Source organism: Rhizobium sp. CF122 (assembly GCF_000282035.1).
GTDB lineage: Bacteria > Pseudomonadota > Alphaproteobacteria > Rhizobiales > Rhizobiaceae > Rhizobium.
In genome coordinates this window covers 114223-171893 of record NZ_AKKA01000087.1, presented here as the reverse complement: position 1 = coordinate 171893, position 57671 = coordinate 114223, and the positions used below count along the sequence as shown (strand labels likewise).

The 57671-nt window shown below is 60.0% G+C and carries 53 protein-coding genes and 3 pseudogenes (2 of these 56 only partly in view); 37 read left to right on the top strand and 19 right to left on the bottom strand.

The window, feature by feature from the left end; genetic code table 11:
- The 7 genes from PMI09_RS23090 to PMI09_RS23060 all read left to right on the top strand — a co-directional run.
- A protein-coding gene (locus tag PMI09_RS23090) for an acetate--CoA ligase family protein (RefSeq protein WP_007800113.1) crosses the window boundary here: on the top strand, positions 1-965 show its end. The gene continues 1090 nt to the left of window position 1, outside the view; only the last 965 of its 2055 coding nucleotides appear in the window; its start codon lies off the left edge, out of view; its stop codon occupies positions 963-965.
- A gap of 6 nt (positions 966-971) precedes the next feature.
- On the top strand, positions 972-1754 hold the full coding sequence (locus PMI09_RS23085) for a carnitinyl-CoA dehydratase (RefSeq protein WP_007800112.1): 783 nt from the start codon (positions 972-974) through the stop codon (positions 1752-1754).
- Between the two features lie 118 nt (positions 1755-1872).
- Complete coding sequence (locus tag PMI09_RS23080; protein ID WP_007800110.1) at positions 1873-3462, top strand: ABC transporter substrate-binding protein; 1590 nt, start codon at positions 1873-1875, stop codon at positions 3460-3462.
- A 94-nt stretch (positions 3463-3556) separates the two neighbouring features.
- A complete protein-coding gene (locus PMI09_RS23075; protein WP_007800108.1) occupies positions 3557-4564 on the top strand; it encodes an ABC transporter permease in 1008 nt (335 codons plus the stop codon).
- Positions 4561-5388, top strand: a complete 828-nt coding sequence (locus PMI09_RS23070; RefSeq protein ID WP_007800106.1) for an ABC transporter permease — start codon at positions 4561-4563, stop codon at positions 5386-5388. Before PMI09_RS23075 ends, PMI09_RS23070 begins: the two co-directional genes overlap by 4 nt.
- Positions 5381-7012, top strand: coding sequence for an ABC transporter ATP-binding protein (locus PMI09_RS23065; RefSeq protein WP_007800104.1), 1632 nt, complete (start codon positions 5381-5383; stop codon positions 7010-7012). Before PMI09_RS23070 ends, PMI09_RS23065 begins: the two co-directional genes overlap by 8 nt.
- 50 nt (positions 7013-7062) lie before the next feature.
- On the top strand, positions 7063-9066 hold the full coding sequence (locus PMI09_RS23060; RefSeq protein WP_007800102.1) for a CocE/NonD family hydrolase: 2004 nt from the start codon (positions 7063-7065) through the stop codon (positions 9064-9066).
- 3 nt (positions 9067-9069) lie between these two features.
- Here PMI09_RS23060 and PMI09_RS23055 read toward each other — a convergent pair whose 3' ends face one another.
- The 6 genes and pseudogenes from PMI09_RS23055 to PMI09_RS23045 all read right to left on the bottom strand — a co-directional run bounded on the left by PMI09_RS23055 (position 9070) and on the right by PMI09_RS23045 (position 12920).
- Positions 9070-9981, bottom strand: coding sequence for an alpha/beta hydrolase (locus PMI09_RS23055; RefSeq protein WP_007800100.1), 912 nt, complete (start codon positions 9979-9981; stop codon positions 9070-9072).
- 209 nt (positions 9982-10190) lie between these two features.
- Positions 10191-10355 (bottom strand): annotated as a pseudogene (locus PMI09_RS30615) (protocatechuate 3,4-dioxygenase); the annotation flags it as partial.
- A gap of 520 nt (positions 10356-10875) precedes the next feature.
- The gene (locus PMI09_RS31480) at positions 10876-11025 is read right to left on the bottom strand and encodes a hypothetical protein (RefSeq protein ID WP_007800096.1); all 150 of its coding nucleotides are present in this window, start codon (positions 11023-11025) and stop codon (positions 10876-10878) included.
- Positions 11026-11420: 395 nt separating this feature from the next.
- Complete coding sequence (locus PMI09_RS31475) at positions 11421-11579, bottom strand: hypothetical protein (protein WP_007800094.1); 159 nt, start codon at positions 11577-11579, stop codon at positions 11421-11423.
- A gap of 562 nt (positions 11580-12141) precedes the next feature.
- On the bottom strand, positions 12142-12465 hold the full coding sequence (locus PMI09_RS31470; protein ID WP_007800092.1) for a hypothetical protein: 324 nt from the start codon (positions 12463-12465) through the stop codon (positions 12142-12144).
- A gap of 104 nt (positions 12466-12569) precedes the next feature.
- The gene (locus PMI09_RS23045; protein WP_007800090.1) at positions 12570-12920 is read right to left on the bottom strand and encodes a hypothetical protein; all 351 of its coding nucleotides are present in this window, start codon (positions 12918-12920) and stop codon (positions 12570-12572) included.
- A 303-nt stretch (positions 12921-13223) separates the two neighbouring features.
- Between PMI09_RS23045 and PMI09_RS23040 the strand changes: the two genes are divergently transcribed.
- Positions 13224-13421, top strand: a complete 198-nt coding sequence (locus tag PMI09_RS23040) for an ATPase inhibitor subunit zeta (protein WP_037083843.1) — start codon at positions 13224-13226, stop codon at positions 13419-13421.
- Positions 13422-13504: 83 nt separating this feature from the next.
- On the opposite strand, the gene PMI09_RS31465 is transcribed toward PMI09_RS23040, so the two are convergent.
- From PMI09_RS31465 to PMI09_RS23030, 3 genes and pseudogenes are all read right to left on the bottom strand, one after another.
- The gene (locus PMI09_RS31465) at positions 13505-13663 is read right to left on the bottom strand and encodes a hypothetical protein (protein ID WP_157213400.1); all 159 of its coding nucleotides are present in this window, start codon (positions 13661-13663) and stop codon (positions 13505-13507) included.
- A gap of 454 nt (positions 13664-14117) precedes the next feature.
- Entirely contained in the window at positions 14118-16235 is a 2118-nt protein-coding gene (locus PMI09_RS23035; RefSeq protein ID WP_007800088.1) for a carboxy terminal-processing peptidase, read from the bottom strand.
- 270 nt (positions 16236-16505) lie between these two features.
- Positions 16506-16719: pseudogene (locus PMI09_RS23030) on the bottom strand (Atu4866 domain-containing protein); the annotation flags it as partial.
- A 443-nt stretch (positions 16720-17162) separates the two neighbouring features.
- On the opposite strand from PMI09_RS23030, the gene PMI09_RS23025 reads away from it, so the two are divergent.
- From PMI09_RS23025 to mctP, 4 genes are all read left to right on the top strand, one after another.
- Positions 17163-18548 (top strand): cache domain-containing protein, encoded by a 1386-nt coding sequence (locus tag PMI09_RS23025; protein ID WP_007800086.1) that lies wholly within the window; start codon positions 17163-17165, stop codon positions 18546-18548.
- Positions 18545-19189, top strand: coding sequence for a response regulator (locus tag PMI09_RS23020; protein ID WP_007800084.1), 645 nt, complete (start codon positions 18545-18547; stop codon positions 19187-19189). Before PMI09_RS23025 ends, PMI09_RS23020 begins: the two co-directional genes overlap by 4 nt.
- A 271-nt stretch (positions 19190-19460) precedes the next feature.
- On the top strand, positions 19461-19658 hold the full coding sequence (locus tag PMI09_RS23015; protein WP_007800082.1) for a DUF3311 domain-containing protein: 198 nt from the start codon (positions 19461-19463) through the stop codon (positions 19656-19658).
- On the top strand, positions 19648-21123 hold the full coding sequence (gene mctP, locus PMI09_RS23010; RefSeq protein ID WP_007800080.1) for a monocarboxylate uptake permease MctP: 1476 nt from the start codon (positions 19648-19650) through the stop codon (positions 21121-21123). Before PMI09_RS23015 ends, mctP begins: the two co-directional genes overlap by 11 nt.
- Before the next feature lie 235 nt (positions 21124-21358).
- Here the strand turns inward: mctP and PMI09_RS23005 are convergent, their stop codons facing one another.
- A complete protein-coding gene (locus PMI09_RS23005) occupies positions 21359-22219 on the bottom strand; it encodes a DMT family transporter (protein WP_007800078.1) in 861 nt (286 codons plus the stop codon).
- Between the two features lie 87 nt (positions 22220-22306).
- Here PMI09_RS23005 and PMI09_RS23000 point away from each other — a divergent pair, with 87 nt between their 5' ends.
- Positions 22307-23722 (top strand): aminotransferase-like domain-containing protein, encoded by a 1416-nt coding sequence (locus PMI09_RS23000; protein ID WP_037083841.1) that lies wholly within the window; start codon positions 22307-22309, stop codon positions 23720-23722.
- Between the two features lie 34 nt (positions 23723-23756).
- Here the strand turns inward: PMI09_RS23000 and PMI09_RS22995 are convergent, their stop codons facing one another.
- On the bottom strand, positions 23757-24533 hold the full coding sequence (locus PMI09_RS22995) for a DUF1194 domain-containing protein (RefSeq protein ID WP_007800074.1): 777 nt from the start codon (positions 24531-24533) through the stop codon (positions 23757-23759).
- 280 nt (positions 24534-24813) lie between these two features.
- Between PMI09_RS22995 and PMI09_RS22990 the strand changes: the two genes are divergently transcribed.
- Positions 24814-25779, top strand: a complete 966-nt coding sequence (locus PMI09_RS22990; RefSeq protein WP_037083839.1) for a S1C family serine protease — start codon at positions 24814-24816, stop codon at positions 25777-25779.
- Positions 25780-26002: 223 nt separating this feature from the next.
- Here PMI09_RS22990 and xdhC read toward each other — a convergent pair whose 3' ends face one another.
- Complete coding sequence (xdhC, locus tag PMI09_RS22985; protein WP_007800071.1) at positions 26003-26857, bottom strand: xanthine dehydrogenase accessory protein XdhC; 855 nt, start codon at positions 26855-26857, stop codon at positions 26003-26005.
- 105 nt (positions 26858-26962) lie between these two features.
- Between xdhC and PMI09_RS31605 the strand changes: the two genes are divergently transcribed.
- Positions 26963-27172 (top strand): hypothetical protein, encoded by a 210-nt coding sequence (locus PMI09_RS31605; RefSeq protein ID WP_037083837.1) that lies wholly within the window; start codon positions 26963-26965, stop codon positions 27170-27172.
- A gap of 1 nt (position 27173) precedes the next feature.
- Here the strand turns inward: PMI09_RS31605 and PMI09_RS31460 are convergent.
- Positions 27174-27333 (bottom strand): annotated as a pseudogene (locus PMI09_RS31460) (IS110 family transposase); the annotation flags it as partial.
- A 231-nt stretch (positions 27334-27564) separates the two neighbouring features.
- On the opposite strand from PMI09_RS31460, the gene PMI09_RS22970 reads away from it, so the two are divergent.
- Both PMI09_RS22970 and PMI09_RS22965 read left to right on the top strand, forming a co-directional pair.
- The gene (locus PMI09_RS22970) at positions 27565-27825 is read left to right on the top strand and encodes a CopG family ribbon-helix-helix protein (RefSeq protein WP_007800070.1); all 261 of its coding nucleotides are present in this window, start codon (positions 27565-27567) and stop codon (positions 27823-27825) included.
- On the top strand, positions 27825-28100 hold the full coding sequence (locus tag PMI09_RS22965; RefSeq protein WP_007800069.1) for a type II toxin-antitoxin system RelE/ParE family toxin: 276 nt from the start codon (positions 27825-27827) through the stop codon (positions 28098-28100). Before PMI09_RS22970 ends, PMI09_RS22965 begins: the two co-directional genes overlap by 1 nt.
- Positions 28101-28509: 409 nt before the next feature.
- Here the strand turns inward: PMI09_RS22965 and PMI09_RS22960 are convergent, their stop codons facing one another.
- A complete protein-coding gene (locus PMI09_RS22960; protein WP_007800068.1) occupies positions 28510-29517 on the bottom strand; it encodes an AraC family transcriptional regulator in 1008 nt (335 codons plus the stop codon).
- A 151-nt stretch (positions 29518-29668) separates the two neighbouring features.
- On the opposite strand from PMI09_RS22960, the gene PMI09_RS22955 reads away from it, so the two are divergent.
- From PMI09_RS22955 to PMI09_RS22920, 8 genes are all read left to right on the top strand, one after another.
- On the top strand, positions 29669-30436 hold the full coding sequence (locus PMI09_RS22955; RefSeq protein ID WP_007800067.1) for a 3-hydroxyacyl-CoA dehydrogenase: 768 nt from the start codon (positions 29669-29671) through the stop codon (positions 30434-30436).
- 24 nt (positions 30437-30460) lie between these two features.
- Positions 30461-31648, top strand: a complete 1188-nt coding sequence (locus PMI09_RS22950; protein WP_007800064.1) for an acetyl-CoA C-acyltransferase — start codon at positions 30461-30463, stop codon at positions 31646-31648.
- A 22-nt stretch (positions 31649-31670) separates the two neighbouring features.
- Positions 31671-32798: an acyl-CoA dehydrogenase family protein gene (locus tag PMI09_RS22945; RefSeq protein WP_007800062.1), complete on the top strand. Its 1128-nt coding sequence runs from the start codon at positions 31671-31673 to the stop codon at positions 32796-32798.
- Positions 32799-32866: 68 nt separating this feature from the next.
- Positions 32867-34099 (top strand): 3-methyl-2-oxobutanoate dehydrogenase (2-methylpropanoyl-transferring) subunit alpha, encoded by a 1233-nt coding sequence (locus tag PMI09_RS22940; protein ID WP_007800060.1) that lies wholly within the window; start codon positions 32867-32869, stop codon positions 34097-34099.
- Between the two features lies 1 nt (position 34100).
- The gene (locus PMI09_RS22935) at positions 34101-35114 is read left to right on the top strand and encodes an alpha-ketoacid dehydrogenase subunit beta (protein ID WP_007800058.1); all 1014 of its coding nucleotides are present in this window, start codon (positions 34101-34103) and stop codon (positions 35112-35114) included.
- A 3-nt stretch (positions 35115-35117) separates the two neighbouring features.
- The gene (locus tag PMI09_RS22930) at positions 35118-36368 is read left to right on the top strand and encodes a dihydrolipoamide acetyltransferase family protein (protein WP_007800057.1); all 1251 of its coding nucleotides are present in this window, start codon (positions 35118-35120) and stop codon (positions 36366-36368) included.
- A gap of 5 nt (positions 36369-36373) precedes the next feature.
- Positions 36374-37771, top strand: a complete 1398-nt coding sequence (gene lpdA, locus PMI09_RS22925; RefSeq protein WP_007800055.1) for a dihydrolipoyl dehydrogenase — start codon at positions 36374-36376, stop codon at positions 37769-37771.
- A gap of 105 nt (positions 37772-37876) precedes the next feature.
- Entirely contained in the window at positions 37877-38404 is a 528-nt protein-coding gene (locus tag PMI09_RS22920) for a hypothetical protein (protein WP_007800053.1), read from the top strand.
- A gap of 57 nt (positions 38405-38461) precedes the next feature.
- Here the strand turns inward: PMI09_RS22920 and PMI09_RS22915 are convergent, their stop codons facing one another.
- Positions 38462-39472, bottom strand: a complete 1011-nt coding sequence (locus PMI09_RS22915) for an SCO family protein (protein ID WP_007800051.1) — start codon at positions 39470-39472, stop codon at positions 38462-38464.
- Positions 39473-39530: 58 nt separating this feature from the next.
- Positions 39531-41855, bottom strand: a complete 2325-nt coding sequence (locus PMI09_RS22910) for a multicopper oxidase family protein (protein ID WP_007800049.1) — start codon at positions 41853-41855, stop codon at positions 39531-39533.
- A 277-nt stretch (positions 41856-42132) separates the two neighbouring features.
- Between PMI09_RS22910 and PMI09_RS22905 the strand changes: the two genes are divergently transcribed.
- The 9 genes from PMI09_RS22905 to PMI09_RS22865 are packed head-to-tail and all read left to right on the top strand — an operon-like array spanning position 42133 to position 48235.
- Positions 42133-43341, top strand: coding sequence for a type II secretion system F family protein (locus tag PMI09_RS22905; protein WP_007800047.1), 1209 nt, complete (start codon positions 42133-42135; stop codon positions 43339-43341).
- A gap of 5 nt (positions 43342-43346) precedes the next feature.
- Positions 43347-43808 (top strand): type II secretion system major pseudopilin GspG, encoded by a 462-nt coding sequence (gspG, locus tag PMI09_RS22900; protein ID WP_007800045.1) that lies wholly within the window; start codon positions 43347-43349, stop codon positions 43806-43808.
- Positions 43783-44241: a prepilin-type N-terminal cleavage/methylation domain-containing protein gene (locus PMI09_RS22895; RefSeq protein WP_007800043.1), complete on the top strand. Its 459-nt coding sequence runs from the start codon at positions 43783-43785 to the stop codon at positions 44239-44241. Before gspG ends, PMI09_RS22895 begins: the two co-directional genes overlap by 26 nt.
- Positions 44242-44249: 8 nt before the next feature.
- Entirely contained in the window at positions 44250-44660 is a 411-nt protein-coding gene (locus tag PMI09_RS22890) for a type IV pilus modification PilV family protein (RefSeq protein ID WP_007800041.1), read from the top strand.
- Complete coding sequence (locus tag PMI09_RS22885) at positions 44657-45301, top strand: hypothetical protein (RefSeq protein ID WP_007800039.1); 645 nt, start codon at positions 44657-44659, stop codon at positions 45299-45301. The genes PMI09_RS22890 and PMI09_RS22885 overlap by 4 nt, the downstream gene beginning before the upstream one ends.
- The gene (locus tag PMI09_RS22880; RefSeq protein WP_007800036.1) at positions 45291-46163 is read left to right on the top strand and encodes a general secretion pathway protein GspK; all 873 of its coding nucleotides are present in this window, start codon (positions 45291-45293) and stop codon (positions 46161-46163) included. Before PMI09_RS22885 ends, PMI09_RS22880 begins: the two co-directional genes overlap by 11 nt.
- A 16-nt stretch (positions 46164-46179) precedes the next feature.
- Entirely contained in the window at positions 46180-47229 is a 1050-nt protein-coding gene (locus PMI09_RS22875; RefSeq protein WP_007800034.1) for a PilN domain-containing protein, read from the top strand.
- Positions 47226-47789: a type II secretion system protein GspM gene (gene gspM, locus PMI09_RS22870; protein ID WP_007800032.1), complete on the top strand. Its 564-nt coding sequence runs from the start codon at positions 47226-47228 to the stop codon at positions 47787-47789. The genes PMI09_RS22875 and gspM overlap by 4 nt, the downstream gene beginning before the upstream one ends.
- Positions 47786-48235 carry a hypothetical protein gene (locus PMI09_RS22865; protein ID WP_007800030.1) on the top strand — a complete coding sequence of 150 codons (450 nt, stop codon included), beginning with the start codon at positions 47786-47788 and terminating at the stop codon, positions 48233-48235. The genes gspM and PMI09_RS22865 overlap by 4 nt, the downstream gene beginning before the upstream one ends.
- Positions 48236-48241: 6 nt before the next feature.
- Here PMI09_RS22865 and PMI09_RS22860 read toward each other — a convergent pair whose 3' ends face one another.
- Positions 48242-49888 (bottom strand): GspE/PulE family protein, encoded by a 1647-nt coding sequence (locus PMI09_RS22860; RefSeq protein WP_244423807.1) that lies wholly within the window; start codon positions 49886-49888, stop codon positions 48242-48244.
- A 358-nt stretch (positions 49889-50246) separates the two neighbouring features.
- Here PMI09_RS22860 and gspD point away from each other — a divergent pair, with 358 nt between their 5' ends.
- Both gspD and PMI09_RS22850 read left to right on the top strand, forming a co-directional pair.
- On the top strand, positions 50247-52277 hold the full coding sequence (gene gspD / locus PMI09_RS22855; RefSeq protein ID WP_037083831.1) for a type II secretion system secretin GspD: 2031 nt from the start codon (positions 50247-50249) through the stop codon (positions 52275-52277).
- Between the two features lie 20 nt (positions 52278-52297).
- Entirely contained in the window at positions 52298-52861 is a 564-nt protein-coding gene (locus PMI09_RS22850; protein ID WP_007800019.1) for a prepilin peptidase, read from the top strand.
- Positions 52862-52894: 33 nt separating this feature from the next.
- Here the strand turns inward: PMI09_RS22850 and PMI09_RS22845 are convergent, their stop codons facing one another.
- The gene (locus PMI09_RS22845) at positions 52895-53899 is read right to left on the bottom strand and encodes a LacI family DNA-binding transcriptional regulator (RefSeq protein ID WP_007800016.1); all 1005 of its coding nucleotides are present in this window, start codon (positions 53897-53899) and stop codon (positions 52895-52897) included.
- A gap of 540 nt (positions 53900-54439) precedes the next feature.
- Complete coding sequence (locus tag PMI09_RS32325; protein WP_244423806.1) at positions 54440-55054, bottom strand: hypothetical protein; 615 nt, start codon at positions 55052-55054, stop codon at positions 54440-54442.
- Between PMI09_RS32325 and PMI09_RS22840 the strand changes: the two genes are divergently transcribed.
- On the top strand, positions 55014-57671 hold the 5' portion of the coding sequence (locus PMI09_RS22840; RefSeq protein WP_338009972.1) for a DUF4082 domain-containing protein. It continues 2052 nt past the right edge of the window; 2658 of the gene's 4710 nt are visible here — the first part of the coding sequence; the start codon lies at positions 55014-55016; its stop codon lies beyond the right edge, outside the window. The genes PMI09_RS32325 and PMI09_RS22840 overlap by 41 nt on opposite strands.

Sequence of the window (57671 nt, the reverse complement as noted above, 5' to 3'; positions counted from 1 at the left end):
AAGCCTTCAGCGCCATGTTCGAAGGTGGATATGCCCTCAATCTCGTCGTCCTCGACTTCCCGCGTGGTGACCGCTGCGATGCGTCCGAATGGGCGATGACCGTTGAGGCGGTCATGACGGCCGCCGCCGCAACCGGTGCGCTTGCCGGCCTTCTCGCGACCCTTCCGGAAAATATGCCGGAGCCGATAGCCGAACGGCTGATGGCAAACGGCATCGTTGCCTTCTGCGGCATCGACGAAACGATCGCCGCCGCGGAAGTCGCAGCCGGCATAGGGCGGGCCTGGAAAGCGCCACCTTCCCTGCCGTTGCTCGATGTGCCCTTGGTAGCCGGAGAGATCGAGACGCTGACGGAGGCCGATGCGAAGTCCGAACTCGCCGCCTTCGGACTTCCGGTTCCCGAGGGGCTGTCGGCCTCTTCTCCCGGTGAAGCAGCTGAGCTGGCTGAACGGCTCGGTTTCCCGGTCGTGTTGAAGGGTCTCGGCATTGCGCACAAGACCGAGGCCGGGGCCGTCGCACTCAACCTCAACGATATTGAGGCGGTATCGAATGCGGGAACGGCCATGCCGCCGAATGCCGGTTATCTCGTCGAGAAGATGATCGATCCGCCGATCGCCGAGCTCATTGTCGGCGCCATCCGCGACCCTGTTTTCGGATTGTCGCTTACCGTCGGTGCGGGCGGAATCTTCGTTGAATTGCTTGAAGATTCCGTCATCTTGCCGCTTCCGGCGACGAAAACGGACATTCACGCAGCGATTTCCAGGCTCAAACTCGCAAAATTGATCTCTGGCTATCGCGGGCGGCCAAAAGGTGATCTCGAAGCCGCGGTCGCCGCTGTCGCAGCAGCGGCAGATTATGTCGTAATGAACGCAACACACCTGGAGGAACTCGACATTAATCCATTGATGGTTCTTCCCGAAGGGCGCGGCGTTGCCGCCGTTGATGCCCTGATACGGCGGAGGAGGTAGCATAGGTTGAACGACCACATTCGCACACGAAATGACGGCGGAGTGCTCGAAGTCGTCATCGACCGGCCGAAGGCGAACGCCATCGACCTTGCGACCAGCCGTGCCATGGGGTTGATCTTTCGAGATTTCCGCGACGATCCGGCATTGCGCGTCGCCATCGTGTCGGGCGCGGGCGAAAAGTTCTTCTGTGCCGGATGGGACCTGAAGGCGGCCGCCGCCGGTGATGCGGTCGACGGAGACTACGGTGTGGGCGGCTTTGGCGGGCTGCAGGAATTGCGCGACCTCAACAAGCCTGTCATCTGTGCGGTCAATGGCATCTGTTGCGGTGGGGGGCTGGAGATCGCGCTTTCGGCCGACCTGATCATTGCCACCGAACATGCGACCTTCGCCCTTCCGGAAATCCGCTCGGGTACGGTTGCCGATGCAGCGTCGATCAAGCTGCCGAAGCGCATCCCTTACCACATCGCCATGGACATGCTGTTGACGGGCCGCTGGCTCGACGTTGACGAGGCGCATCGCTGGGGTTTCGTCAACGAGGTCTTGCCGACCGAGCGGCTCATGGAGAGGGCATGGGAGCTTGCCCGACTGCTCGAAAGCGGTCCGCCGCTCGTCTATGCCGCCATCAAGGAAATCGTGCGCGAAGCGGAGGGTTTGCCGTTCCAGACTGCCATGAACAAGATCACCAAGCGGCAGTTTGCGACGGTCGACAGGCTCTATGCGAGCGAAGACCAATTGGAAGGCGCGCTCGCCTTCACCGAGAAGCGAAACCCCATTTGGAAAGGACAATGACGAGGCGGCGGCAACCGCAGCATTTTCCCGCATGATGCGGGCACCGGAGGCGGAGAGGAAACCGCCTGCGGATCTGCCCGGAAGTTCTGTCAACGCACCATAAAGAAGGAACTGGGGAATGAACGACTACACCAAATATCTCGCAGGCCGTGTCACCGCGGGCGGGCTCAGCCGCCGTGAATTCATGGGTCGCGCCATGGCAGCGGGCATCACACTTGCCGTCGCCGACAAGCTGTTCACCGAAAGTGCCAAGGCCGCCGAACCCAAGCGCGGCGGCCACCTGAAGCTTGGCCTTGAAGGTGGCGCTGCCACCGATTCCAAGGATCCGGCGAAATTCCTGTCGCAGTTCATGTTCTGCGTCGGCCGCTGCTGGGGAGACATGCTCGTCGAATCCGATCCGCTGACGGGCGCTGCCGTGCCGGCGCTCGCCGAATCCTGGGAACCGTCGAAGGATGCAGTGACCTGGACCTTCAAGATCCGCAAGGGCGTCAAGTTCCACAATGGCAAGGAACTGACGATCGACGACGTCGTTGCGACGCTCAAGCGCCATACCGATGCGAAGTCGGAATCCGGCGCACTCGGTGTCCTCGGCTCCATCAAGGAAGTCAAGGCCGATGGCGGCAATCTCGTCCTGACACTCAGCGAAGGCAACGCCGACATGCCGCTGCTGTTGTCCGACTACCATCTGGTCATCCAGCCGAATGGCGGCGTCGACGATCCGCTGGCCTCGATCGGCACCGGTCCCTACAAGCTGACGAGCTTCGAGCCCGGCGTGCGTGCCACCTTCGAGAAAAACAAGGACGACTGGCGCACCGACCGCGGTTATGTCGATTCGATCGAGATCATCGGCATGAACGACGCCACCGCCCGCATCGCGGCACTGTCGTCCGGCCAGGTGCACTATATCAACCGCGTCGACCCGAAGACCGTCAACCTGCTGAAACGCGCGCCCAACGTCGAGATACTCTCGACCGCCGGCCGCGGCCATTATGTCTTCATCATGCACTGCGACAAGGCGCCGTTCGACAACAACGACCTGCGCCTGGCACTCAAATACGCCATGGACCGCGAGACCATGGTGCAGAAGATCCTCGGCGGCTACGGCAAGGTCGGCAATGACTTCCCGATCAACACCACCTATGCGCTGTTCCCCGAGGGCATCGAGCAGCGCGCCTACGACCCCGACAAGGCGGCCTTCCACTACAAGAAATCAGGCCATAGCGGCTCGGTCCTTCTGCGCACCTCCGAAGTCGCCTTCCCCGGCGCTGTCGATGCGGCCGTCCTCTATCAGGAAAGCTGCAAGAAGGCCGGGATCGAGATCGAGGTCAAGCGCGAGCCGGGTGACGGCTACTGGACCAACGTGTGGAACGTCCAGCCCTTCTCGACCTCCTATTGGGGTGGCCGGCCGACGCAAGACCAGATGTATTCCACCGCCTATCTCTCGACGGCGGACTGGAACGACACCCGTTTCAAGCGTCCTGACTTCGACAAGCTCTTGCTGCAGGCCCGCTGCGAACTTGATGAAGCCAAGCGCAAGGACATGTACCGCACCATGGCAATGATGGTGCGCGACGAAGGTGGGTTGATCCTGCCGATGTTCAACGATTTCGTGAACGCCTCCACCAAGCAGGTGAAGGGTTATGTCCACGATATCGGCAACGACATGTCGAACGGCTACGTCGCGACCCGCGTTTGGCTGGACGCCTGATGGCAAGGGGCGCATGCCCCTCCGATCTCCAACGAAGCCGGGACCGTGGGTGAAACCCGCGGTCCTCCCGACGTTTTAGCGCGAGGTCTTCGCCATGACCAATCCGGCCCCAAGCAATATCCTGCCCGGCCTCGGGTTCCGGCAGCGTTTTCCGCTGCTCGCCCTCATCCTCGAGCGCTTCGTGCTCAGCATCGTCCTGCTTTTTGCCGTTTCCATCCTGATCTTCGGTGGGCTGGAAGCGCTGCCCGGCGATTTTGCAACCACCTATCTCGGCCAGTCGGCGACGCCGCAGGCCGTTGCCAATATTCGCCAGGACCTAGGGCTGAACCGTCCGGTAACGACGCGCTACGTCGAGTGGCTCGGTAACGCCGTCCAAGGTGACTTCGGCACGTCCTGGGCCAGCAAGAATTCGGTGAGCGAGCAGATCGGCAAGCGTCTCGGCAATTCGCTCTTCCTGGCGGGGTTCGCAGCGGTCATTTCCGTGCCGCTCGCCGTTGGCCTCGGCATGCTGTCGGTGCACTTCCGCAACCGCCTGCCGGATAAGATCATCAACGTGATCTCGCTTGCGGCGATCTCGCTGCCGGAATTCTTCATCGGCTACCTGCTGATCCTCTTCTTCGCCGTGAAGTTCGGAATGGCCACCTTTCCGGCCACCGTTTACGACAGCATGGGTTTCATCGAGCGATTGAAGGCGATCGCGCTGCCGACGGCGACCCTGGTGCTCGTCGTGCTCGCGCACATGATGCGCATGACGCGGGCGGCGATCCTATCCGTCATGTCGTCGGCCTATATGGAGACTGCGGAGCTGAAAGGCCTCGGTGCCTTCCGCTCGATCGTCAAACACGCCGCTCCCAATGCGCTCGCGCCGATCATCAACGTCGTCGCATTGAACCTTGCCTATCTCGTGGTCGGCGTCGTCGTTGTCGAAGTCGTCTTCGTCTATCCCGGCATGGGGCAATATATGGTCGATGCGGTCACCGTGCGCGACATGCCTGTCGTGCAGGCCTGCGGTCTGATCTTTGCGGCTGTCTACATCTTCCTCAACATGACGGCCGATATCCTCGCGATCATCGCCAACCCCCGACTGAGGCATCCGCGATGAGATTGCGAGACATCCCCATCACCGCCTGGATCGGCATCAGCGGTATCGCGATCGCCTTCATCTTTGCGGCTTTCGCGCCCTGGATCGCCCCCTATGGCGAGACCCAGGTCGTCGGCGACGTCTGGCAGCTGCCCGATGATCAATATGTCTTCGGCCTCGACAATCTCGGCCGCGACATCCTTTCGCGCCTCATTTACGGCGCGCGCACGACGCTGCTCGTCTCGTCCGCCGCCACCATCATCTCCTTTTCGCTCGGCGTCATCTTGAGCTTCACCGCCGCCGTTTCGCGCGGCCTTATCGACACGATCTTTTCGCGCTTCAACGATCTGATGATGTCGATCCCAACGCTGATCTTCGCGCTCGTGGTTCTGGCCGTCCTGCCGCAGAACATCATCGTCCTGATCCTCGTCATGGCGATCCTCGATTCCACCCGCGTCTACCGTCTCGGCCGTGCCGTGGCGCTCGACGTCGCGGTGATGGAATTCGTCGAGGCGGCCAAACTGCGCGGTGAAGGCAAGCTCTGGATCATCTTCCGCGAAATCCTGCCGAACACCCTGTCGCCGCTGCTTGCCGAGTTCGGCCTGCGCTTCGCCTTCTCGATCCTGTTCCTGTCAACGCTTTCCTTCCTTGGCCTCGGCATTCAACCGCCTGCGGCCGATTGGGGCGGCATGGTCAAGGACAACAAAGACGGTATTATCTTCGGCATTTCTGCAGCGCTTGTGCCAGGCACGGCGATCGCCGTGCTTGCTGTCTGCGTCAACCTCGTTGTCGACTGGCTCCTGAAACGCACATCCAGCCTCAAGGGAGGGCGCGGCGATGCCTGAGCTTCTTTCCGTCCGCAATCTGAAGATCGAAGCGACCAGCTACCCGCCGGGCGAACCGCCAAGGCGGGTGACGATCGTCGACGACGTTTCCTTCGATCTCCAGAAGGGCAAGGTCCTCGGCCTGATCGGGGAATCGGGCGCCGGCAAGTCGACGATCGGTCTCTCCGCCCTCGCCTATGGTCGGGGCGGCGCAGAAATCACCGGCGGCGAGGTGCGGCTCGACGGCACCGATATCCTGGCGCTCGGCAAGAACGGCATCCGAAAAATTCGCGGCGCGCGAGTCTGCTACGTCGCGCAATCAGCGGCTGCCGCCTTCAATCCGGCGCACAGGCTCGGCGATCAGGTGATTGAAGCTTCGATCAAGCATGGTCTGATGACCAGGCAGGAGGCGCGCAAGCGTGCGCTTTATCTGTTCCGCGTCTTGGGTCTGCCCAATCCGGAGACCTTCGGCGATCGCTTTGCCCACCAAGTCTCCGGCGGCCAGCTGCAGCGTGCGATGACGGCGATGGCGCTCTGCTCCAACCCCGAACTCATTGTCTTCGACGAGCCGACCACGGCTCTTGACGTCACCACGCAGATCGACGTTTTGGCGGCGATCAAGCACGCCATCGAGGAAACGCACACCGCCGCCCTCTATATCACCCACGATCTTGCAGTCGTCGCCCAGATCTCGGACGACATCATGGTCCTGCGCCATGGCAAGCAGGTGGAATATGGCAGCGTCCAGCAGATCATTAAGACGCCGCAGCAAGACTATACCCGTGCCCTCGTCAACGTCAGGCAAGCCTACCGTGAGGAAGCCGCCGATCAGTCCATCGGGCTTCTCAAGGTGGAGAATGTGAGCGCCGAATATTCCAACGGCTTCAAGGTGCTCCACGATGTTTGTCTGCATGTGCCGAAAGGGCAGACGCTTGCCGTCGTCGGCGAATCCGGTTCGGGCAAATCGACCCTGGCGCGCGTCATCACCGGCCTCCTGCCCCCGAGCAGCGGACGTATCGTCTTTGATGGAAAGCCGCTTGCGCTCCGCCTCAAGAGCCGGCCGAACGACGACTTGAGGCGCATACAGCTGATCTACCAGATGGCGGATACAGCGATGAACCCGCGCCAGACGGTCCGCGACATCATCGGCCGCCCGCTGACCTTCTATTATGGCCTGAGAGGGGGCGAAAAGACTGCCCGGGTAAACGAACTGCTCGACCAGATCGAAATGGGCAAGGGTTTCATCGACCGTTACCCGGCCGAGCTGTCAGGCGGCCAGAAACAGCGCGTAGCGATCGCAAGAGCACTTGCCGCCAGGCCCGAACTCATCCTTTGCGACGAGCCGACCTCGGCGCTCGATCCTCTGGTGGCCGAGGGCATCCTCAAGCTGCTCTTGCGCCTGCAGGAAGAAGAGAAGCTCTCCTATGTCTTCATCACCCACGACATCGCGATCGTCCGGGCGATCGCCGACAGCGTGGCGGTGATGCATCGCGGCAAGCTGGTGCGGTTCGGCCCGAAATCGACGGCGCTGTCGCCGCCCTTTGACGACTACACGGATCTGCTCTTGAAATCCGTGCCGGAAATGGAGATCGGCTGGCTGGAGAAGGTGCTCACGACGCGAAAGATGGCCAGCGCCGGGAATTGACCAAGCGGTCGTTCGAGACCAGCAGGCGTAATGAAACATGGAACTATACAATGACTAACCGCAGCTTCACTGTCATCGAAAACGAATGGATCATGCTCAAGGACGGAACGCGGCTGGCGGCGCGGATCTGGATGCCTGACAATGCCGAGGCAGAGCCGGTGCCGGCGGTGTTAGAATTCCTACCCTACCGCAAGCGCGACGGAACCAGCCTGCGCGACGAATCCACCTATCCCGTCTTTGCCGCGGCCGGCATTGCCGGGGTGCGCGTCGATATCAGAGGGTCCGGTGAATCCGACGGCGTTATCGACGGCGAATATACCGAGCTCGAACTCGCCAATGCCTGCGAATTGATAGCCTGGATCGCAGAACAGCCATGGTCGAACGGCTCGGTCGGCATGATGGGCATCTCCTGGGGCGGCTTCAACAGCCTGCAGGTCGCAGCGCTGCGCCCGCCCGCGCTCAAGGCCATCATATCGATCGCCTCGACCGTCGACCGCTATAACGACGACATCCACTACAAGAACGGCTGCCACCTCTCCGCACAGCTTTCATGGGCCGCGACCATGCTCGGCTATCAATCGCGCCCACCCGACCCCGCGCTTGTCGGCGAGCGCTGGAAGGAGATGTGGCTGGAACGCCTGGCGGGCGAACCCTTCCTGATGGAGGAGTGGCTGGCACACCAGCGGCGCGACGCTTTCTGGCGTCACGGCTCGATTTGCGAGGATTTTTCGAGCGTGCAGATCCCCACACTCGTCATCGCCGGCTGGGCCGACGGCTACCGCAATACGCCACTGATGGCGGTCGAGGGCCTGGGGAGCAAGGCGAAGGCGCTGATCGGCCCCTGGGTCCACAAATATCCGCACTTCGCCTGGCCGAAGCCCCGCGCCGATTTCCATGGCGAAGCGATCGCCTGGTGGAACAAATGGCTGCGCGGCGAGGACAATGGGACCGACGGATTACCGCAGGCACGCGCCTATATTCTCGATGCCGTGCGCCCTGCCGCGCGGCGCGACGCCGATCCAGGCTTCTGGATCGCCAAGGACGCCTGGTCGCCACCGCAGATGGAATGCTTCTATGTCGAGCAATTCGGCCGTTTGACGCAGGGCATGCCGATCCCGCACGCGCCCGATCATATGGTCTATCTGCGCTCTCCGCTCGACACCGGGACGGCATCCGGTGAATATTTCACGCTGAAGCCAGACGCCGAAATGGCAATCGACCAGCGTGCGGACGATGCCGGCTCGCTGGTCTTCGAGACAGTACCGCTTGCCGGGGATTGCGATTATCTCGGTCGGCCCGTGCTTACGCTTGCGCTGCGCGCCCACGCCACAGGTGGCAATCTCTGTGCCCGGCTCATCGACGTCCATCCGGATGGCACGGCAACGCGTGCCGCCTTTGGCGTCGTCAATCTCACCCACCGCGATGGCAATGCCGATCCCAAACCGCTGGCTCCAGGCGAGAAGGTGTCGGTCCGGCTCGTGCTTGATGCCTGCGGTTATCGCTTCCGCAAGGGCCATCGTATCCGTCTTTCGCTTTCCAGCGCATATTGGCCGATGATCCTGCCACCGCCGGAAGACGAAGGGGTCGAGATCGATCTCGCATCTCTCGGCCTGGCACTGCCATTGCTCGGTGATTTCAGGAGGATCGAAATCAAGGAACCGGCCAATCCCGATCCGCTGCCGAAATATATCGAGCATAAAGCCGCAGCAACAAAGCGGCAGGTCATCCGCAATCTTTCGGCCAACCGGACGGAGTATCACATCCACGAGGATACCGGACTTTACGAGCATCCCCAGACCGGCCTGTCGACGCGGCAATTGCGGGAAGAAGTCTGGTCAATTGCGCCGGATGATCCGCTGTCGATGACCGGCACGTCGACCTGGACCTGCGACATGCGCCGCCCCGGTTGGGTCGTGCGGACGGTCGCGACCGCTCGGATTGCATGCACCGGGACCGATTGGATCGTCAGCGCAGTTGTCACGGCGTTTGAGGGCGACGTGCAGATATTCGAAAAGATCTTTCCCGAAACGCGGATCGCGCGCGACCTGATGTGATCGTCAGGCCGTCGCAAAACGCCTGATGGCGTCGCACACGGCATAGAAGCCGTCGCGCGCGCCATCGCTCATGTGGCGGGCACGCAACCAGGCGTGCACCATCTGCGGCTCTTCTCGAAACCATACCTCGATGTCTTCGGCGGCGAGCCGGGCGGCATATTGCCGGCCGTCGTCTCGGAGCGGATCGAAATGCGCGACCGTGATGAAGGCCGGTGGCAGTCCGGCAAGCGAAGATGCCTGCAACGGCGCGGCGATCTCATTGCCTGCCGGCGCCTGAAGGATTTCGCGGTAGTAGGCGACATCCGCTGTCGTCAGGCCGGGCGCTGCGGCCATTTCGACATAGGAGCCCGTGGCAAGGTCTCCGCCGAGCGCCGGATAGATCAGGACCTGGCCGACGACGCCCGGCAGGCCCTCATCGCGTGCACGCAATGCAAGGCCAGCCGCAAGATTTCCGCCGGCGCTGTCGCCGATCAGCACGACGCTGTTGTTGGCGCAAAGCAGATGCTTCAGCACGGCAAACGCATCATCTGTCTGTGCCGGCCAGCGATATTCAGGGGCCAGCCGGTAATCGACGGAAACCAGTTCCGCACCGGCAAAATCGGCGATCTCGGCGCAGATGGCATGGTGGCTCTCGAGTGAGCCGACAACGAAGCCACCGCCGTGAAGATAGAGCAGAATGGTTCGCGTGGCGATTTCCCGCGGACGGTAGCGCCGGATCGGTATGCGCTGGAGCATGCCGTCCGAAAAGATCATCTCGGCGGGCAGCGGGCGGTCGAAGCGTACGCAAAGGGCGTTGTACCAACGCCGCTGCTGTTCGATCGATGCTCCAACGGCTTGTGGCGGATAAAAGGCATCGCAAATCGCGAGAAACTGCAGCATGCCCTTTTCGGTGGGGCCAGGCGATTGAATGGACATGCGGGTCCTTTCGCGATTTGGGACACTGCAGATCATGTCCCCAGTCGACTCTGCCCTGATCATGCACCCTTCTGACGGGAACGATCTGTCTGGTCGCGACCTATTGATGTCGCCGCACTTCCTAATTTCGAATCTGCATTCAGCGGCCAGGTGCTAGGCGAAGGGTCTTAGCGGGGGCATTCTGGAGATATTTCCAGGAAAGGCGGCGGGGCATGCACGATCCTGACGGCCATAGGCATCGGTAGGCCAACCTTGCCTTCCGACACGTCCTCACGCTCGGGAACGTCGTTGACGTGACAGGGTCCAAGCGTCTGGGCGGCGGTGACGATGCCGTTCGGGCGGCTGCGGAATACGGGCTCCGGCAGTTTAGCCAGATCCACTGCCCGGGTGCCGCCACACCGCGACACGCGTCATTCCCTGTATTGGCGCTCAATGGCGCAACCTCCCACCAGACATCCGTCGCTGCCGTCCCCTCGGGACACCGGTCCGCAACAGGTGCTCACGGCACAGGGGGCTTTGGGTCGCTCCTAACGGGAAGGCCCGGTCGCACCAGCCTACAACACCGGTACCTCAACAGGAAAATGGTACAGCGGCCTGATTGCATAGAGGTTGTAGATTTACGCAGGCTGGACTTTCTAACACGCCAAACGGCCAAAGAGACGCGTCAAATCGGATTATCTCGAAGAGTGAGGTCGCCGTTATAGGCTGACTGCTGCGGCTGAGTGGAAAGCCATAGCCGGGACTGCGTGAAATCAACCTCGGACCAATCCTTCGCAACAAACGTAGTCAACGTAACGGGCCCGCCGGGCTTCGATTGATCCCGAGATGATGTCCGGATGGCCGGAAACGGTGAGATCGCAATGTTATGAATCTCTTGGCCGAATGGACTAACGCTCAGTGCCAAATTACGCCGTACAACAACATGGCTGTGACGAATGCCAAGCCGAACAACAGTGATCCCTCAACAGCGAAATTGCCGTAATGAAATCGGCGAACTCCGCCCATGAAGTTTTCGATATGGCGGCGGGTTGTGATGGAAGACATTTGCGCGTCCTCCTTTACTTGTTGGGGCCGAGGGGATGGAACCCTAGGCAGTAGCGCCCTTGGCATTAGCTGCTGCTACAAACACTATGCGCGTTAGCGGAATGGTTGGCAAACGTCATTTGCGTCCGATCGCCAGCTGGGCGGCCTGCCCTGGAAAATCGATGAGGCGTGGACTACCCGTGAGGTGGCCAAAGGCGGCGGCTTTTACGGTCGCGGTCGCTGGTACTGAGCGCAGCGCTCAACTGGCTAGTCGAAAACTATTCCGGTTTGGCAGATTGCCTTTCTTCGATAAACCGCGTCGCTGCTTTACTCTTGGCGCTGGACCATCTTAGTAGCCAAGGACAGAATTGATCCAAGTTGCAGGACAGACGCAATCCGGAAATGACGCGGTCCACTTAGCTGTCGAACACCGGAATAGATCGGCGCGTCCCCCCACGCTTGGTAAGACGTATTGCGACAACCTTTAGAACGGCTATGCGGCCCTCGATCTCGCCCATTGACGGAATCGCAAGGTTTGCACCGTTCCCGTAACCGTCGCGCTTGGCGTTGTACATCACGCAATCCTCATGACACTCGACTGATCCTGTCGGTCGGCAGGTGTCTGCTGCACGTGGACGGGTCTTAGGCTGAAATTCGATCCAGAGTGATCGTAGGCCGTTAGGCAAGTGAGCGGCTGCGATTACATTAGACATCGCAGGTTTGGAAGTTGTCGTTTCGGCCGACCTCAATGCCTGACGGGTGCAGGTGTTCGCTCGAAATGCTCTCGAACCATGCAAGCAATGCCTCCCGTGATGAAGTCTTGGAAGAGACATCCAGTGCCGGTGGGCATAGATCCGAGCCAACGACTCCGGTCCTGCTGATCCGCATCAACGTGAATCGCGGCTGCAAGGGGCCAATTGTGTCCCAGTTCAGCCCAAAAATCCAGAAAACCATCCCGCCAACAGCGCTAAGGCCGCTACCATAAGAATCACTATCCATACGCCGCGACCGCGCTTCGGCGGTCTCCCAGAATAGCGATCAGGGTCGGCCATCGTACTCGTCTCCAAAATACGCCCTTCGCTGCGCGCCGCCTTCCGCGCGGCAGCCTTAGGGTTCCAAGCTGAACGCGGCGTTGAATTATCGCCGATCGGCGTCCTTGAAGGCAACCTTTCTGTCATGACGATCCCGTGCCAGTTCAAGCTCCTTCATCGTGGGGACCTTTTCGAATAATGAGGTCTTGCTTTCCACCTCGAAACCACCAAGCTCTTCGGTCGGCAATTGAACCTCCGCAACGACATTCCCTGGTGTGTCGCCGTGTCGGCTGCACAGCGTGGCGCGAGCGTCTGAAGCCTGAACGATCAATTCCTCAGCCGATGGGCTAGCTATCGGGCGGCTTTCGTTAGCGCTACCATTCCTTCTTCTGCCGAAGGAGGCAGGTTTGGTGATTTTATCCTTGAGCATCGGTCATCCGTCGATCTGTGTTTGACTGATCGCTACCGGATAGTTTTGCGCTCAGGGCATGGCTCCCTCCATTCAGGCTCCGCGATCCTTCCAAGGCCATGAAATTAGCCCGCGCTTCCAAGCGCAATCTGGCATGCCTGCGCAAGGTCTGCATTTGGCTCGCTGCTGCCAAGCGGCGTTGCCCAGCCTGCCTTCTTGATAACGTCGCTACGCCCGTATGTACCGGCTGCCTTGAGTGCGGCCATGATCTCTGCCGAAGCCGGATCCGTTTTGGCCCTCTCGAGGCAATAGGGCGTGAGCGCAGCCGCGATGGCCGAGGTTCGCTCGATCCCGGCTGCTTTTTGAGCACTGCCATTGGTCATCCACCCGCCCCATGTGAAGCCGACGATCGCAAGCGCGGCCGCGCCGCATACTGCTCCCCATAGGCCGGGGCGAAGCCAGGTCATGTCTTGCATGTCCATATCCAATCTGAGTGAAAGCACGCAATATTGCGCAAAAGGATAATAGCACAATAAACAAAGTGCGGATTGTATATTATTTATTATTTTATTCTATTTGAATCCATTCATATTATTTTTGGTTATTTGCCATATATTCTAAATTTATATTTTATTTTTTCCATTCCATTCTCGTCATCACTTAATTTGAACGTAGTGTGAGCTAGTCGTCGGTTGGCCCATAAGGCTGCGGTGCATCCGAAATAGCCTTCAGGGTGCAGTCCCGACGAAACTGGGTTTTGGCCCAATGGGTCGCGGAGCTTGTCGGCGCTCGATGTCCAAGCCTATGTTGCAGAGATCATCGAGGTTCGGACGACAGCAGCGGGCGATGAGGGCGTTATAGCAAAGATCCTCGCAGACGTTCGAGCAGCGGATCGGGTCCTGGGCGAGAAGGAGTTTCGAGCCCACATGGCGACGCTGACGACCAACGAAGCAGACGCCGAAGCGCCCCGTCCTTGAACGCCGCTTCGATAGAGTGCGAGCGAAATCGCTCACGGTCGACTTTCGAGTCGGGTTGTGTCTTTCATCTACCAGAACATTGGTCAAAGTATCGGGAACGCCAGTTTCCGTATGCGGCCTTCATCGCGCATCGCATTACGACGTACGCTACGCATGTCCAGCTGTTCGAAGCCGAGCGCGGCGTTCGCCAGCCCCGACATGCGCCACGCCAGGCGCACGATACCTGCACGAGCGCCTATCATGCGGTCTGGCGCCTACCACCATGGAGGCAGCCTCTTCCATGCTGAGGTTCTTGGGCTTCAGCGCCACTCCGCTTCATTGATGGCCGCGAGATATAAAGTTACTGGCGAGCTGCCACCATGGCCACCATGCGCCGTGGCTTTGGCAGGCCCCTCGTCTTCATCCACCGCACCAACTGACGCCTGGCGGCCGTAGTGTTGCGTCGGCTCTAAACGATTTCATCAAGAACATAGCCATCCTGATCAACGGATGACCAGAACCCAGCGCTTCTGCCTGGAAAATCGTCACGATCACCTCTTCCCACACGTGGCTGCAGCTCGGCGGGTTCCGCCGCAAACAGCCGGCATATCTCAAGCGAACGTCTTCATTGGTAGCCAACCACTTCGACCGCGTTGGTCAGTTGAAGTCGGGATCAAGGAAGCATGAACACCCCTAGGCTTGCGCCGGCCGGAATGACTATTTTCGATCCGTGTTTCCCGATTGCTTTGTGGCTGCCTTTAGCACTCCTTCGTGCAAATCCGACTCATCGGCAAGAATGGCGCCGGCCTCATCCAGCAGAACGTCCTTTGCCTTCTTGCGGGCATTTTCAATGGCAATATCAGCACTTAGGCTGCGCTCGTTTGCCTGCAGACCATCATCTTCACCGGTATCTTCGCCATCGCTTGATTGCGCTCGAGACTTGAGACGATTTTCTCGAGCAGTCAATTCTCTGCGACGGTCGGTTTCGTTGAGAGAGACAATCCCTTTCTCACGCTGCGCCTTCAGATCAGCAATGTCTTGTAACAGGCGTTGGAAGTCCGGATCGCTCTTAACCCGAGCATCATGGCGACTTTGCAGTGTCGGCAGCAAGGTCGCTACAGTGTCGTTGGGCGTATAGGTCGCAGGCTTGATCTGCGTCCACGGCAAGGCATTGTCATAGCTGGTCTCGCCAAAACGTGTCGGATCCGAAAGTCCCGGCAAGCTGATATCAGGCGTCACACCGCGCAGCTGCGTCGTACCGCCATTGATCCGGAAAAACTGGGCAATCGTCACTTTCAGTTCACCCAATTCGAGCTTGTTGTTACGAACCATCTGGTCAAGATTAACGACAGTTTGAACGGTACCCTTGCCGAAACTGGGTTCGCCGACAATCACGCCTCGACCATAATCCTGGATTGCCGCAGCAAAAATCTCTGAAGCCGAGGCCGACCCGCGATTGATCAGGACACCAACGGGACCAGTCCAGACAGGCGCTGGAAGATCGGCGCTTCTTACCGTGACCTTACCGTCGCTACTGCGTTGCTGGACGACCGGGCCATGGCCGATGAACAGGCCGGTCAAATCGATCGCCTCGTCCAATGAACCGCCGCCATTGTTGCGCAGGTCAATGAGAACGCTGTCGACCTTTTCTTGCTTCAGCTCGCCGAGAAGCTTGGCGACATCGCGGCTTGCGCTTTTGTAGTCCTTGTCTCCTTTGTGCCTGGCTTCGAAATCCTCATAGAATGCTGGCAGAGTAATGACCCCGATTTTACGTGTCGCATCGCCCACTTTCACGGGCAGCACGGCCTTGCTGGCCGCCTGTTTTTCGAGGCTGATTTTATCGCGCACCAGGCTGACAACACGATGGGTGCCCTCTGCTCCGGCATCGGCCGGCAGGATGTCCAAGCGCACGACAGAACCTTTTTTCCCTCGTATCAATTGCACGACTTCATCAAGGCGCGTGCCCACCACTTCTTTGATCGCCCCATCCTCGCCCTGCCCAACGCCGGTAATGCGGTCTCCGACCGAGAGCTTCCCGGACAACTGCGCCGGTCCGCCAGGTACGAGCTCACGGATCGTCGTGTAGTCGTCGCGTTCCTGCAGGACCGCACCGATACCAAAGAGCGAAAGCTTCATCGCGATATTGAAATCGGCCGAAGCGTTCGCGCCAAAATAGTCCGTGTGCGGGTCGATCGAGTTTGAATAGGCATCCATGAACGACTGGAAAACGTCGTCACTTTTGTACTTGTAAACGCGCTCGAGGGCGTTCGCGTAGCGTTTGTCGAGCGTTTCGCGAATAGCTGCGTCGGTTTTGCCACCCAGTTTCAACCGCAACCAATCGCTTTTGACGCGCTTGCTCCACAGTTCATTGCTCGCCGCTTCCGACTGCGGCCAAGGAGCTTTGTCGCGCAGCACGGAATAAGTTTCCTGCGCCTCGAAATCGAAGTCCTGCTTAAGCAAGTTGCGCGCGTAGTTCATGCGGTCGACAACGCGCTGTTCATACACGTTGAAGATCGCAAACGGGATCTTCAAGTCCTCCCGACCAATGCCATCGTCGATCTCGCTGCGCTCCGCCATGAACCTGTCGATGTCCGCTTGCAGGAAGAGCATGCGGTCGGGATCGAGTGATTTAATGAACCGATCCATGATCCTCGCCGACAAAGCGTCGTCGAGTGGAACAGGCTTGTAGCTGAAACGCGTGAAAAATTGTGCACTCACCTGAGCGGCTTGTGCCTGTTGCTTTAGCGGCGCCAAAACAGGCGGTGATGCGACTTCGGCATTTGCGGACTGTACGAGTGCAACAAATGCACAAAGGAAGACGTGTGATATGCGCATTCAGCGTTGATCCAATTCTTAAGGCCGAGTGTCGGTGTCCTTTTAGGTGAAGCAATTGTGGTTTTTTGGCAACCGGGTGGATCATACGCGAAAATTCGTATGGCCGAAAAATCCGTTTAAACGACAGACGGGGAGCACCCAAAAGAAGCCGCCACCGCGGCCGCCGAGCCGTTGTCGAACGTCCTCGGGCCAACGGCGTCCGGAAACCGTGACCTGAATGCATAGGTTGGAGCCGTTCATGCGCGAGAAAGTGTCGGACATGACAACAAGTTAGCTACCTCCTCGGTAAAACACCGTGCCGCCGTGATGCAGCACGCCGTCGATGAACTCGCCGTCGGCGGGAAAGCCGGTATCGTCCCAATAGTCGATATGATTGCCGGATGACGTTGCGTCCCTGAAAGGCGCTGGTGCGGCTGCCCCTTGGCTCGTCATCGCGCCCGTTCGGCAAGAGCTCGTGCCGAATATGGCTGTCTCCGGTCATCCATACCCGAGCCTCGGTCGCCGGCGTCAGCGTCATCTTCGGCATGGATGAAAGCTTCCTGCCGTCAGTTGCGTGTGGTGAACTCGCGCCCTTGCTTGAGGTATTCTGCCGGCGCTTGTCTGGCTTTATCTCTACTGTCCGGGCCGGCGCAATATGACAACGAAGCGACGCGCGCTGATGGACCGCCTGCGACGCCCGTCGGCACCGGTATAAGGCGAGGTCTTTTCAGCGACCAAGCGGCAAGCTTATCGTTTACAAGTGCGGTGCGGGTTATCCACAAGGCGGTAAGTCGAAGGGGTGTAACCGGCCCCATTTAAGGCACGGAATGGATAAGACCCAAGAGAATGGCTATCTTGTCGCGGGCTGAACCAGACTTGACCGCGTGCCATGCCTGACGCCTTACTGAACGATACTTCAGCTGATCCGCTGGCTTGGGAGGGCACCCATTGACCTTGAGACACCAAATCATTGCGCTGGCGATCATTCCGCTCGTGATTGCCATCCTGGCAATCACGGCATTCATCACCTGGCAATCGGCGCACCTTACCCGGGACAATATTGCGACATTCGAGCAGAATATGCTGAAGGCCAAGGAGACGGAGATTCTCAATCTCACCAACCTCGCGCTATCTGCAATCCAGGCGACCTATGGTGGTGCCGGTGCAAACGACCAGGTCGCCAAAGACAAGGTGGCGGCGATCCTGAACTCGCTCGACTACGGAAAGGACGGATATTTCTTCGTTTACGACTATGACGGAAACAACATCGTTCATCCGCGCCAAGGCTTCCGGCATGGGCAAAACTGGCTCAACCTGACCGATCCCGATGGCGACAAGGTGATCGCGGAACTGATCGCCACGGCCAAATCGGGCGGCGGCCTGCACCAATACAAATGGCAGAAGCCGTCGAGCGGCCAGATGGCAGACAAGCTGTCCTTCGTCGTCAGCCTCGACAAGTGGCATTGGGTCGTGGGAACCGGCGTTTATCTCGACGACGTCTATGCCCAAACGGCTGCCGCGAATGCAAGTATGCGCGCCAACATCAAGCGGACCTTCGTGATTGTGGCGCTGATCGCCGTGCCCGCTGTGCTGGTCGTCTTCACCACCTGCATGCTGGTGACCTTCCACGAGCGACGCATGGCGGACGGCAAACTCAAGGAACTAACGCAGCGGGTGATTAACACACAGGAGGAAGAGCGCGCCCGACTTGCCCGCGAGTTGCATGACGGCATTTCGCAAAATCTCGTCGGCGTGCGCTATACGATGGATCTCGCGGGACGTAAGGTCAGGACAGATGTCGATGATGCCGCACAGATTATCAATCGTGGCATCGAGGCCTTGAATGGCGCGATCAAGGAAATCAGGCGGCTGTCGCACGATCTCCGGCCACGCGTGCTCGACGATCTCGGCCTGACGGCGGCGATCGAGGCACTCTGCTGCAATTTCGTCGAGCGGACCGGTATTCAAGCCGATATCGAAGCTTCGGGCTTCATCGAGATGCTAAAGCCGGAAGCCAGCACCGCACTTTATCGCGTCGCACAAGAGGCCTTCAACAATGTCGAACGGCATTCCGGCGCAACAAGGCTTTCCGTCAAGCTCTGGAGCGAGAAAGGCCGCGCCCGCATGATGATTTCCGACAACGGTTCGGGCTTCGGCAGCGGCGGAGACGGCCCCCCCAACCGATCCGGTCTCGGCCTGCGCAACATGCAAGAAAGGATGGCGCATTTCCGCGGCCTGTTGCTGATCAATAGTGATGCAAGCGGCACAGTGTTGACCGCGATGCTGCCAAAATCGGCCAATCGTCCCGCCAACCAGCAGGCCGAAGCCGCATGACCAAAGGCGACAAAATCAAGGTCCTGTTGATCGACAACCATCCGCTCGTGCTGGATGGGTTGAAGGCCGTCCTTGAGACATTCGACCACATCGAAGTCGTTGGAACAGCCGGCCTCGCCGAGACCGGCCTCGAACTCGCCTACAAGGTCCGGCCACATGTTTTGCTGATGGATATCAACATGCCCAAGCTCAGCGGCATCGACGCGATCGAGCTTTTCAAGAAACGGATCCCGGAAACGCGAATCGTGATGCTCTCCATGCATGACAGCCGCGAATACATATCCTCCTCGGTGATACGCGGCGCCGCAGGCTATATTCTCAAGGACGTATCGACCGACGAGATCATTTCGGCCGTCGAGACCGTTGCGGATGGCGGAAAGTATTTCTCGTCCGGTGTCTTTGACGTACTGATGGAGGGGGAAGCCAGCAATGACGCCGATCCCCTCACGCCGCGCGAGCGTGATATCCTCAGCCTGCTCCTTGCCGGAAAGGCCAACAAGGCGATCGCCGAGGCACTCGGGATAACGCAGGCCACCGCCGAAACGCATCGCAAGAATCTCAAGAAGAAGCTCGGTATCGCGACAACGGCCGGCTTGATCCGTTATGCGCTCGATCACGGGATCCAGACCAAAACGACCTGAACTTGCGTCTACCCACTTATGGGTAGTCCCTTGCATTTCACCCCTTCCCTCCTCTTGTCGCATGCAAGGCTTCGCCATAGGACTTGCGCACGGCTCGCCGAGCGCAGCCGTTGGGAGGACTTTCAAATGCACAACGCTCTCTTCCGCCTTTTCGGAAAACCCGTTGCGAGAAGGCGGTTCGGGCTCATTCTGTCCAGCGACTGACAAACCACATTCACCACCGACACCTGCAACTTGGCGCCGATCGCACGGCGCCCGAGAGGTATCCGTCATGGAAAAACCAAAGAACAGGGCAGCCTGCTGGCTGCTCGTCATTCCGTATATCGGGCTGCTCTGGCCACCTTTCTACAATATCCGCGAACCGGCTCTCTTCGGCTTCCCCTTTTTCTACTGGTATCAGCTTGCCTGGGTGCCGGTTACCGCTTTCCTGACCTGGATCGCTTACCGGAGCATGCGCGATGACGACTGAACTCAACACAACCGCACTTGCCGTCTTCATCTTCTTCTTCGTGCTCGTCACGGTCATGGGTTTCGTTGCATCCCGCTGGCGTAAACCCAAAACGCTTGCCCATATCGACGAATGGGGTCTCGGCGGCCGCAGCTTCGGCACCTGGATCACCTGGTTTCTGGTCGGCGGCGACTTCTATACCGCCTACACAGTCATTGCCGTCCCGGCGCTGGTCTACACCGTCGGCGCTTACGGCTTCTTTGCGCTGCCCTACACCATCGTCGTCTATCCCTTTGTCTTCATGGTCATGCCTGTGCTGTGGAAACGGGCGAGGGATTTCGGTTACGTCACCGCAGGTGATGTGGTTCACGGCCAATATGGTTCGCGCGGGCTGGAGCTTGCGGTTGCCGCAACCGGCGTGATTGCGACAATGCCCTATATCGCGTTGCAGCTCGTTGGCATGACCGCTGCGCTCAAGGCGCTCGGTCTCCACGGTGAAGTACCGCTGGCGATCGCCTTCATCGTACTGGCGCTCTATACCTATTCGGCGGGCCTGCGGGCGCCGGCGCTGATCGCCTTCGTCAAGGACATCATGATCTACATCGTGGTGATCGCCGCCGTGGCGCTTATCCCCTCGAAGCTCGGCGGCTATGCCAATGTCTTTGCGGCCGCCGATGCGGCGTTCCAGGCAAAGGGCTCTGGCAGCCTGCTCCTGCAACCCAACCAGTATGTCGCCTACGCGACGTTGGCGCTCGGTTCGGCGCTTGCGGCCTTCATGTATCCGCATACGTTGACCGGCATCTTCGCCTCCAACAGCGGCAACACGATCCGCAAGAACGCTGTGCTATTGCCGGCCTATACATTGCTGCTCGGCCTTCTGGCCCTGCTCGGCTACATGGGCCACGCCGCGGGCTTGAAGCTCGAAAGCGCCAACGATGTCGTTCCGGCGCTCTTCCAGACGCTGTTCCCGAGCTGGTTTGCGGGCTTTGCCTTTGCGGCGATTGCCATCGGCGCGCTGGTGCCGGCGGCAGTGATGAGCATTGGCGCGTCCAACCTCTTCACCCGCAATTTCTGGAAGGCCTACGTCAACCCGGCGGTGACGGATGCTGGTGAGGCCAAGGTCGCGAAGGTGACGTCGCTCGTCGTCAAGGTCGGCGCGCTTCTCGTCATCGTCTTCCTGCCGACGCAGTTTGCACTCGACCTTCAGCTTCTTGGCGGTATCTGGATCCTCCAGACGTTTCCGGCGCTGGTTTTCGGTCTCTACACCAACTGGTTCCGCGCGCCGGCACTGCTCGCCGGCTGGTTCGTCGGCTTCATCGGCGGCACCTATCTCGTCTGGGATGCAGGCTGGAAACCGCTGCACATGATCAGCCTCGGCGGCGAACCGTTCACCATCTACACCGGACTGCTTGCCCTTGCCGCAAACATTCTAGTCGCGGTGGCGGCCAATGCCATCGTTCCGGCAAGAACTCCGGCACGCGCATAAGCCTGTCAAGAGCGAGGGGCCTCGACCCCTCGCTCTTGACACTGCTGATGACGACAATATCAGCGCCCGGCGTCGCCATTAATGGTCGTTTCGAAATCCAACCCCATACGGCAATTGAAGTCGTCGTTGCGGACCCGATATCGGCACCTTGACACTTGGGCGGGCGATCAGCCCTTGATGAAAGAACGCACGAGCCGTGCAGACGGTGGCAAAATCGACCTGAAACAGGCTCCTATCAGGCAAATTTGCGCGCCGCAGCCACGCAGGCAATGACCGCGGCGGTTGCAGCAAACATCGTCCAGGTCACCGTTTCATGCAGCAGCGTGGCTGCCAGGGTCAGACCGAGGAAGGGTTGCAGCAACTGTAGCTGTCCGACGCTGGCAATGCCGCCCTGGGCAAGGCCGCGATACCAGAAGACAAAACCTATCAACATGCTAAAGAGCGAGACGTAGGCCAGGCCCGCGAGTGCTGGCGCATCAATGTTCGAGAAGCTTGCGGGCATGAACCAGATCGACGAAAGGATCATCAGCGGGAGCGACAAGACGAGCGCCCAGGATATGACCTGCCATCCCCCCAGCCTTCGCGAAAGTTTGGCGCCTTCGGCATAGCCGAGCCCACAGACGATGATCGCCGCCATCATCAGCGCGTCTCCGACAGGCGCGGCAGTCAGCCCCTGCGACAAGGCAAAACCGCAGACCAATGCACTTCCCGTCACGGCAAAGAGCCAGAAGACCGGCTTCGGACGTTCTCCGCCACGGATGACGCCAAAGACAGCCGTCGCAAGGGGCAACAGCCCGACGAAGACGACCGAGTGCGCCGACGTAACGTGCTGCAGCGCAAGCGCGGTCAAGAGCGGGAAGCCCACCACCACGCCCGCGGCGACCACCATCAGCGACAAGATATCGCGTCTTGCCGGTCGCTTTTCTTTGAAAAAGAGCAGCAGCAGGAGCGCCAGCGCGCCAGCGATCCCCGCCCGCGCGACGGTCAAAAACACCGGATCAAACTGCATCACCGCCAAACGCGTGGCGGGCAGCGAGCCGCTGAAAATCACGACGCCGATCATGCCATTAAGCCATCCAGATGCTGTGCGGTCCATTTTCACTGCCTTTCTCTGCTGCCGTCCTTATCGGACACAAGCCATGGCCACACCAGCGACGATCTGATACAGTTTTAAAAAACTGTTATGCTTGAGGTAGCAGTACGGATGGACCAAAATACGGAACGTGCCATCACCCGGGTGGCGATGGTCATGACGACAGTCCGGCAGCGGATTGCCAGCCGCAATTTGACGCCAGGCGCGAAACTGCCATCGGTTCGGGCAATGGCCGCAGCAGCAGGCGTGTCCACCTCGACGGTCGTCGATGCCTATGAGCACCTGGTTGCCGAAGGTGTGATCCTGTCTCGACCGGGCTCCGGTTTTTACGTCGCAAACCAGGTCGCTCCATTTTCGCTTGCCGACGTTGGCCCGAAACTGGATCGCGCAGTCGATCCCTTCTGGGTATCCCGTCAGTCGCTTGAGGCTGAGGAAAGTGATTTAAAGCCAGGCTGCGGCTGGCTGCCGCCATCCTGGCTTCCGGAAGACGGCATTCGACGGGCGTTGCGAACACTTTCGCGCGCTGACAATTCCGCGCTTGCCGACTACGGCTCGCCGCTTGGATTACCGCCGCTGCGCCAGCACATCGCGCGGCGCATGGCGGAGCGAGGCGTGGAGGCCTCGCCGGACCAGATCATGCTGACGGAATCCGGCACGCAGGCGATCGATCTCCTCTGCCGCTTCCTCCTCGAACCCGACTCTGTCGTGCTGGTCGACGATCCCTGCTATTTCAATTTCCAAGCGCTGCTGCGAGCGCATCGTGCCAGGATTGTCAGTGTTCCCTATACACCGTCAGGCCCTGACATAGACCTGTTCACCCGGGTGGTTGCAGAGCACCGGCCGCGCCTCTACATCACCAACTCGGCCATCCACAATCCGACCGGTGCCACGCTTTCTCCTGTCGTCGCCCACCGGGTCTTGAAGATCGCCGACCAGTTCGACGTTACGATCGTCGAAGACGATATCTTTGCCGATTTCGAGCACACGCCGGCGCCGCGTCTTGCAGCCTTTGACGGCCTGGACAGGGTCATCCATATCGGAAGCTTTTCAAAAACCCTGTCGGCCGCCGCCCGCTGCGGCTTTATTGCCGCCAAGCGGGACTGGGTCGATGGGCTGATCGACCTCAAGATCGCGACCTCGTTCGGCGGGGGGCGGCTTTCGGCTGAGCTTGTCTACAAGGTGCTCAGCGATGGTGGCCACCGCAAACACATCGAGGCGCTGCGCAGCCGGCTTTCGAAGGCGATGTTCGAGGCTTCGGCCAGGCTAAAGAACCTTGGAATAAGGCCCTGGCTGGAACCTTCGGCCGGCATGTTCCTTTGGTGCCGATTGCCGGGAGACACTAGCGCCACCGATATCGCGCGCGCAGCACTGGAAAGGAAAATTGTGCTCGCGCCCGGGAATGCGTTCAGCCTTTCCCAGACCGCCACGAATTTCATGCGCTTCAATGTGTCCCAGATGCCGGATCCGCGGGTCTTCGATGTGCTGCGCGAGATCCTGAAGCACTAGATGGTTGGGATATTGGGGCGCTGTTCTCTTGGCCTCAGCGATCGAACATGTCCTGCCATTGCCGCTCGCCGATCATGCAGTCGGTTGCCGGTTGATCCGCAATTTTTCCAACCGTGGGCGAAGCGGGAAGCCCGCTGACCTCAAGGACCAGCTTTCGGCGCACCGCCACAGCGAAGTCCTCAATTTTATAGACCGGCAAGACAAATGATCCCGGGCCGCCGATTACGCAATCGGCATAATACTTGTCGAGCCCACCCGGTGCGCCAGAGGGGCGCAACATCAGCGTCAGCCCATTGATGATGATGCCGGCCTCCACCGCCTTGTCACGCGTTGGCGCGACCGGATTGCCGGAATTGTTTGTACCGTCACCCGAGACATCGATCACCTGACGAATGCCTGAATAGGGACTGGAGACGATCATTGCAGCGCCCTGGGCAATCGCGGTGGAGATTGACGTGCGGCGCTGGGTGATGATCGGTCGCTGTTCAAGCTTGCTGGCAAAGGCAATCGCATCCTGCTCCGTCTCAATCAGATGCCAGTCGATGACGGAATCCGGCACGACATAGCCGGCCCATTCAAAGTAGCTGATCGCAATGCGCCCCGTGAGCCCGCCGGTCACCGCCTCAATGAATTCCCTGTGCTTGAGCGCCTCGACATAGCCCTCGCGCTGAATGCGGACCTCTTCCTGATCCATGGACCGGGAGGTGTCGACAGCGAGGACCAATTTCACATCAACGTCGCTCGCCCCCAGTTGCGCAGCAACCGGGGTTGCACCAGAGAGGGTCAAGAGCATCGCAATCGTTGCCAACATCGGCGTTCCAGTCCCGCCTCATTCAAGGAGTGAAAAATGTAGCACAGCTTGGTAGGCAGGCGACGTCGCCTTGCACGCTACAGGTCAACTTTCAGTGATGGACATGGCGCGATATCGGCGCGGCGGAGTCAAGCCAATGCGACAGCCGCGAGCTGGACTTGATTTGAGTTGCGCGCAATCTCATCTGAATAGGACTGTTTCAATCTGTCGAACCGACAGCCTCTCGCCTCTGCAGCCGCTGCCGTTCAACACGACGCTTGCGCGTCGGAAGGGTCTTTTCATGGGATTCCTAGATCGTGACATCCAGTCGTCTCAAGACGCCAGCCTGCTGGATGCCTATTCTCATTCCGTCTCGAACGCGGTCGACCTCGTTGGACCCGCCGTCAGCCGCATTGAACGCGTCGGCGCTCGCGCCGGACATGGTTCCGGATTTGCGATTTCGCCGGATGGTCTTGTCGTTACGAACAACCACGTCGTCGACGATGCCAAGGCGGTTCGTATCAAAACGCCTGATGGCACGGTGATCCAAGGCAAGGTGCTGGGCCGCGACCCGGACAGCGACCTCGCGCTCATTCGTGCGAACGACTGGTCGGGCGCCTGGGCCAAGCTTGGAGACTCCAAGACCCTGAAGCGCGGGCATATCGCAATCGCGATCGGTAATCCTCTCGGCTTCGAGTGGACGGTGACGGCCGGCATCGTATCGGCACTCGGCCGATCGATGCGCGCCGCCAGCGGACGCCTGATGGATGATATCATCCAGACCGACGCTGCGCTCAATCCCGGCAATTCCGGTGGTCCGCTCGTCTCGTCGGCAGGTGAAGTCATCGGCGTCAACACGGCCGTGATCCAGGGGGCGCAAAGCATCGCTTTTTCCGTCGCATCCAACACAGCCAAACATGTTGTGTCAGAACTTTTGCGCTTCGGTCATGTCAGGCGCGCCTATATCGGCATTGCAGCCGATACAGTGGAACTGCATCGTCGTGTGGCCCTGGAAGCCGGGCTTGCTCAGACAACAGCCGTGCGCCTGCGCCGGGTGGAAGCCGAAAGCCCAGCAGCGCGAGCCGGACTTCGGGAAGGAGACTATCTGCTGGCGATCGACGGCCATCCCACTTCCGGCATTGATGACGTGGTCAGGCTTATGGACGGGGACAAGATCGATGTGGATGTCGAGGTCTTGATCTTTTCGGTTGCCGGTCGGATCGAACGCCACACGGTTCGCCCGACACATCGACCGAAATTGGCGTAGCCGACAACCCATGGCCTCCGCGGAGAGAGGTCTCTGACCGAGCCGCGGATCGTTTTCGCGAGACAAGTCGAGTTGGTGACACCACGGATATTGCCGATTTCCTGCGCTATGCAGACGGCGCAGTCCAAGACCGCGGTTACCGCTGAGATCGTCATCAATGCCAGATCGCGGGTCGAAACCGAACCGCGTTGCAATGACGAGCAAGCGTTGGCCGTGAGGACTATCACCTGTCAGCCTTAAGCTTCTGCTTTCCCGTATTGGCCGCCGTGCCGAAGGAGAGCACCGCTACCACGATCTCGGCAACCGCCAATGTCGCAATGACGGCAGGACGTTTGTCCTTGATTGCGGTGCCACCGATCGGGCAGACGAGGCGATCGAAAAGCTCTGGCCTTCCGACTTCGCGCGAGAGCCAATTCTTGAAGGTCGCACGCTTGGTCTTCGAGCCGATCATCCCGACATAGGCAGCATCCTCCCGATGCAGTGCTTCGGTGGCAATCAAAAAGTCGAGCGCGTGGTCGTGGGTGAGGATGACGAACGCGCTTCCTGCCGGTGCATTGCGCACGATCATCTCGGGCATTGCGGTCAGGCACGTTTCGATGCCCGAAGCGCGCGACGCGGCAAGCTCGTCTTCGCGGGTATCGACCAGCACGGTGCGCAACGGCGCCAGCGACAGGGCCGCGGCCAGTGCGTCACCGACATGACCCGCGCCAAAGACGTAGACATGCGGACGCCGGGCAATTTCGGCGTCTGCTCGCGCAATCAGGTCGTCGGCCAGTTCGCGCGTTACCGCGGTGAAGGAAAGCCCGACCCGACCGCCGCAGCATTGGCCGATATCCGGCCCAAGCGGAATGCTCATCGCTGAGGTCGGCTGGGACTGGCGCAGCGCCCGTCGCGCCTGGTCGATCGCCATATACTCCAGTTGCCCGCCGCCGATGGTCGAAAAGGAGCGGCTTTTGGAAACCAGCATCCAGGCGTCGGTATCGCGTGGCGTCGAGCCGACTGCTCCCGTCACTTCGACGAGGATGCAATCGCGCTCTTCGCGCAGAAAGTCCCGCAAATCGATGCGAGCGGCAGGCATACCGGTCAACCTTTCCTTTCAACAGCACGCATGCGTTCGATGGCCACCAGCATACGCTCCGGCGTGGCGGGCGCATCGACGCAGGGAGGAACATGATAGTCCGCAATGCTCGCCGCCGCCATCGAGATTGCCGAGCAATGCGCCCGAGACGGCTCGGCTTGCCGGATCAGCCAGCTGCGGATGTCCTTTGACGGTAAGGAAGACGAAGGTCAGGCCGACCAAGTGCCTGTTGCCAGGTCAAGCCGAGAGAGCTGCAACGACAGTGAAAGCGAAGAAAGCGTTGAGACCCATTCCGGCACCATGTCGATCGGCTAGTTCGCGACAAAGGCCATGATATGAGCGCTGATCGCGGCTGATTGCGCAGCCACCGCCAGGACAACTGAATCATTGTGGTGCGCAATCGAACCTGCTTTCGAGACACCTTGTCCGTGATCGATGGTCCCCCTCTGCCAAGGGGTCGGAGCCAAACCTGCATAATCTGTACCCAGTATCGATAGTGAGGGATTTGCGTCGCAGACGCGGTAAAGTCGACGCCATGCACGGTCAGCAGGATCGATCGGCAAGGCGCTGAGATTCGCGCGCATGCCTCGCGGCTGCGGCGCGCCTCGTCCGGCGAGCCGCAGCCTTGGCCTGCCGCAATGCAAGCCACTCGACTTAATCAGAATTAATCACTATGATTAGCGACGATTGAAAAAAGGAGCCGTCCGATGGAAACCAAGGTGCTGACCGCGCACGTGCCGCTGCCGCTTGCGGAGAAGGTTGATCAGCTGGCGACCCGGCTTGAACGCTCGCGCGGCTGGATTGTCAAGCAAGCGCTCGCTGCCTGGATCGACCAGGAGGAGGAGCGCCGGCGCCTGACGCTGGAGGCGCTGGCCGACGTGGACAGCGGCGAGGTCATCGATCATCAATCGGTCCAGGCCTGGGCCGATAGCCTCGACAGCGACAAGCCGCTATCGCTGCCCCGCTGATGGAGCTGAAGTGGACGAGCAAGGCGGTCTCAGACCTCGGACGCCTCTACGACTTTCTCGCTCCGGTCAATCGGCAAGCCGCGGCCCGGACCGTGCAGGCGCTGACAACCGCCGCAACACGCCTGCTCGAGCAGCCGCGTCTTGGCGAGCGGCTCGAGGAGTTCGAGCCTCGGGAGGTACGCCGTATTCTGGTTGGCCAATACGAGCTGCGCTATGAAATTCAACAGTCGACCCTCTACGTGTTGCGGCTGTGGCATACGCGTGAGGAACGCTAGGCGGATGCATGTCGTTATCGCAAGAACCTGCACACTTTTGCGCGATATGCTTTATGCATGGCCTGCACGTACCGGGATCACGTCTACGCGCGCTTTGCGCTCGCGGAGCGCTGTTTCAGGCGTTTCCAGATGACCCTGAGGAAAGTCGCTTTCACCGGGAACGAGAACGACGCGTGTTCCAAAAAGGGAAACGCTCGGGTGGGGTGCGGACCGTCGTATTGTGCTCACCTAGTTTGAAGAGCCGTTCGTCCCGAAGCCACGGCCGCCTCATACTCGGCAGGACAATAGTGCGGAACGCTATCGCCAGCAGTTATTTTCATGCCGCAGGCGAAAGACTTTTAAATTTACAGTGAAATTCACGAAGCGAGATCCGAGAGAAATTACGCATATTCCGCAGGTTATGTCCACGCTACCCGGAGGCGACACGGCCTTCACGCCGGAACGCGTCGGGGCTTTTCGACATCCATTTGCGAAAGGCGCGAAAGAAGGCGCTGGGCTCCGAATAGCCAAGCTGGGCGGCAATATCGCCTATCGTCTTCGACGTGTTGAGCAGCATATCGACCGCAAGATCACGGCGTAGGTCATCCTTGATGCCGGCATAGCTTTGCCCCTCGTCGCGCAGCCGGTGACGCAAGGTCGAGGGCGGCATGCGCATCTCTGCGGCGAGATCCGAGAAGCTCTTCCATGCGGCCGGAGGCACCTTGTCCAAGCGCCGCCTGACGCTGGAAGCGAGCCCCGCGTCATAACGATAACGCACCAGGATATTGGCCGGCGCTCCCCGTAGGAACTGCTTCAGCGCCTGCTCCGTGCGCGTGACCGGCAGATCCAGCATCGCGCTGTCGAAGCCAAGGCGGCTGATCGGCTGCGCGAATCTGACCGGTGCACCGAAAAAGAGCCGATAGTCGGCCTCTTGCTTTGGTTCGGCGCAGCGGAAATCGACAAGCCGGATCGGAATGCGCCTCCCAACCAGCCAGCAGGTTATCCCATGGATGAGGATCCAGTAGGTGCGGTAGGCAAAGGCTGAGCGTGGTCCGCCGGCATCGGCCAACTCGATCTGGGCAAGCCCATCCCTGACGACAAGTCTACCGCGCGGATCGTCCAACACGACGTCGAGGAAACGCAGAGCCCGGCGCAGCGCGTGGCCGAGTGTCGGCGCATGCAACACACAATGGCAAAGCAGGGTGAAGCTGCCGCTGCGCATCGGCCGCCCGCCCATCGCGAAAAACTCGTCATCGAGCTCTTTGGCAATGGCAAGCCAGAGGGCGCCATAAGTCTCGGCCGACACCGGTTGGTCGACGACGGGCGGCAGCCCTAGCGAAGAAAGCAGCGGCGCCGTCGGTCGTCCCATGCGACGTAAACTGTCCAGCGCCTCCTCGACGAATGCCGGCGCGATCATGCGCCTCTCGATGTCGGCCACCAGATCCTCCACCTATGGCAAAACTGTCCGAAACAATGCAGCACTTTAGTCATCGCTTGCAATATGACGACAGAATAGAATCGACATACTTGGGTCGTGCCGGGAGGACGGCGCGCCCAGCAGACGATCGCAAGGTGATGGGAGCAGACCGATGCTGATCCGTGGAGGAACCTTTATCGTCACCGGCGGCGGGTCAGGCCTCGGTGCAGCAACGGCGCGCATGCTGGTTGAAAATGGCGCACGCGTGATCATCGCCGACCTCAATAGTGCAGCCGGAGAGGCGATCGCCGCAGAACTCGGCGCGGATGCCCGCTACCTCAAGGCCGATGTAACAAGCGCAGAGGACGGAGCCGCGGTAGTGGCGAGCGCGCTGGAGTCTTTCGGCGGCCTGAGCGGGCTCGTGAACTGCGCCGGCGTGGCGCCGGGCGAGAAGATCATCGGCCGCGACGGCCCACATGGCCTCGACAGTTTCGTGCGAACAATCGGCATCAACCTCGTCGGCACCTTCAACATGATCCGCCTTGCGGCATCGGTCATCCAGCATCAGCAGGCGGATGCCGAGGGTGAGCGTGGCGTCATCATCAATACAGCCTCGATCGCTGCCTTCGACGGACAAGTCGGACAGGCGGCATACGCCGCGTCCAAGGGCGGCATCGCCTCGATGACGCTTCCGATCGCACGCGAGCTGGCGCGTCACGGCATTCGCGTCGTGTCGATCGCCCCTGGCATTTTCGAGACGCCGATGATGGCGGGTATGCCACACGAGGTGCAGGAAGCGCTCGGCAAGAGCGTGCCCTTCCCGCCGCGCCTCGGTAGGCCGGCAGAATTTGCCGCTCTCGTGCGCCATATATGTGAAAACAACATGCTGAACGGCGAGGTCATCCGCCTCGACGGCGCGCTTCGTTTGAGCGCGCGCTGAGTGTTCAGCACAGGAGGCTTAAACATGGTAATGCAGGACCCTGTCGTCATTGTCGGAACGGCGCGCACGCCGATCGGCGGCTTCCAAGGTGAGCTCAAGGAGGCAACGGCGCCCGACCTTGGAGCGGCTGCCATCCGCGCAGCGCTTCAGCGCGCGAAGGTGGCCCCGGAAGCCATCGACGAGGTCGTCTTCGGCTGCGTGCTGCCGGCTGGTCAGGGTCAAGCGCCCGCCCGGCAGGCAGCGATCGGTGCAGGTCTGCCCTTCTCCACCGGTGCAACGACCGTCAACAAGATGTGTGGTTCCGGCATGAAGGCAGTCATGTTGACCCATGACCTCCTGGCGGCTGGCAGCGCCACCGTCGGCGTCGCCGGCGGCATGGAAAGCATGACCAACGCGCCCTATCTTCTTGATCGTGCCCGTGGCGGTTACAGGCTCGGCCACGGCCGCGTCATCGATCATATGTTCCTCGACGGGCTGGAGGATGCTTATGACAAGGGACGTTTGATGGGCACCTTTGCGGAGGACTGTGCCGAAGCTTACCAGTTCACGCGCGAAGCACAGGATCGTTACGCAGTGACGTCGCTCACCCGCGCTCAAAAGGCCATCGATGCCGGCTACTTCAACGCCGAGATCACGCCGGTCACAATCACTGTGGGAAAGGCCGAACAGACGGTCAGCCGGGACGAACAGCCAGGCAAGGCGAAGATCGACAAGATCCCCCTCCTCAAACCAGCCTTTCGTGACGGCGGGACCGTGACGGCCGCCAATTCCAGCTCGATTTCCGACGGTGCCGCCGCTCTCGTGTTGATGCGTCGTTCCGAAGCCGAACGCCGGGGATTGCGACCCCTTGCGACGATCACCGGCCACACCACACATTCGCAGGCGCCCAGTCTTTTTGCCACCGCTCCGATCGGCGCCTTGCAGACACTCTCCGATCGCACAGGCTGGCCGCTTGATACCGTCGATCTCTTCGAGATCAACGAGGCATTTGCCGTCGTCGCCATGGCTGCGATGCGCGACCTCCAGCTGCCGGACGAAAAGGTCAATGTGCATGGCGGCGCGTGCGCGCTTGGCCACCCGATTGGCGCATCCGGCGCGCGCATTCTCGTCACACTACTTGCAGCGCTCGAGCGCTACGACCTGAAACGTGGCATGGCAGCACTATGTATCGGCGGCGGTGAGGCAACCGCTGTCGCCATAGAGCGTCATTAGGAAAGGCAGGGAGGAGACAAGCATGATCCTTTCCGAACTGCAGCAGCAAATCCGCGATCTCGCCAGAGATTTCGCCTGCGAGCGGCTTGCGCCCGGAGCGGCTGCCCGCGACCGCGAGCACAGGTTTCCGCGCGAGGAACTCGCAGAGATGGGTGAACTCGGCCTGCTCGGCATGCTGGTTCCGGAACAGTATGGTGGCTCCGACACCGGCACGCTTGCCTATGCAGCCGCACTGGAAGAGATCGCGGCCGGCGACGGACCATGCTCCACCATCATGAGCGTCCACAGCTCGGTCGCCTGCGTGCCGATCCTGAAGTTCGGTACCGAAGAGCAGAAGCAACGTTTCCTGCCGAAGCTTGCCAGCGGCGAATGGATCGGCGGCTTTGCGCTGACGGAATCGCAAGCGGGTTCGGACGCGTCCAATCTACGCAGTCGCGCAAGCCGCAATGGCGATCACTACGTTCTCGACGGCGCCAAGCAGTTCATCACCTCTGGCAAGAACGGCCAGATGATCATCGTCTTTGCGGTGACAGATCCGGACGCCGGCAAGAAGGGGATCACCGCCTTCATCGTGCCAACCGATACACCTGGCTACGAAGTGATCCGCGTCGAGGAAAAACTCGGGCTGCATTCGACCGACACCTGCCAGATCGCCTTCAACAGCATGCACATCCCCGCGGAGTTGCGATTGGGCGCGGAGGGCGAGGGATACCGGATAGCACTGGCGAACCTCGAAGGTGGGCGTATCGGCATTGGCGCTCAGGCCGTTGGCATGGCGCGTGCAGCTTTTGAGGCGGCGCGCGACTATGCGCGTGAACGCACGGCCTTCGGCAAGGCGATCATGGAGCATCAGGCCGTGGCCTTCCGGCTCGCCGACATGGCGACCCAGATCGAAGCAGCGCGTCAGCTCGTCTTTCACGCAGCCGCGTTGCGCGACAATGGTCTGCCGTGCCTTTCGGAGGCATCGATGGCCAAGCTTTTCGCATCCGAGATGGCAGAGCGGGTCTGTTCGGACGCGATCCAGATTCATGGGGGCTACGGCTACATGGCCGATTATCCCGTCGAGCGGATCTATCGGGATGTCCGCATCTGTCAGATTTATGAAGGAACGAGCGATGTTCAGAGAATGGTGATCGCGCGCAATCTATAAGAACAAGAACTGCGGCATCCCGTTTCTGAGGAGAGAAGCGGACATCGCAGCTGGGAGGGAAAAACGATATGACGGACACAGCTCAACTGAGCCTCCACGTTCCGGAACCTGCCGTCCGACCGGGCGGCCAACCCGATTTCTCCAACGTGAAGATTGCCAAGGCGGGCGTGGTGCCGCGCCCCGAAATCGACGTTGCGCCAGAGGAGATCCGCGACCTCGCCTATTCGATCATCCGTGTGCTCAACCGGGAGGGAGAGGCCGTCGGCCCATGGTCGGGAATGCTTTCCGACGAAGAGCTGTTGACCGGCCTGCGCAACATGATGAAGCTTCGCGCCTTCGATGCGCGGATGCTGATGGCACAGCGTCAGGGAAAAACGTCCTTCTACATGCAGCACCTTGGCGAGGAGGCCGTCAGCTGCGCCTTCCGCAAGGCGCTCCGGAAAGGCGACATGAACTTCCCGACCTATCGGCAAGCGGGCCTCCTGATTGCCGACGACTACCCAATGGTCGAGATGATGAACCAGATCTTCTCGAACGAAAGCGATCCGCTGCACGGCCGCCAGCTGCCGATCATGTATTCGTCGAAGGAGCACGGTTTCTTCACGATCTCCGGCAACCTCGCGACGCAATATGTGCAGGCAGTCGGATGGGCAATGGCGTCGGCCATCAAGAACGACAGGAAGATCGCGGCGGGTTGGATCGGAGATGGCTCCACTGCCGAATCCGACTTCCACTCCGCACTGGTCTTTGCCTCCACGTACAAGGCACCAGTGATCCTCAATATCGTCAACAATCAGTGGGCGATTTCCACTTTCCAGGGCATTGCGCGTGGTGGCTCCGGCACGTTTGCCGCACGTGGGCTTGGCTTCGGTATTCCGGCGCTGCGGGTCGACGGCAACGATTACCTCGCCGTCTACGCCGTCGCCTGCTGGGCGGCCGAGCGTGCCAGGCGAAATCTCGGCCCGACGCTGATTGAATATGTCACCTATCGCGTCGGCGCTCATTCGACGTCGGACGATCCAAGCGCCTATCGACCGAAGACCGAGTCCGAGGCTTGGCCGCTTGGCGACCCGGTACTGCGCCTGAAGAAGCATCTGATCGTCAGGGGTGTCTGGTCGGAAGAGCGCCACGTGCAGGCCGAGGCGGAAATCGTGGACGAGGTGATCGAAGCCCAGAAGCAGGCGGAGCATCATGGCACGCTGCATGCCGGCGGCAAGCCGTCCGTGCGCGACATCTTCGAAGGCGTCTACGCGGAAATGCCGCCGCACATTCGTCGCCAACGGCAGAAGGCAGGTTTCTGACATGGCCAGAATGACGATGATTGAAGCGGTGCGCAGCGCCATGGATGTGTCGATGGCACGCGACGACAACGTGGTGGTCTTCGGCGAGGATGTCGGATACTTCGGCGGCGTGTTTCGCTGTACCCAGGGACTGCAGGCGAAATACGGCAAGACACGCTGTTTCGACACGCCGATCAGTGAATCCGGCATTGTCGGTACTGCCATCGGCATGGCCGCCTACGGGCTCAAACCCTGTGTCGAGATCCAGTTCGCCGATTACATGTATCCGGCCTACGACCAGATCACGCAGGAGGCGGCGCGCATCCGCTATCGCTCGAACGGCGACTTCACTTGCCCGATCGTCCTTCGCATGCCGACCGGTGGCGGCATCTTCGGCGGCCAGACCCACAGCCAGAGTCCGGAAGCGCTCTTCACTCACGTCTGCGGCTTGAAGGTTATCGTGCCTTCCAATCCCTATGATGCAAAAGGCCTGCTTATTGCCGCTATAGAGGATCCGGATCCCGTGATGTTCCTGGAGCCGAAGCGGCTCTACAACGGCCCGTTCGACGGGCATCATGAACGACCCGTCACACCCTGGTCGAAGCACGACCTCGGTGAGGTACCGGAGGGGCACTATTCAATTCCGATCGGCAAGGCTGAGGTCCGGCGCTCGGGATCTGCCGTGACGGTAATCGCCTACGGCACCATGGTGCATGTCGCGCTTGCCGCTGCTGAAGACACGGGCATCGATGCCGAAGTGATCGACCTGCGCAGCCTGTTGCCGCTGGATCTCGATACGATCGTGCAATCCGTCAACAAAACCGGACGTTGCGTGGTCGTTCACGAAGCGACGCTGACCTCGGGGTTCGGCGCGGAGATCGTATCCCTCGTGCAGGAACATTGCTTTTACCGTCTGGAAGCCCCCGTAGTGCGCGTCGCCGGTTGGGATACGCCCTATCCGCACGCACAGGAATGGGACTACTTTCCCGGCCCCGGGCGCGTCGGGCGCGCACTTGCAGAAGTCATGGAGGCCTGACGCATGGGCGAATTTATTATCAAGATGCCCGATGTCGGCGAAGGCGTGGCCGAGGCCGAACTTGTCGAATGGCACGTCAAGGCGGGCGACCCGGTCAAGGAGGATATGGTCATCGCCGCCGTCATGACCGACAAGGCGACGGTCGAGATCCCATCGCCAGTCACCGGAACCGTTGTCTGGCTGGGCGCTGAAATCGGCGACAAGATCGCCGTCAAGGCGCCGCTTGTCCGGATTGAGACGAATGGTGGTGAGGCGACTGACCAAGTCGAAGCGCGCCCTGCCGAAGCACCGGCGGAAGCGCCCGACAGTCGGCCCCCTGCCATTGAGCCGGACACCACGCATGCGCCGAAGGCCACCAGTGCTCCACGATCCGAGGCTCCGGCAGAAAGGCCGCTGGCGTCACCATCTGTGCGGCTCTTTGCAAGGGAAAGCGGCGTCGATCTGCGTCAACTGAAGGGATCTGGTCCTGCCGGCCGCATTCTTCGCGAAGATGTCGAACAATTCATCGCGCGTGGCGAGCTGCCTTCCCTTCAGCCGGCCATGGCGAAAAAGACCTCGGCCGAAGAGATCAAGCTCACCGGTCTCAGGCGCCGCATCGCTGAAAAAATGTCGCTCTCGACCTCCCGCATTCCTCACATCACCTATGTCGAGGAAGTCGACATGACCGCGCTTGAGGAGTTGCGGGCTACCATGAATCGCGACCGCAAGCCCGAGCAACCCAAGCTCACGGTCCTGCCGTTCCTGATGCGGGCGATCGTAAAAGCGGTCGCCGAGCAACCGAACGTCAACGCGACCTTTGACGACGAGAAGGGCATCCTCACCCGTCACGGTGCCGTCCATATCGGCATTGCCGCGCAGACGCCTGCCGGGCTTGTCGTCCCGGTGGTCAAGAACGCCGAGGCGCGCGGCATCTGGGATTGCGCCACCGAGATGGGGCGCCTGGCGGAAGCTGCGCGCGCTGGTACCGCGACCCGCGACGAACTCAGCGGTTCGACCATCACCATCAGTTCGCTTGGTGCGATCGGCGGCATCGTCTCGACACCTGTCATCAACCATCCGGAAGTCGCGATCGTCGGTGTGAATAAGATTGCCGTGCGACCGGCCTGGGATGGGACCCAGTTCGTACCGCGCAAGATGATGAATCTGTCCTCGAGTTTCGATCATCGCATCATCGACGGATGGGATGCAGCCACCTTCGTCCAACGCGTCCGGGTTCTTCTCGAAACGCCCGCCCTCATCTTCATCGAAGGCTAGGATCCATGAAAGAGATCGTCTGCAAGCTTCTCGTCATCGGCGCCGGACCGGGGGGCTACGTCTGCGCAATCAGGGCCGGACAACTCGGCCTCGACACCGTCATCGTTGAAGCCGATAAGCCAGGCGGCACCTGCCTGAACGTCGGCTGCATTCCGTCAAAGGCCCTCATTCACGCAGCCGAGGAGTTTGGCGCCACAAAACAGATGCTCTCCGGAAACAACACGATGGGCATCCGTGTCGAGGGTGCATCGATCGACCTTGCAAAAACCATCAGCTGGAAGGACGGCATCGTTGGCCGGCTGAATGGAGGCGTCTCCGCCCTGCTGCAGAAGGCCAGGGTCAAGATCGTTCACGGCCGCGCGGCCTTCCGCGATGGCAAAACGGTGGAGGTCGAGACCGAGGTGGGCATACAGGTCATTCGTGCCGAGACAGTGGTGATCGCTACGGGTTCCGAACCTGTGGAACTCCCAGCCCTGCCCTTCCAGGGTCGAGTCATCTCGTCCACGGAGGCGCTTTCCCTGGCCCAATTGCCGAGGAGATTAGTTGTCGTGGGCGGAGGCTATATCGGCCTCGAACTCGGTACGGCATTCGCCAAGCTGGGCTCGGACGTAACTGTCGTTGAAGCCATGCAGCAGATCCTGCCACAATATGATGCCGATCTCGTGCGGCCGGTTGCACGACGGCTTGGCGAGCTTGGCGTTCGCGTCCTGACAGGTGCAAAAGCGAAGGGCCTGTCGGACGACGGCAATGCGCTGTCCGTCGAGACCTCGCAGGGCCAGCAACAGCTGCTTCCTGCCGACCGCATACTGATTACCGTTGGTCGCCGCCCGAAAATTGCAGGATCGGGGATCGAGGAGCTCGATCTCGATCGTACCGGGCCATACCTGCGCATCGACGATCGCTGCCGCACCTCGATGCGGGGCGTCTACGCGATCGGCGATATCACCGGCGAACCGATGCTGGCCCATCGCGCCATGGCGCAGGGGGAAATGGTCGCAGAGATCGTTGCCGGCAAGAAGCGCGCCTGGGACAAACGCTGCATCCCGGCAATCTGCTTTACCGATCCGGAAATCGTAACGGCGGGGCTTTCACCGGACGAGGCTCGTGCTCAAGGCTACGCGATCCGTGTCGGGCAATTCCCGTTCAGCGCAAATGGCCGCGCAATGACGATGCTGTCCGAGGAAGGCTTCGTGCGCGTCGTCGCGCGCGCCGATACCGGCCTTATTCTTGGCCTGCAGGCCGTCGGTGCCGGCGTGTCCGAACTCTCGGCTGGCTTTGCGCTGGCAATCGAGATGGGGACGCGGCTGGAAGACCTCGCCGGCACAATCCACGCGCATCCGACGCGCAGCGAGGCTGTCCAGGAAGCAGCGTTGAAGGCCTTGGGGCATGCGTTGCACATCTGAACGCCGTTTTGACGCAAGGTAGGCTCTTTCGCAGAACGATATCTGTTTGGACACGCCGCATTATCTGCTAGCTGGCGCACCAAATCACGACCGGAGCAATTGAGAATGGCCGCCGCATTCTACCGAGACTATATCGCTGACTTGAAAGTCAGGATCGACGATCTTCACGCCAACGCGCAGCGCTATCAAACCTACGAGTTGACGATGGAATTGCTGGCACAGAAGAACCTCGTCAGCTACACCGAGAAGAAGGCGAAGGGACAGACAGAAGGCCTGTCTTACCGTCGCGACTTCACGACCGGTCAAGCTGTCCATATGCAACAGCAAAACGCCCATGCCCTGTTTAGCGGATTTTTCAATCTAGGCCAGTTTCTGGCCTTTACCGGACAGGGACGTGAGCTGGACGCGAAGCAGTTTGCAGAGCTTTTGACCGACAACTGGCAGTATCCGACATGCGCCGTGCACTTCGTTTTCCGCCAGAAGGGACAGCCAAAGACTGCGTCGATGAAGATGCATTTTGTCGGACTGAACGGCGAGGCCGATGCAGCAGCCTACGAAGACACGGCTGAGCGGGCAAAGAGGCTGGTGCAACACCGCCCCTTCTCGTCAGATCTGTTCTGGGAATGGAAGTAAGCAACGGCCGCGACCGGCGATCGACAGGACCGATCGATTTTGGCCGTCAACCACGCATCACGGTTTGGCGTCCATCGAACCATGATCGTGGTGGGCGGTCGTGTCTTCGTGGTGGTGAACATGGGTTTCTTCGGGTTGGGCGCGTAGGTCCGCGATCTCAGCCGATTTCTTTGCCAGATACGATATCAGATCTGCGGTATCGGTCGCCGACATGCCCAGGTTCGGCATACGCACGCCTTTGAACTTTGCATCGAGGTCCGCCAGCGTTTGATCATTCTCGGCTCTGAGCCGCGCGGGATTCATGATCATTTGCTCCAGCCATTGCCGATTGCGCCTGACAGTAACGTCAAGAAGGTCCGGGCCGATGCGGTCGCCAACTCCAACCGTGTGACAGGGCGCACAGATCTTCTTAAACAGGATTTGTCCCGGTTCCCGCTCCAGCTTCAGGCCATGATAGTCGGTGGCCGGAGCCAATGCCATGGCCGGGGCGTAGTGGCCCTCGCGCCAGGCCGGATCCATGTCGCGGATCGCCAGTTCGACATTTTCGATGTCGGCAAACGGCGAGTTCCTGGCCCACTCTCCGGTGCTGTCGTTGCCGAGCACGATCTCGTTTCGATGGTCGGTTGCAACGTCGCTCTTGTTTCCAAGCTTCGCGTTGATGGCGCGAATCTCATCGGGCTTGCCGGTGATAAACGTCCACCCAGGCCCCTTGTAGAAGGCGTCGGCGAAAGCTTTCAATTTCTCGGGCGTGTCGTTTTCGGGATCGACCGTGATCGATATCACGAAAATCTTCTTGCCGATCTGATCTTGGATCCTATCAACGACCTGGGTTATGCGCGCGGTCGTCAGCGGACAAAGGTCGGTGCAGCTGGTGAAAATGAAGCTGATCAGGACGATCTTGCCCTTGATCAGGTCGTCATAGAAATGCACCGTCTCGCCGTTCTGGGTGAGAACCTCGGTGTTGGGAAAGTAGTCTTTGCCCCAACGTGAACTGGCGGCTGCAACATCTGCGCACAACGCGGACAGAACGGCAGCGACAGCCAGCAGAAACACAGACCCGCGCTTCATAAATGCCCTCCGGAACGGAATCAGTGATGTGATTGGGCTGCACAATTTGCGCAGCCCATCATGGCGTGGGGTTGGTATTCAGCTGCGCCTGAACCTGGGATTGGGTATTCGTCCATCCCTTCGGTGCGCCTTCCGGCAGAATTTCAGGCGTGGTGAAGAACACACCGTCCGGGGTCGGATTCGGTGTTGGCGTCACTGCGGCCTGCGGCGTTCCGGCAATACCGGTCAGCAACTGAATCCGCGCCAGCATCGCGAAATCCTCATGGACCGTATTGTGGCAATGGTTGACATAGGAGCCACCGAACTCGCCGAACTGGATCTGGAAGGTAACGCTGCCACTTTCTCCAAGCCGCCAGACGTCCTTTCTCTGCAGGTTCTCGGTCGGCGGCGGTGCCTGGCCGTTGCGCAGCATCGTTATGCCTTCCTCGAAGTGGAGATGAATGGGATGATCCCATCCGCCACCGCCATTCTTGTAGGTCCAGTGCTCGACTTCACCGGCCTTCGGGATAAGTAGGGAAATCCTGTTGGCGTTCATCGAATGCGAGGATTCGCCGTTGATACGAATGGTCCAAGGGAAGTTGACGGTTTCGCCGCAATCCGGCGTGCATCCGTTCGGCCCGCGCGAATCTCCGGTTCCCGACCTGCCGAATTCAACCATACGCGTGCGCACCGGGGTCACGATCGGGATCTGCTCCGTCAGTGCTGCCGGCACCTGGCTCTTGTCGGGATCGGTGGCGCGGTGAATGACGCCGGGGACATCGACACTTTCGACAGCGCCAACAATACGGAACTCCAGCATCGGCCCGACGACGGGATCTTCCGACGTGCCCTTAAGCGCTTTGGCGAGGCTGAGTTCCTCCTTGGGCCGCCGCCCGTCCTCATGGCGCAAATGATTGACCACCTTGATCCGGTCGCCGATCTTGAAGCCCGAGAAATCAACGATGAAGTCGTAGCGCTCTGCAATCCCCTGGACGGGAAGAGCCGTTATCACTATCGGGGTAACGACAAGGTTACCGTCATTGGCAATGAACTTGATAGGGACGGGATTGCCCTTCGCATCTGCCAGTCCGAGCTTCAGGAAACGCGACATGCAGGCATTCAAGGCGCGGAATCGATATTTGCGCGGCAGCACCTCGAAGAAGGGCGCGAACGCGAAATTGACGAGCGGAACGTCGCCGAGCATCCCGTCGGTGTCGAAGATGTCGAAGTAGAGCTGACCGCTGGCATCGCACGCGCAATCCGAGAAGATCAGATTGACGTCGAAATCCGTGTTTCCCCAGCCGAGCAGCCTGCCGCTGGGCAGCCGAAGGTTCACGCCATCCGACAACTCTTCATTGCCGCGGTCGGGACCGCTGTAGTAGTTGATGGCGCCAATGTTGCCCTTGTAGACATTTTCCGCCGTGAAGAAGAAACGGTGGTCGTGGGCCCACATCGATCCCTGCAACTCGCGGAAATCACCGGCGACGTTGACAAGGCCCGTGTTGTCGTCGGGGCCGGAGGCGCGCCGGTCACCTGCCTGGGTGTTGATCTTGTCGCGCCGCGCCAGCGCCGTGCTCCAGCGATAGTCGTAGAAGGTGCCCGGGAAGTGGTGCACGTTCGCAGCACCGTCGCTCTCCGCACCATTGTGGGCATTGTGGAAATGCAGCTGGGTTTCGTTGCGGCCGAAGCCGTTGTTTGCTGCCCGGTCAACGGGCAGGTCGTTGTATATCCGCGTGATGATCGGTTCACCGTAACGGCCCTTGATCAAGAATGGCGGCAACATGCACTCGCCGCCCCGTCCCGACGCATAGGTCCAGACACTATTGGGCTGCTGAAGTGGGAAACTGTCATGAAAATAGCCACCTCTGCCCGTTTGGGAAACCTGACCAAGACGCATGATGTATCCGACCTTCGGGAAGAATTCGTCCCATCGCTGATGGGCAAAGACCTCGCCAGGCGGACGTCCCTCAATCGGTCCTCGATGTGTCAGTGGGTTAATGAATTGCTGATTCGCGGGATCGGCGGAGAAATCCGTATGATAGGAAAGTCGCTTGGCCGGCCGCTCGCCAAGGCTCGTCGGGAAGGCCGCATGCCCCTCGGCTGTCCGCGCAATCGGCAACGGCTTCAAGTGGTTCAGCCGATGCAAAGGTTGGGTGAATTTCTGGATGCCGAACAGCGGCGTGCGTGGCGTCCCGGTCGGAACGGCAGCAAAGGCGCTGTTTGCAAACGGACTGAGGCCGTTCTTGCAGGCCAGATAGCCGCTCGCCGTAAAGATGCCCCATCGGAGTAATTCCCGACGGGTAACCTGCCCCTGATTCAGTGCCCTTACGATCTCTGCTCGATTTTCGCGAGCACGTTGTGCTTCTCTTTGACGGATTCGTGACGCATCGTGAGAGATATACATTCGACCAGCCCCCAATCAAATGTAACGATTTCCATCTATATATGATGGCGACGCCATAGTACGCCTTAACACTTCCAATCACAACGTTTATTGTAATAAGTCTGACAATATTCAGAAGTTCTTAAAATTAAATGCCGCAATTGTATTTTATAAATAGTAAGGCCGTTGAGATTTATCGCGGATTTTTGTATAGTTCACCTAAGCTTATTTAAGACGCGATCAATCAACCCGATTCGATACTGCATATTTTTTCGACACATCAGGGGCGATTACGGCGATGCCGAACTTCAGGTACCGGGCGATCGATCTCTCGGGGCAGATGCTCGAGGGTGTTTTGCAGGCAAACTCCAGCGCGCTGATGGCCGCGGAGCTCGAGCGCCGGTCCTTGCTTCCAGTCGACATCGAAGAGGTGAAGCGAACCGGCGCTGGACTGAGCCTGTCATTCCAATCCACCCCATCCTACGACGATGTGACGGCGTTCACCGAGGATCTCGCCGCCCTGCTTTCGGCAAGCGTCGCCCTGGATCGGGCCTTACAGATCATCCATCAATCCACAAAGCGGCATGCCCTCAGCAGCATGACGCGTTCGCTTTGGGAAGTCGTTTCGAAGGGACACAGCTTCGCCGAAGCGATCGCGGCCTATCCGGCAGCGTTTCCGCAAACCTACATCAAGATGGTCGAGGTCGCAGAAGTCGCTGGCAATCTTGACGTCACGCTGCAAGTGATTGCGCAGGAGCGCCGCCGCGGACGGGAACTGAGGCAGCGTCTGACGTCAGCACTCGCCTATCCCGCATTTCTGGTACTTGCAGCGGCAGGCGTCATGTTTTTCGTCCTCACGGTTGTCATTCCCGAATTCGACAAGGCACTCGTTGGCATGGGCCAGGCAGCAAACGGACCGACATCCGTCGTCTTTGCCCTGTCGCGTGCGACCGCAGCCAATAGCACCTTGATTTCCGCCATGGGCGCGGCGGCGCTCTGCAGTATCCTCTTCATCAGCCGCAGCAAGATAGCAAAGACGATCATCGTTTCGCTCATCGGGCATCTCCCCGGCTTCGACACGCTGCTGATGCAAGAGCGCGCCGTCGTCTTCTGTTCGACATTCGCCATGCTGAACAAGAGCGGCGTCGACCTTCCGACATCCCTTCGCCTTATCCGTGGCCTGATGCGCGATGGGCACTCGGCGGAGCTCGTCGCTGACGTTCTCGCCAGGGTCAGAGACGGAAGCCAACTCACGGACGCGCTTTCACGCGTCGCTTTCCTTCCTCCCTACGGGCTGCAGATGCTGCGCGTCGGCGAAACCACAGGAGATACCGGCAAAGCCGCATTAAGGGTCGCAACATATTACGAAACGCGACTCGATCGCTCGATCGCGCGTGCCACGGCGATCATCGGCCCGCTGGTTCTATTGACTGTCAGCGCGCTCATCGCCTGGATCATCGTCTCGGTTATCACGGCGTTGCTCAGCCTGAACGAACTACTGTTGTGATCGCCATGCAAAAGCTATTGCCACGCCCCTTGCCGACCAACCGCAAATCCTCCCGCCGCAAGGACAGAGGCGACGGTGGTTTCACGCTTTTGGAGCTGCTGGTCGTGCTGGTGATCCTCAGCCTGGTTGCCAGCATTGCCGCTCCGCGTGTGCTTGGGTACCTCTCTGAGGCGCGTGTCCGGGCAGCACGGCTGCAGATCGAGGCGCTGACCTCAGCATTCGATCTTTTCTATCTCGACACGTCGCGCTACCCGACGGAACGCGAGGGCCTCACGGCCTTGGTTAGCGGCACAGCGATCAAGCGCTGGAAGGGTCCCTACATTCAACAGGCCTCGGTGCCGTTGGATCCATGGGGCCACGAATATCAATATCGCATTGGTGACAAGGGGCGACCCCAGATCATTTCCTTTGGTGCCGATGGCGTTGAAGGGGGGGCCGACAATGCCGCAGACATCGCGATCCAGTAGTCATTCTTCGAGCGATGGCGGTTTTGCCCTGCTGGAACTCCTGGCGGCACTTGCAATCGTTGCCTTCGTCGGGGCGATCGCTCTGCCTTACATGATCAACACCGGACAAACGATGGGGCTGAAGGTTCAGGCTGCGCAGATTGCAGCTCTCCTGCGCCAAGACCGGAATATCGCGATTGCCGAAGGCCGGACCGTAGTCTCGACGATCGACGCTCGTCGCGGCACGGTTCTGTCGGGTTCTTCCGCAAGAAGGGTCATTTTGCGCGAGGGGTCTGCGATCCGGGTAGAGCGCGCGTTGCACTCCGGCGTGGTGGCCTTTCAGGGCAACGGCCTCTCATCCGGTGGGACATTTGATATCCAGGGACCGCGTGCGACCTTTCGGATATCGGTGAACCCACTGACCTCGGGCATCATGCTATCAACGATCGAATGAGGCCCCGCATGCGTGCGAATCCCACTCACGGTGCTCCAAGGATACGCGATCGGCGCGATCAGGGTTTTACGCTGCTTGAGGTTCTGGTGGCGGTGGCGATCCTTGCCGCCCTGCTCTACGTCGTTCCAAGAAGCCTGGTCTCGGCACGCACCTTTATCGTCCAGTCCCATGCCTGGCTGGAAGCGCGGCTGGTTGCCGAAGAAGTCCTGGCCGAAGAGCTACACAGCGGGGCCATCCGCCCCGGTACCTTTGGCGGCGTAAGCCATGGGCGCAGATGGCGCGCCATTGTCACACCATCTGCAATCGCTGAAGGGCGTGGGCCAGAGGGACAGATACTGCTCGAGGCAAGGCTTTCCGTCGACGTATCGCCTTCCCGCAGGCTGGCTGTCGATCGGCTGCTGATCGGGGTGGCAGAATGAGGAAGAAGCGCGAGAGAGGAGACGGTGGCTTTGCTATGCTGGAGGCGCTGGTTGTCCTCCTGCTTAGTGCGCTCGTATTCCAGGCGCTCCTGCTGTCGGCCTATCTTGTGACCCGATCTTCTGCCGCCGCTAGCCGGGACGCGGCAAGCGTCGAGCGGCTGGCGACCGGGCTCACCGCCCTGCGACGCGACTTGTCGCAGGTCGCGGCAATCAAGACGAGCGAGAGAGCCGGCGCACCCTTGCTGTTTTACGGCAGCGAACAGGCCGTGGGGCTCGCGACCGGCTCGGCGTCGGATCAACTGGTGTGGATCTCGGTCAGGTCGGGCGACCTCGTTCGGTCGGCAATTGCGCGGCTTCCCTCGGCAACCAACTTTGAAAAAGTACGTGTCGCGACCCCGACAGCAGTGCTGCAGGGCGGGTGGGACTATCGCTTCTCCTTTGCCCAGAACACTGAAAAGGGTGTCGTATGGAAAAGCTCCTGGGCCGATCGCCCACGGCTTCCCGATATCATTCGCCTACAGATATGGAACAGATCCGATCGCAGGCGCCAACCTTTGACGCTCGTGGTTTCGCCACATGTCGATCCGCCGCGGCTATGCCCGGATGGAGCGACCTGCGAGGGAGGCCCCGATGCGACGTGACAGCGGATATGTCACGCTGGCGACCCTCGTCGTATGCGGCTTGCTGGCGGGAATTGTTTCGACACTGGTGTTGTCAGCGCAGCCGACCCTGGTCCTTACCCGATTGGGGGTTGACGATCTCGTGACGGAGAACCTGCTCGACAGTGGCGCCACAGCGTCCGCCTATCTCCTTTTTGCCGAAGGCAAGGATGCTTCGGTGGTCGATGGTCGCATCATCACTCTGCCGACAGGCAGCGTAACACTACACGTTGCGGCCGAGGCAGGCCGGTTCGATCTCAACGCCTCGCCGCCCGAACTGCTCAAGGGCCTCTTCAAAGCAGTGGATGGCCAGTCCCTTTCACCGGACGCATTTGCGGCGCGGATCGTTGACTGGCGCGACGGAAATGACGAGCGGACGCCTGAAGGCGCCGAGCGCTCCGACTATCGCGGGGCTGGAGCAAGCGGCCTGCCAATGAACGCCAAATTCCAGTCGGTCGGCGAGTTGCGTTTCTTGAAGGGACTGAGCGAGAATGACTACATGAAACTCGAGTCGTTCCTCACGGTGCACAACCGGGGCGGCATGCTTTGTCCGAAAGCCGCATCCCGGAAGGCTCTGCTAGCAATCCCTGACATGAGCGAGGCGGACGCATCGGCCCTTGCCGAACTGCGTGGCGCCGAAGACAACGACGAGCAGCGAGCCCTTTTGAAGAAATACGAAAGCTTCCTGACGCAGGAGACGCCCACGGTTTATCGCATCACGCTTGTCGCACGCAGCAAAAGCGGCCGCACCGGAACTGCCGAGATGATTGCGGGCGATGCCAAAGACAGCCCAAAAGGCTATGTCGTCCACTCGTGGAACCTCGCCGCACCGGCGGCTCATTGATGGCGGGGAGTATCGAATGACCGGCCTTGCTACATCGATCAGACGCAGCGGTTCGGCACTGCTGGGCGAGATGGTTTCCTGGCAGGCAGCAGCCAATATCCCCCGCCGAAATCGTGGGACATTCCTCGTTGTCGAAGAGCCGACCAAGCTTGTCTGCTATCGCGCCTCGAGGGCGGGACCGATCCACAAAGCCGATGGACCGCGTGACGATCTCACCTGGCTCAGCAAGGTCGTCGGAAATCAACCGGTCGAAGTGCGCCTTGGCGCCGATCGTGCGGTCGTTCGATCCCTCACGCTTCCGGCGGCCAGCAGAAATCATATCGATGCAATCATCCGTCACCAGCTCGAACAGCTTGTTCCCTGGCCTGCGGACAGGATGACGTTCGACTACGACCTGCAGGACGACGAGGCGGCAAGCCCTTCTGATCAGCTCCACCTGCGGGTCGTTGCTGTCTCCCTGTCCGCGATGCGGTCGGCAATCGACCCCTTCAGTGCCGCGGGCATCAAGCCCGTTGTCGTCGGCCTGGCGGCCGATCCGCTCGGAAAAGCCAGTGCAATCAATTTACTACCGGGCGCGAAAGCGGCGCTCACGGAGCGGCGTTCGCGCATCGCGCTCCTTTCCCTTTGCGTCTTGGCAGCCATCGGGACATTCATGATCACGGTCGGCGGCTGGCGGCTCTACCAAGAGACCCAGGAAGCCAAGCGAATCGAAGCCTCGCTCGTCAGTCTTCGCAGCACAATCGATAAAGCTCGCCAGAAGGCCGAGCAGGCGGACAGCTCCAGCGTGAAGCTCGCGCGCAAATGGGATCAGGCCCCCATGGTCGTCCTGATGGATGAGCTGTCGAAAATCATTCCGGAAACCACCTATCTGACCACACTTGATGTTGCCGATCGGGATGTGCGGATTGCAGGGTTTTCAACCGATGCTGCCAGCCTGATCAGGGTCATCGAGGACTCGGATATGCTGGAAGCGGCAAATTTCTCCGCGCCGGTCGTCCGTGATGGCGACAACGGCAAGGAGCGGTTTGAAATCCTGGCCCGTCTTGTGGGAGCGAAAACACCATGAACCGCAAAAGGGGTACCGCGAAGAACGTTAGGGCGGCCGTCATTGCGGTCCTTGCAGCTCTGCTTTTGGTTCCGGGCGCTATTGCGGCATGGAGCTTGATGGAAGCACGCCACCTGTCACAAGCAAATGCCGAACAGCAACTGTCCCTCGACGCGCTGAAAGCCAAGCTGGCAGCGCTCGAAGACAGCAGCGCAAACGATGCAGATGGAGATGGCGCCGCAATCTACCTGGCGGGCGATACTTCCGCTGTCGCTGGTGCCGAGTTGCAACGGCTGATGACTGAAATGATCAGTCAAACCGGAGCAAAGATTGCTCAGTTTGAATTCGTGGAGCCGGCGGAAGGTGCGTCCGACGACGGCACCGTCGAAATGCGCGTTCTTTTTGAGACCACGACAGAGCCGTTGCAGCAAATTCTCTTTGCCACCGAAAGCAACCGGACAGCGCTCGTCTTCAAATCCATCACTATCGAGAGCGCCGAATCGAGCGTAGACAATAAAGAGCCGCCTTCTCTGCGCGTTTCGGCCTCGGTTGAGGGCTATTGGCGAAGGAGCAAGCTGTGAACGGTCGGGCAAGACTTGGTACCGCGACAGGCGTCATCGTGCTGGCGATAGTGCAAGCGGCCTTGTCGCAATCAGAGCCGGACACAGCAGCACCATGGCTGAGCGGTGTTACACTGGACAAGCTTAAGGCGACACGGCTTCATCCGCTTTTTTCACCGCTAAGGCAGCCTCCAGTCATCGACGAGCCGATCGCCGAAGCTGCCCCTGTGGTTGCGAGTATATCGGAAGCATCTGTATCGCCGCCTCAGATGAAGCTCGTTGGAATAATTTCGGCGAGCGGAAAACGCCAGGCGCTCCTTCAGGACCCCGTAAGCGGCCAGATCCATCGCTTGAAGAGCGGCGACAGGCTTCAAAACTGGGTGGTGTCCATCGTCGATAATCGCACCGTCCAGCTCGAGAAGAATGGCCAGCACCAGGACTACCGGATGTTTGCCCCGACCCAGTAGCGCCACTCAAACCGTAACGCGCAGGACCTCCTCGATCGAGGTGATGCCCTTGCGGTATTTCGCAAAGCCATCGTCGAGCATCGTGGTCATGCCGGCGCGCACAGCTGCAGCCTGGATCTTCTGCGGATCGACGTCCTCACGGATCAGCCCGCTCAACTCGGCATCAACAGGCAGAACCTCGAAAATTCCGATGCGTCCGCGATAACCGCTCTCGCCGCAATAAGGACAGCCGACCGCTCGGAAACAAGTGTCTCCGGGGCGCGATACGAAGCCGCGGCGTGTAAGGGCGGCATGCTCAACGCCCGCGCCATCGGCCACAGGCGACCTGCAGCGTTCGCAGAGCCTCCGGACAAGCCGCTGGGCAATGACACACCTAAGGGCGGACGCAAGGAGGAAGGTTTCGACGCCAAGATCCATTAGTCGTATGATCGCGTCTGCCGCACTGTTCGTGTGTAGGGTCGTCAGCACCAGGTGGCCCGTGAGGGCCGCCTGGATGCCGATCGACGCCGTCTCGCTGTCGCGCATCTCGCCGACCATCATGATATCGGGGTCCTGGCGCAGGAAAGAGCGCATCGCATTTGCAAACGTCAGGTTGATCGACGGCTTCACCTGAGTCTGGCTGACACCGGCGATCTGATACTCGATCGGGTCTTCGATCGTCATGATCTTGCGCTCGGGACTGTTGAGGCTCGACAGCGCCGCCGTCAGCGTCGTTGTCTTGCCGCAACCGGTCGGGCCGGCAACGACGATCAGGCCATGCGGTTCGGCAACCTGCGTGCTCAAAATCGAAAAATCGCGCGGCGCCATGCCGAGGCGCGAAAGATCGAGAGCCTCGGCACCCTTGACGAGAATTCTCGCCACAAGCGCCTCCCCATGCAGCGTCGGCATCGTCGCCACACGAAAATCGGCGCGCGTGGTGTTAATCGTGATCCGCGCACGCCCATCCTGCGGCAACCGGTGCTCGGCAATGTTAAGACCCGCAAGGATCTTGATGCGCGAGACGACACCTCGTGCAATGTCGTTCGAAAGCGGCTGCATCGTCCTCAGCATACCATCGACGCGCATTCGCAACCGCACGCCATCCGGTTGCGGCTCGATATGGATGTCCGTTGCAGACAGGTTGAGCGCGGTCTCCAGCAACTGGTCGACGGCCCGAACGATCGGCGCGCCGCTGGCGAGATCATGAAGGCGATCAAGATCCTCGTCCGTGCTCTCCGGACGCGCGGCTGCTCGTTCGGTTGCCGCTAAGGCAGGTGTCCGATCCTTGGAAAGCAAGCGTTCGAAGAGCATCGCCATTTCTTCGAATGTCGCGACCCTCATTTCCACGCGTTGCCCGAGGGCTGCCAACGCGGCCTCGATGGCCTCCTCGCGCGTCGGGTCGGCTATGACAAGGATCTGCTGGCCTCTTTCGAGCGCTGGAAGGGCCCAAGCTGCACGAAGAAATCGCGGCGACAGGTCCTCGGTAAATTCGGGACGGAACTCGATCTGGTCAACGGCAGCACGAGCGAGCCCGTGAAATTCAGCAATCGCCTTGGCGAGTTGATCCCCTGAAAGAATGCCCGTCTCCCAAAGCCCGCTGTAGCTCGAAGGCGGGTCCTTGAGCATTCGCTCAAGCGACAACCGCTCGGATGGCCCGATGAGGTCATCGTTCATTGTGAGGTATCGGACAAAGTCGATCGAAGTCATTGCGGCAGCCATTTCGAGCTCTCGCCCTGGGTCTCCTGCCCACGTTCCCTGCGGTGAGCGATGAGGACAGCTTCCGCGAAGTTCAACGGCAAGTCCATGCCAACCTTTGCCGTAACGAAGAAGGCCCTAGCACGCCGCCTACCGTAAGATGTGAATAGCCGCCATTAGACGATAGTGCCCCCTCTGAAAAATGCTAGGCTCAACCACTGAAAGCTGGAGAATCAGTCGAGGGGAGATGAAACCTAGCAATACAATTGGTCGGGCAGGATTGCTTTTCGGATGGTGTCTTTTGGCCACTGGATGCGTGCTACCCGATCACGGCTCGATGGATAGTTCCAAGTCCATCCTCGGATCTGTGACCAATGCCGACCTCTCGGCTCGCTCGCCGCGTCCCGACGGGATGGCAGCAGCGAGCAATGGAGGCAGGCCCAGCTCCGTTCAGGGTGTTACCTATGTGACCCCGGGTGATGGCGTCGTTGATCCCATGCACACGGGCCAGACGCCTGCCACCGGAAACGAAGTGAACCTGAACTTCCAGGGCGCCGACCTCAAGGACGTGGTGCAGGTGATCCTTGGAGATACCCTTGGCCAGACCTATACGATCGATCCGAAGGTATCGGGCAGCGTGACGCTCTCGACCGCCCGCCCGGTGGAAAAGGGCGAGCTGCTGTCGATCCTGGAAACCCTTTTGAGCATGAACGGCGCCGATCTCGTCCGGCGCAACAACACCTACCAGATCGTCGAGGCCGGTTCGGCGGTGGCAGGTCAGGCAAGCATGAGGGGAAGCGGGCCGGGCTTCGGGCTCACGATCATTCCCGTCCGGTACATTGGCGCACAAACATTGGCCCGACTGATCGACGGTTTCGGCGCAAGGCCGGGCGCAATTCGCGTGGAAACAACGCGGAACCTCCTCGTTATCGCCGGAAGCGGCGCTGATCGTCAGGCAGCGCTGGAAACGGCAAGCGCGTTCGACGTTGACTGGATGAAGGATCAGGCCGTCGCCATTTTGCCCCTGCAGAATGCCCGCCCGGAGGCCGTCATTCCCGAGCTCGAACGCATTTTTGCAGCCAAGGGCACGGAAACCGGCGCAATTCAGTTCATGCCGATGCCTCGGCTTCGCGCGATCCTGGCCGTGTCGCAAACCCGCACGCTTGCTGAGCGTGCGCAGACCTGGGTCCGTCGGCTGGACCGGGAGAACCCTGACTTCGGCCAAAGCGTTCACGTCTACCGCGTGAAATACCGGGACGCGACGAAGATTGCCGAACTCCTGCAAAAGCTGTTTTCGAGTGGCGACGACACGGAAAACGGGGAAAAGCCGGCGGCGGGCGAAGCTTCGCCTGAGACGGCCGATGCGGCTGCTGCCCCAACAGCGGCGAGCACAGCCACCGGCGCTGGAACCGACACGGCCGAGATAGATCCTGCGCGCTTCGGTGCGCCGACATCAAATGAACTGGGTGCTGACGCCGTGCGCATTCGCGCTGACCCTTCGAACAATTCGATCGTGATCTACGGCGATCTCGAAATGCGCCAGCGGGTGCTCGGAGCGCTGACTAGGATAGATGTGCCGCAGCTGCAGGTCGCAATCAGCGTGACGATGGCCGAGGTGCGCTTGACCGACGATATGCGTTTCGGCGTCCAGTACTTCGTCAAGAGTCATCACCTTGGAGCCGGAAGCGACAACGGTTCGGTTGGGCTCTTCAACGTCCTGGCCGACAACATCGCGCGCGAAGTGCCCGGTTTCAACTTCGTTTTGGGCAGCGAAAGCAGCCCGGATATTATCATCAGCGCCTTGGATAAGGTCACCGACGTTCAGATTCTCTCGTCGCCATCCCTGGTCGTGCTAGAAAACGAGGTTGCGCGCTTTCAGGTCGGCGACCAGATCCCGATCATCACACGCACCGTCACACCGGTCGATTCGGCCGACGCGCCTGTCAGTAACGAGGTGCAATATCGCGATACCGGCATCATAATGAATGTGCGTCCACGAATTGCTGAGAACGGTGTCGTGGCGATGCGCATTGAACAGGAGATCTCCTCGTCTTCGTCGCCGGACAGCCTGACGCCGACAATTTCCAACCGGAGCATTTCCAGTTCTGTTTCCGTCGTCGACGGCCAGACCGTCCTACTCGGCGGCTTGATCAGCGAACAGGCACAGCGCGCAAAGGACGGTATCCCGGGCCTCAACCGGATGAAGGTCGTCGGCAACCTGTTCGGCAGCAAGAACCGCGCCAATACGCGGACCGAGCTCCTGATTTTGATCCGGCCGATGGTCATTCGCGACGGGCGAGACGCGCAGAGTGTTGCCCAGGAGCTGCAATCAAAGATGTGGGGCATGGGCGGGCGTAAGATCAAATAGTGCCGTGGCGAAGGACCATCATGACCGATCTGGCGGCAGTCGCTTTGGTAACACTGGCGGCACTTGCGATCGGATGGACGACACTGCCACTGCCCCGTGCGTTTCTCGCCGCAGCGCTTGCCGCCATGATGGCATCAGTCACGATCGAGGACTGGCGGAATTTCAGGGTCCGTGACTCTATGAATATCGCGTTGGCGGCGGTGGGAATCGCTGTCTTTCACCTCGGTATCGATCCTTTGGGCTCGGATGCCGTACGATCCCTTCTCACCGTCATCATAGATGCGGCGCTGACCGGGGGCGCGCTGCTGCTCGTACGGGAGGCCTATTTCAGGCTTCGTGGCATGGAGGGGCTGGGGCTCGGCGATATCAAATTGGCGGCGGCGGCGGGGATATGGGTAGGCTGGCAGCAATTTGCCTTGGTCGTCTTCTTCGCAACCCTGGCTGCGCTTCTCTTTGTCCTCGTCAGAACCAGGCGTCAGGGCCACTGGCGGGCAACGGCCCGTATTCCCTACGCGTCATTTCTGGCGCCGGCAATCTGGCTCGGCTGGTACTTGGCGCAATGGGGCGAGATCACCCTTCCTTGAAGTACACACCCGCCATTCCCTTGTTGGCTCGCTCTAGCCGCCTCTGATCGAGCCCCGCCAAACCAATTCGGCATGAAGCCGGATCGACTGCTCACTATTTTCTGGCTGGGGATGCGAAAGCCACTCGACCGCCCTGGCAGCAATCGCCGAAATCGGCTGGGCGAAGGTTGTCAGGTCATAAGAAGACCATGCGGCCTGTTCGATATCGTCGAAGCCGGCAATGCAAAGCTGCCCCGGCACCGAGATCGAGAATTGATGGCGGGCGGCATCCATGAAGCCACAAGCCAGGAGATCGGTTGCGCAGAAGACGGCATCCGGCCGCTCGGTGCGCGTCAGCATTCGCTGCGCCAGGACTTTTCCCGCCTCATAGCCCGTCCAGCCGTGGCGTTCGACGGAAACCTCCATCCCGAGCGCGGCGGCCGCTGCAACAAACCCGCGCTCTCTGGCCATCAAACTCGGTGTTCCCACTTCCGAATTGGCAAAGGCCAGCGTTCGGCATCCGGCTCTGACGAAGGCCGTAGCCACGCGTCCGCCCGCCTCGTCATCGTCAAGGTTGATCCGCAAAGGACCGGGCTGCTCGTCGTCGCGATTGATGAGGACAAGCCGCTGTCCGTTGCGCAAGCACAGTTGCACGATGGACTTGTCAGGCATGCCCGAGAGGATGATCGAGGCATCAGCGCGATAGCGGATCGCCTGACGAAGAGCGTGGTCGACACTGCCGTCCGAGCGGTCCGTATTGATCAGCATCGCGACCTTGCCGCTATTTTGGAGCAGCAACGTCACTTCGCGCAGCAGTGCAGAACGGTACGGCGTCGCGACATCGGAGACGATCAGACAGACGATGCCGCTCTCATTGCGCATGAGACCGCGCGCAAGCTCATTGACATGGTAGCCAAGCGCTTCGGCAGCTTCGAGAACGCGCCGTCGCGTTTGCGCTGAAACGCTGGCACCCGGCGTGAACGTCCGCGATACGGCGGATCGTGAAACCCCTGCCCTGTCTGCGACTTCCTGGGCGCTTACAAACACCTTTTCCGACACGCGGTTCAATCTCCGTTTGCAACAACTCTGCACATTGCTGCAACAGCGTGCAAGCACCTGGCTCAGCAGCGCCGTATGAAACTTTTATGAACAAGTGTGTTGAGCCTATCTGCGGGGCCAAACCTGCGCCTGCACGCGATTGCAACAAGAGCCAACGTGGTACCGTCGTGGCGGGAACGAAGGAAGCGCTCCGAAAAAGACGAAAGGCCAATCGATGATCCGCGTGAAAATGGTGAAGCTATTGGGCCAGTTCGCGGATCGTCAAAGGAACGATGCCGATCGCAACCATAAGCGGTCTATTTCCGACAATTGGCTGCAGACAGTAACCGGTCGGTTTTCCTCCCACACGCATGAATAAGCCTATCGGGGTATGGCCCGCCATGCAGCATACCGCAGATTACTGTCGTTCTCTCTCGCCATAAACATGACAGGATAGTGCCTCTGGACACATGTCGCATTGCGATTGGGGGCGTTCTAAATGCTGAGGATTAACATCAAGAACCGCGATTATTTGAGCGCGTACGGTGGCACCTCGAGTGTTTACAGCGCAGCCGCAACGGGCAGCGCTCTTCTCGTGAACGCAACAGTAGGTTCGTCAGTCGGCGGCGACCGGCCAATTGCCGATCTGGACGCTGTTGGCTCGGTGAGCGTCTCACTCACGGGATCCCAGACGACGACATCTCCTTTGACGAATGATGCCACAGCGCCGCAGGTGTCGCCGGCAGCAGGTGCCGTCTCTCCTCTCGACTCGCCCAGCGGTGCCGAATTCGCTTTGGGCGACGCCGCAACGTCGACAACAAGTTCTTCGACGACGGATCCACAACCGGCAACAAAGCCACGCACCGTCCTGCCTCCCGACCCCTCCACGCTCATCGCCACGACGTCTGTGGAGCCCGATTTGTCGGATGCTCCCACTGCCACGCTCACTGTCTCAGACGTGAGTGACACATCGAGTATTCCGGTCTTGAGCTTTGCGATTACAAGTATCGGAACGGCAGAGCAGGATAGTTCATCCGCGCCGGCGACCATGGCGACAACGGCCTCGGTGGCCACAGTGACGACAGTGGCTGCAGTTGTTGCTCCAGAGCAGGATAGTTCATCCGCGGTGGCCACAGTGACGACAGTGGCTCCAGTTGCTCCCGTCACGCTGAACAAGACCGCTCTCGAAAACATGAAGCAGGGCAATCCGATCAGCGAATGGGGCATTGACGGTGACGGCGGCGGCACCATCCAAGGCTTTGCAACCGAAATCAGCACCAATGTCGGCCAGACCGTCGATTTCAAGATTGCCACAGATTCGACCCACTACCGCATCGACATCTATCGCTTGGGCTATTATGGCGGCGACGGTGCGCGCAAAGTTGCCTCGATCGACAAATCGCTGACGACAGCGCAAATCCAGCCTCACCCAATCGTAGATATGTCCCTCGGTTTGATCGACTGCGGCAACTGGTCGGTATCGGCGAGCTGGCAGATCCCGGCAGACGCTGTATCAGGTGTCTATATCGCCAAGCTGGTGCGTGAGGACGGCACGGAAGACGCAAGCATCATTCCGTTCGTCGTGCGTGACGACGCCTCAACGAGCGACATCGTCTTCCAGACCTCAGACACCACCTGGCAGGCCTACAATGCCTGGGGTGGAGCAAGCCTCTACTACGGAGAGGTTCCGACTGATCCTGCAAATATGATCGGATACCTGCCTCCGAACTGCAGCTGCGGTTTGACGGCGATCGGTCGTGCATCTGCGATCAGCTACAATCGACCGATTATTACCAACACCAGCCCGATTGGCGGCACACACGACTTCATTTTCGGCGTCGAGCATTCCGCTATCCAGTGGTTGGAGCAGAATGGCTACGACGTATCCTACGTCACGGGCGTCGATGCCGCCCGAAATGGCAGCCTGCTGCTCAACCACCAGGCCTACCTGTCGGTCGGGCACGACGAATACTGGTCTGCCGAGCAGCGCGCCAATGTCGAGGCCGCACGCGACAGCGGCGTCAACCTCGCATTCTGGAGCGGCAACGAATGCTACTGGAAGGTCCGCTGGGAAAGCAGCATTGACGGCAACGGCCAAGCTTATCGGACGATGGTCTGTTACAAGGAAACCTGGGGAACCAGCACTGATCCGAGCAACATCGGCACTGGGACCTGGCGCGATCCGCGCTACGCCGACCCAGGACAGGAGCCGGAAAACTCCCTCACCGGCACCATGTTTACCGTCGACGGCTACCGTTTGGATACAATCTCCATCCCTTATGATTACTCGAACCTGCGCTTCTGGCGAAACACCGATGTCGCCAACCTCCAGCCCGGAGAAACGTACAATCTCGTGCAGAATTTGCTCGGCTACGAGTGGGATTCCGACGTCCAAAACGGGTTTCGACCGGACGGCCTGATAAACCTTTCGCTCTCCAGCGTGTCGGTCAGCAGCTATTTGCGTGACTACGGGACAACAGTTGGCGACGCCGTGGTTGAACACAGCCTGACGATGTACCGGGCAGAAAGCGGCGCATTGGTCTTTGGCGCAGGCACCGTTTTCTGGTCCTGGGGTCTGAACGACCAGCATGAGGGGGCAGCAACGCCAACAGATCCGAACGTCCAGCAGGCCATGGTCAACATGTTCGCGGACATGGGTATCCAGCCGACCACTCTGGATGCCAGCCTGATTTTGGCAACGCAGTCGACAGATACTCTAAAGCCAACATCGACGATCACCTCGCCGGTCATTGGCGCAAGCTTTGTCGAAGGACAGCATGTTACGATCACCGGCACGGCCCTGGATTTCGGTGGCGGCATCATTGCCGGCATCGAAGTTTCCACGGACGGCGGGCAACACTGGTTCAAGGCCACCGGCCGCGAGAACTGGAGCTACAGCTGGAATGTGCAGGCAAGCGGCACGTATACCATCATGTCGCGCGCAGTCGATGACAGCGTCAACATGGAAACCCCTTCCGTCGGCAAGCAGGTCACCGTCGTCCTGCCGGCGACATCAAGTCTGTGGACGCTTGCATCAAAGCCGACCGTGGAAACCGCGATCGATCGCGATCCCGTGGAGCTTGGCGTGCGCTTCCAGGCTACAACGGGCGGCTTTGTACAGGGTGTCCGTTTCTACAAGGGCTTTTATAACACTGGCGAACATGTCGTCAGTCTCTGGACCAGCACCGGAACGCTGATTGCGACCGGCGTCTCCGTCAACGAGTCACTCTCGGGTTGGCAGACCGTCATGTTCTCCAGCCCGATCGCCATTTCGGCTGGCACGACCTATGTCGCATCCTATCATAGCAACGGGTTCTTCTCCCTTACCGAGAACTATTTCGGTTCGACATACAGCAATGGAGCGCTGAAGGCCGTCGATGGTGGTGGTGTCTATGCTTACAGTACCAGTGCCGGCACCTTCCCGGGCAATAGCCCAGGAGGCTCCAACTATTGGGTTGACGTCATTTTCGACGCTGGTCCGAACAGCGTCCCGGTTGCCACCGATGACAGCGGCTTCTCTATTTCCCGCAACGGTACGCTGACGATTTCTATCGCTTCGCTTGTTGCCAACGACGTCGATCCAAACGGTGACGCGCTCACCATCTCGGCGGTCGGGAATGCCACGAACGGCACGGTCTCGCTCGATACACAGACAGGCAATGTCATCTTCACACCGAATGCGAACTACACCGGCCCGGCAAGCTTCAACTACACACTTTCTGATGGGCGCGGTGGCACCGACGAAGGCAACGTCAGTCTGACCGTCGAAGAAGGACCGGTCGGCCAGACACTG

Bases quoted from the DNA above. Each gene is read 5' to 3' on its own strand.
- PMI09_RS23080 (WP_007800110.1), top strand. From the start codon at position 1,873: ATGAACGACTACACCAAATATCTCGCAGGCCGTGTCACCGCGGGCGGG.
- PMI09_RS23075 (WP_007800108.1), top strand. From the start codon at position 3,557: ATGACCAATCCGGCCCCAAGCAATATCCTGCCCGGCCTCGGGTTCCGG.
- PMI09_RS23070 (WP_007800106.1), top strand. From the start codon at position 4,561: ATGAGATTGCGAGACATCCCCATCACCGCCTGGATCGGCATCAGCGGT.
- PMI09_RS23065 (WP_007800104.1), top strand. From the start codon at position 5,381: ATGCCTGAGCTTCTTTCCGTCCGCAATCTGAAGATCGAAGCGACCAGC.
- PMI09_RS23060 (WP_007800102.1), top strand. From the start codon at position 7,063: ATGACTAACCGCAGCTTCACTGTCATCGAAAACGAATGGATCATGCTC.
- PMI09_RS23055 (WP_007800100.1), bottom strand. From the start codon at position 9,981: ATGTCCATTCAATCGCCTGGCCCCACCGAAAAGGGCATGCTGCAGTTT.
- PMI09_RS31480 (WP_007800096.1), bottom strand. From the start codon at position 11,025: ATGTCTTCCATCACAACCCGCCGCCATATCGAAAACTTCATGGGCGGA.
- PMI09_RS31475 (WP_007800094.1), bottom strand. From the start codon at position 11,579: ATGTACAACGCCAAGCGCGACGGTTACGGGAACGGTGCAAACCTTGCG.
- PMI09_RS31470 (WP_007800092.1), bottom strand. From the start codon at position 12,465: ATGCTCAAGGATAAAATCACCAAACCTGCCTCCTTCGGCAGAAGAAGG.
- PMI09_RS23045 (WP_007800090.1), bottom strand. From the start codon at position 12,920: ATGCAAGACATGACCTGGCTTCGCCCCGGCCTATGGGGAGCAGTATGC.
- PMI09_RS31465 (WP_157213400.1), bottom strand. From the start codon at position 13,663: ATGATAGGCGCTCGTGCAGGTATCGTGCGCCTGGCGTGGCGCATGTCG.
- PMI09_RS23035 (WP_007800088.1), bottom strand. From the start codon at position 16,235: ATGCGCATATCACACGTCTTCCTTTGTGCATTTGTTGCACTCGTACAG.
- PMI09_RS23020 (WP_007800084.1), top strand. From the start codon at position 18,545: ATGACCAAAGGCGACAAAATCAAGGTCCTGTTGATCGACAACCATCCG.
- PMI09_RS23015 (WP_007800082.1), top strand. From the start codon at position 19,461: ATGGAAAAACCAAAGAACAGGGCAGCCTGCTGGCTGCTCGTCATTCCG.
- mctP (WP_007800080.1), top strand. From the start codon at position 19,648: ATGACGACTGAACTCAACACAACCGCACTTGCCGTCTTCATCTTCTTC.
- PMI09_RS23005 (WP_007800078.1), bottom strand. From the start codon at position 22,219: ATGGACCGCACAGCATCTGGATGGCTTAATGGCATGATCGGCGTCGTG.
- PMI09_RS23000 (WP_037083841.1), top strand. From the start codon at position 22,307: ATGCTTGAGGTAGCAGTACGGATGGACCAAAATACGGAACGTGCCATC.
- PMI09_RS22995 (WP_007800074.1), bottom strand. From the start codon at position 24,533: ATGTTGGCAACGATTGCGATGCTCTTGACCCTCTCTGGTGCAACCCCG.
- PMI09_RS22990 (WP_037083839.1), top strand. From the start codon at position 24,814: ATGGGATTCCTAGATCGTGACATCCAGTCGTCTCAAGACGCCAGCCTG.
- xdhC (WP_007800071.1), bottom strand. From the start codon at position 26,857: ATGCCTGCCGCTCGCATCGATTTGCGGGACTTTCTGCGCGAAGAGCGC.
- PMI09_RS31605 (WP_037083837.1), top strand. From the start codon at position 26,963: ATGCTCGCCGCCGCCATCGAGATTGCCGAGCAATGCGCCCGAGACGGC.
- PMI09_RS22970 (WP_007800070.1), top strand. From the start codon at position 27,565: ATGGAAACCAAGGTGCTGACCGCGCACGTGCCGCTGCCGCTTGCGGAG.
- PMI09_RS22965 (WP_007800069.1), top strand. From the start codon at position 27,825: ATGGAGCTGAAGTGGACGAGCAAGGCGGTCTCAGACCTCGGACGCCTC.
- PMI09_RS22955 (WP_007800067.1), top strand. From the start codon at position 29,669: ATGCTGATCCGTGGAGGAACCTTTATCGTCACCGGCGGCGGGTCAGGC.
- PMI09_RS22950 (WP_007800064.1), top strand. From the start codon at position 30,461: ATGGTAATGCAGGACCCTGTCGTCATTGTCGGAACGGCGCGCACGCCG.
- PMI09_RS22945 (WP_007800062.1), top strand. From the start codon at position 31,671: ATGATCCTTTCCGAACTGCAGCAGCAAATCCGCGATCTCGCCAGAGAT.
- PMI09_RS22940 (WP_007800060.1), top strand. From the start codon at position 32,867: ATGACGGACACAGCTCAACTGAGCCTCCACGTTCCGGAACCTGCCGTC.
- PMI09_RS22935 (WP_007800058.1), top strand. From the start codon at position 34,101: ATGGCCAGAATGACGATGATTGAAGCGGTGCGCAGCGCCATGGATGTG.
- PMI09_RS22930 (WP_007800057.1), top strand. From the start codon at position 35,118: ATGGGCGAATTTATTATCAAGATGCCCGATGTCGGCGAAGGCGTGGCC.
- lpdA (WP_007800055.1), top strand. From the start codon at position 36,374: ATGAAAGAGATCGTCTGCAAGCTTCTCGTCATCGGCGCCGGACCGGGG.
- PMI09_RS22920 (WP_007800053.1), top strand. From the start codon at position 37,877: ATGGCCGCCGCATTCTACCGAGACTATATCGCTGACTTGAAAGTCAGG.
- PMI09_RS22915 (WP_007800051.1), bottom strand. From the start codon at position 39,472: ATGAAGCGCGGGTCTGTGTTTCTGCTGGCTGTCGCTGCCGTTCTGTCC.
- PMI09_RS22910 (WP_007800049.1), bottom strand. From the start codon at position 41,855: ATGTATATCTCTCACGATGCGTCACGAATCCGTCAAAGAGAAGCACAA.
- PMI09_RS22905 (WP_007800047.1), top strand. From the start codon at position 42,133: ATGCCGAACTTCAGGTACCGGGCGATCGATCTCTCGGGGCAGATGCTC.
- gspG (WP_007800045.1), top strand. From the start codon at position 43,347: ATGCAAAAGCTATTGCCACGCCCCTTGCCGACCAACCGCAAATCCTCC.
- PMI09_RS22895 (WP_007800043.1), top strand. From the start codon at position 43,783: ATGCCGCAGACATCGCGATCCAGTAGTCATTCTTCGAGCGATGGCGGT.
- PMI09_RS22890 (WP_007800041.1), top strand. From the start codon at position 44,250: ATGCGTGCGAATCCCACTCACGGTGCTCCAAGGATACGCGATCGGCGC.
- PMI09_RS22885 (WP_007800039.1), top strand. From the start codon at position 44,657: ATGAGGAAGAAGCGCGAGAGAGGAGACGGTGGCTTTGCTATGCTGGAG.
- PMI09_RS22880 (WP_007800036.1), top strand. From the start codon at position 45,291: ATGCGACGTGACAGCGGATATGTCACGCTGGCGACCCTCGTCGTATGC.
- PMI09_RS22875 (WP_007800034.1), top strand. From the start codon at position 46,180: ATGACCGGCCTTGCTACATCGATCAGACGCAGCGGTTCGGCACTGCTG.
- gspM (WP_007800032.1), top strand. From the start codon at position 47,226: ATGAACCGCAAAAGGGGTACCGCGAAGAACGTTAGGGCGGCCGTCATT.
- PMI09_RS22860 (WP_244423807.1), bottom strand. From the start codon at position 49,888: ATGAACGATGACCTCATCGGGCCATCCGAGCGGTTGTCGCTTGAGCGA.
- gspD (WP_037083831.1), top strand. From the start codon at position 50,247: ATGGATAGTTCCAAGTCCATCCTCGGATCTGTGACCAATGCCGACCTC.
- PMI09_RS22850 (WP_007800019.1), top strand. From the start codon at position 52,298: ATGACCGATCTGGCGGCAGTCGCTTTGGTAACACTGGCGGCACTTGCG.